This is a genomic window from Nocardia higoensis NBRC 100133, from assembly GCF_000308595.1.
Taxonomy (GTDB): Bacteria; Actinomycetota; Actinomycetes; order Mycobacteriales; family Mycobacteriaceae; genus Nocardia; species Nocardia higoensis.
This window is the reverse complement of record NZ_BAGA01000065.1, coordinates 57672-114952: the sequence shown is the minus strand read 5'-3', so window position 1 is coordinate 114952 and position 57281 is coordinate 57672. Positions and strand designations below refer to the sequence as shown.

Annotated in this window: 51 protein-coding genes, 1 tRNA gene and 2 pseudogenes (1 of these 54 only partly in view); 22 read left to right on the top strand and 32 right to left on the bottom strand. The window is 68.7% G+C overall.

Annotated features, from left to right (window positions below; translation table 11 throughout):
• Positions 1-229 precede the first annotated feature (229 nt).
• Both ON26_RS09140 and ON26_RS09135 read left to right on the top strand, forming a co-directional pair.
• Positions 230-766, top strand: a complete 537-nt coding sequence (locus ON26_RS09140; protein ID WP_040795634.1) for a DinB family protein — start codon at positions 230-232, stop codon at positions 764-766.
• Positions 763-1122, top strand: a complete 360-nt coding sequence (locus tag ON26_RS09135) for a DUF1844 domain-containing protein (RefSeq protein ID WP_040795574.1) — start codon at positions 763-765, stop codon at positions 1120-1122. The genes ON26_RS09140 and ON26_RS09135 overlap by 4 nt, the downstream gene beginning before the upstream one ends.
• A gap of 639 nt (positions 1123-1761) precedes the next feature.
• On the opposite strand, the gene uvrA is transcribed toward ON26_RS09135, so the two are convergent.
• Complete coding sequence (uvrA, locus tag ON26_RS09130; RefSeq protein WP_040795573.1) at positions 1762-4890, bottom strand: excinuclease ABC subunit UvrA; 3129 nt, start codon at positions 4888-4890, stop codon at positions 1762-1764.
• A gap of 234 nt (positions 4891-5124) precedes the next feature.
• Here uvrA and ON26_RS09125 point away from each other — a divergent pair, with 234 nt between their 5' ends.
• A complete protein-coding gene (locus ON26_RS09125) occupies positions 5125-5748 on the top strand; it encodes a response regulator transcription factor (RefSeq protein ID WP_040795572.1) in 624 nt (207 codons plus the stop codon).
• 22 nt (positions 5749-5770) lie between these two features.
• Here the strand turns inward: ON26_RS09125 and ON26_RS09120 are convergent, their stop codons facing one another.
• The gene (locus tag ON26_RS09120) at positions 5771-6499 is read right to left on the bottom strand and encodes a sigma 54 modulation/S30EA ribosomal C-terminal domain-containing protein (RefSeq protein ID WP_245545782.1); all 729 of its coding nucleotides are present in this window, start codon (positions 6497-6499) and stop codon (positions 5771-5773) included.
• Positions 6500-6701: 202 nt separating this feature from the next.
• On the opposite strand from ON26_RS09120, the gene ON26_RS09115 reads away from it, so the two are divergent.
• A complete protein-coding gene (locus ON26_RS09115) occupies positions 6702-8453 on the top strand; it encodes a sensor histidine kinase (protein WP_040795570.1) in 1752 nt (583 codons plus the stop codon).
• Between the two features lie 15 nt (positions 8454-8468).
• Here ON26_RS09115 and ON26_RS09110 read toward each other — a convergent pair whose 3' ends face one another.
• Positions 8469-9644: a beta-ketoacyl synthase N-terminal-like domain-containing protein gene (locus ON26_RS09110; protein WP_245545781.1), complete on the bottom strand. Its 1176-nt coding sequence runs from the start codon at positions 9642-9644 to the stop codon at positions 8469-8471.
• 187 nt (positions 9645-9831) lie between these two features.
• On the opposite strand from ON26_RS09110, the gene ON26_RS09105 reads away from it, so the two are divergent.
• Entirely contained in the window at positions 9832-11181 is a 1350-nt protein-coding gene (locus ON26_RS09105) for a diguanylate cyclase domain-containing protein (RefSeq protein ID WP_040795568.1), read from the top strand.
• A 181-nt stretch (positions 11182-11362) separates the two neighbouring features.
• Positions 11363-13663: a HelD family protein gene (locus ON26_RS09100; protein ID WP_083883958.1), complete on the top strand. Its 2301-nt coding sequence runs from the start codon at positions 11363-11365 to the stop codon at positions 13661-13663.
• Between the two features lie 66 nt (positions 13664-13729).
• Here ON26_RS09100 and ON26_RS09095 read toward each other — a convergent pair whose 3' ends face one another.
• Positions 13730-14182, bottom strand: coding sequence for a universal stress protein (locus ON26_RS09095; protein ID WP_040795567.1), 453 nt, complete (start codon positions 14180-14182; stop codon positions 13730-13732).
• Positions 14183-14612: 430 nt separating this feature from the next.
• Entirely contained in the window at positions 14613-15467 is an 855-nt protein-coding gene (locus ON26_RS09090; protein ID WP_051026855.1) for a helix-turn-helix domain-containing protein, read from the bottom strand.
• A 67-nt stretch (positions 15468-15534) separates the two neighbouring features.
• On the opposite strand from ON26_RS09090, the gene ON26_RS09085 reads away from it, so the two are divergent.
• Positions 15535-16005, top strand: coding sequence for a VOC family protein (locus ON26_RS09085; protein WP_040795566.1), 471 nt, complete (start codon positions 15535-15537; stop codon positions 16003-16005).
• 75 nt (positions 16006-16080) lie between these two features.
• Here the strand turns inward: ON26_RS09085 and uvrB are convergent, their stop codons facing one another.
• Positions 16081-18255, bottom strand: coding sequence for an excinuclease ABC subunit UvrB (gene uvrB / locus ON26_RS09080; protein WP_040795565.1), 2175 nt, complete (start codon positions 18253-18255; stop codon positions 16081-16083).
• 261 nt (positions 18256-18516) lie between these two features.
• Between uvrB and ON26_RS09075 the strand changes: the two genes are divergently transcribed.
• Positions 18517-19038 (top strand): ribonuclease FAU-1 family protein, encoded by a 522-nt coding sequence (locus ON26_RS09075; protein ID WP_040795564.1) that lies wholly within the window; start codon positions 18517-18519, stop codon positions 19036-19038.
• A 79-nt stretch (positions 19039-19117) separates the two neighbouring features.
• On the opposite strand, the gene ON26_RS09070 is transcribed toward ON26_RS09075, so the two are convergent.
• Both ON26_RS09070 and coaE read right to left on the bottom strand, forming a co-directional pair.
• The gene (locus ON26_RS09070; protein ID WP_040795563.1) at positions 19118-19555 is read right to left on the bottom strand and encodes a hypothetical protein; all 438 of its coding nucleotides are present in this window, start codon (positions 19553-19555) and stop codon (positions 19118-19120) included.
• Between the two features lie 126 nt (positions 19556-19681).
• A pseudogene (gene coaE, locus ON26_RS09065) lies at positions 19682-20623 on the bottom strand (dephospho-CoA kinase); the annotation flags it as partial.
• A gap of 305 nt (positions 20624-20928) precedes the next feature.
• On the opposite strand from coaE, the gene ON26_RS32195 reads away from it, so the two are divergent.
• Both ON26_RS32195 and ON26_RS09060 read left to right on the top strand, forming a co-directional pair.
• On the top strand, positions 20929-21138 hold the full coding sequence (locus ON26_RS32195) for a hypothetical protein (RefSeq protein WP_083883954.1): 210 nt from the start codon (positions 20929-20931) through the stop codon (positions 21136-21138).
• A 203-nt stretch (positions 21139-21341) separates the two neighbouring features.
• Positions 21342-23567 (top strand): MMPL family transporter, encoded by a 2226-nt coding sequence (locus tag ON26_RS09060; protein WP_040795562.1) that lies wholly within the window; start codon positions 21342-21344, stop codon positions 23565-23567.
• Here ON26_RS09060 and ON26_RS09055 read toward each other — a convergent pair.
• Both ON26_RS09055 and rpsA read right to left on the bottom strand, forming a co-directional pair.
• Complete coding sequence (locus ON26_RS09055; RefSeq protein WP_157171834.1) at positions 23536-24147, bottom strand: TetR/AcrR family transcriptional regulator; 612 nt, start codon at positions 24145-24147, stop codon at positions 23536-23538. The genes ON26_RS09060 and ON26_RS09055 overlap by 32 nt on opposite strands.
• 158 nt (positions 24148-24305) lie before the next feature.
• Positions 24306-25769 (bottom strand): 30S ribosomal protein S1, encoded by a 1464-nt coding sequence (gene rpsA, locus ON26_RS09050; RefSeq protein WP_040795561.1) that lies wholly within the window; start codon positions 25767-25769, stop codon positions 24306-24308.
• A gap of 402 nt (positions 25770-26171) precedes the next feature.
• Between rpsA and ON26_RS09045 the strand changes: the two genes are divergently transcribed.
• Positions 26172-27023 carry a class I SAM-dependent methyltransferase gene (locus ON26_RS09045; RefSeq protein ID WP_040795560.1) on the top strand — a complete coding sequence of 284 codons (852 nt, stop codon included), beginning with the start codon at positions 26172-26174 and terminating at the stop codon, positions 27021-27023.
• An 84-nt stretch (positions 27024-27107) separates the two neighbouring features.
• Here the strand turns inward: ON26_RS09045 and ON26_RS33230 are convergent, their stop codons facing one another.
• The 6 genes from ON26_RS33230 to ON26_RS33225 all read right to left on the bottom strand — a co-directional run bounded on the left by ON26_RS33230 (position 27108) and on the right by ON26_RS33225 (position 31196).
• Positions 27108-27284, bottom strand: coding sequence for a type II toxin-antitoxin system antitoxin (locus ON26_RS33230; RefSeq protein ID WP_157171833.1), 177 nt, complete (start codon positions 27282-27284; stop codon positions 27108-27110).
• Positions 27285-27292: 8 nt separating this feature from the next.
• On the bottom strand, positions 27293-28177 hold the full coding sequence (locus ON26_RS09040) for an SPFH domain-containing protein (protein WP_040795559.1): 885 nt from the start codon (positions 28175-28177) through the stop codon (positions 27293-27295).
• Positions 28178-28309: 132 nt separating this feature from the next.
• On the bottom strand, positions 28310-29062 hold the full coding sequence (locus tag ON26_RS09035) for an amino acid ABC transporter ATP-binding protein (protein ID WP_040795558.1): 753 nt from the start codon (positions 29060-29062) through the stop codon (positions 28310-28312).
• A 26-nt stretch (positions 29063-29088) separates the two neighbouring features.
• Positions 29089-30009 carry an amino acid ABC transporter permease gene (locus tag ON26_RS09030; protein ID WP_040795557.1) on the bottom strand — a complete coding sequence of 307 codons (921 nt, stop codon included), beginning with the start codon at positions 30007-30009 and terminating at the stop codon, positions 29089-29091.
• A 3-nt stretch (positions 30010-30012) separates the two neighbouring features.
• Entirely contained in the window at positions 30013-30939 is a 927-nt protein-coding gene (locus ON26_RS09025; RefSeq protein WP_051026853.1) for an ABC transporter substrate-binding protein, read from the bottom strand.
• Between the two features lie 116 nt (positions 30940-31055).
• Positions 31056-31196, bottom strand: coding sequence for a hypothetical protein (locus tag ON26_RS33225; RefSeq protein WP_157171832.1), 141 nt, complete (start codon positions 31194-31196; stop codon positions 31056-31058).
• Between the two features lie 119 nt (positions 31197-31315).
• Here ON26_RS33225 and ON26_RS34895 point away from each other — a divergent pair, with 119 nt between their 5' ends.
• The 6 genes from ON26_RS34895 to ON26_RS09000 all read left to right on the top strand — a co-directional run bounded on the left by ON26_RS34895 (position 31316) and on the right by ON26_RS09000 (position 35483).
• On the top strand, positions 31316-31438 hold the full coding sequence (locus tag ON26_RS34895) for a hypothetical protein (protein ID WP_281032379.1): 123 nt from the start codon (positions 31316-31318) through the stop codon (positions 31436-31438).
• A gap of 208 nt (positions 31439-31646) precedes the next feature.
• Positions 31647-33218 (top strand): acyl-CoA synthetase, encoded by a 1572-nt coding sequence (locus tag ON26_RS09020; RefSeq protein ID WP_245545780.1) that lies wholly within the window; start codon positions 31647-31649, stop codon positions 33216-33218.
• A 66-nt stretch (positions 33219-33284) separates the two neighbouring features.
• On the top strand, positions 33285-33611 hold the full coding sequence (locus ON26_RS09015) for a hypothetical protein (RefSeq protein ID WP_157171831.1): 327 nt from the start codon (positions 33285-33287) through the stop codon (positions 33609-33611).
• Between the two features lie 108 nt (positions 33612-33719).
• Positions 33720-34226, top strand: a complete 507-nt coding sequence (locus ON26_RS09010) for a hypothetical protein (protein WP_040795554.1) — start codon at positions 33720-33722, stop codon at positions 34224-34226.
• Positions 34227-34351: 125 nt separating this feature from the next.
• Positions 34352-34825: a PRC-barrel domain-containing protein gene (locus ON26_RS09005; RefSeq protein WP_245545779.1), complete on the top strand. Its 474-nt coding sequence runs from the start codon at positions 34352-34354 to the stop codon at positions 34823-34825.
• Between the two features lie 145 nt (positions 34826-34970).
• Positions 34971-35483: a PRC-barrel domain-containing protein gene (locus tag ON26_RS09000; protein ID WP_245545778.1), complete on the top strand. Its 513-nt coding sequence runs from the start codon at positions 34971-34973 to the stop codon at positions 35481-35483.
• 51 nt (positions 35484-35534) lie between these two features.
• Here the strand turns inward: ON26_RS09000 and ON26_RS08995 are convergent, their stop codons facing one another.
• Positions 35535-36647, bottom strand: a complete 1113-nt coding sequence (locus ON26_RS08995; RefSeq protein WP_051026850.1) for an isocitrate/isopropylmalate dehydrogenase family protein — start codon at positions 36645-36647, stop codon at positions 35535-35537.
• Positions 36648-36853: 206 nt separating this feature from the next.
• Between ON26_RS08995 and trxA the strand changes: the two genes are divergently transcribed.
• Positions 36854-37225 (top strand): thioredoxin, encoded by a 372-nt coding sequence (gene trxA / locus ON26_RS08990; RefSeq protein ID WP_040795553.1) that lies wholly within the window; start codon positions 36854-36856, stop codon positions 37223-37225.
• Positions 37226-37305: 80 nt separating this feature from the next.
• On the opposite strand, the gene ON26_RS08985 is transcribed toward trxA, so the two are convergent.
• Positions 37306-37758, bottom strand: a complete 453-nt coding sequence (locus tag ON26_RS08985; protein WP_040795552.1) for an alpha-isopropylmalate synthase regulatory domain-containing protein — start codon at positions 37756-37758, stop codon at positions 37306-37308.
• A gap of 395 nt (positions 37759-38153) precedes the next feature.
• Here ON26_RS08985 and ON26_RS08980 point away from each other — a divergent pair, with 395 nt between their 5' ends.
• Positions 38154-39644 carry an amidase gene (locus ON26_RS08980; RefSeq protein ID WP_040795551.1) on the top strand — a complete coding sequence of 497 codons (1491 nt, stop codon included), beginning with the start codon at positions 38154-38156 and terminating at the stop codon, positions 39642-39644.
• Positions 39645-39661: 17 nt separating this feature from the next.
• On the opposite strand, the gene ON26_RS08975 is transcribed toward ON26_RS08980, so the two are convergent.
• From ON26_RS08975 to ON26_RS08940, 9 genes and pseudogenes are all read right to left on the bottom strand, one after another.
• Complete coding sequence (locus ON26_RS08975; RefSeq protein WP_040795550.1) at positions 39662-40558, bottom strand: RNA polymerase sigma-70 factor; 897 nt, start codon at positions 40556-40558, stop codon at positions 39662-39664.
• Between the two features lie 32 nt (positions 40559-40590).
• Positions 40591-41778 (bottom strand): NAD(P)/FAD-dependent oxidoreductase, encoded by a 1188-nt coding sequence (locus ON26_RS08970; protein ID WP_040795549.1) that lies wholly within the window; start codon positions 41776-41778, stop codon positions 40591-40593.
• 83 nt (positions 41779-41861) lie between these two features.
• Positions 41862-44597 (bottom strand): DNA polymerase I, encoded by a 2736-nt coding sequence (polA, locus tag ON26_RS08965; protein WP_040795548.1) that lies wholly within the window; start codon positions 44595-44597, stop codon positions 41862-41864.
• 109 nt (positions 44598-44706) lie between these two features.
• Complete coding sequence (locus ON26_RS34475; protein ID WP_245545784.1) at positions 44707-45402, bottom strand: ABC transporter ATP-binding protein; 696 nt, start codon at positions 45400-45402, stop codon at positions 44707-44709.
• 222 nt (positions 45403-45624) lie between these two features.
• Positions 45625-46536 (bottom strand): annotated as a pseudogene (locus ON26_RS34470) (ABC transporter ATP-binding protein); the annotation flags it as partial.
• A 41-nt stretch (positions 46537-46577) separates the two neighbouring features.
• Positions 46578-48020: a branched-chain amino acid ABC transporter permease gene (locus ON26_RS08955; RefSeq protein WP_040795547.1), complete on the bottom strand. Its 1443-nt coding sequence runs from the start codon at positions 48018-48020 to the stop codon at positions 46578-46580.
• On the bottom strand, positions 48017-49051 hold the full coding sequence (locus tag ON26_RS08950; protein WP_040795546.1) for a branched-chain amino acid ABC transporter permease: 1035 nt from the start codon (positions 49049-49051) through the stop codon (positions 48017-48019). The genes ON26_RS08955 and ON26_RS08950 overlap by 4 nt, the downstream gene beginning before the upstream one ends.
• Before the next feature lie 90 nt (positions 49052-49141).
• Positions 49142-50341, bottom strand: coding sequence for a branched-chain amino acid ABC transporter substrate-binding protein (locus ON26_RS08945; RefSeq protein ID WP_040795545.1), 1200 nt, complete (start codon positions 50339-50341; stop codon positions 49142-49144).
• A 268-nt stretch (positions 50342-50609) separates the two neighbouring features.
• Complete coding sequence (locus tag ON26_RS08940) at positions 50610-51245, bottom strand: ANTAR domain-containing response regulator (RefSeq protein ID WP_051026849.1); 636 nt, start codon at positions 51243-51245, stop codon at positions 50610-50612.
• A 220-nt stretch (positions 51246-51465) separates the two neighbouring features.
• On the opposite strand from ON26_RS08940, the gene ON26_RS08935 reads away from it, so the two are divergent.
• Positions 51466-51552, top strand: a tRNA-Leu gene (locus tag ON26_RS08935).
• A 43-nt stretch (positions 51553-51595) separates the two neighbouring features.
• On the opposite strand, the gene ON26_RS08930 is transcribed toward ON26_RS08935, so the two are convergent.
• The 4 genes from ON26_RS08930 to ON26_RS34170 all read right to left on the bottom strand — a co-directional run bounded on the left by ON26_RS08930 (position 51596) and on the right by ON26_RS34170 (position 54847).
• A complete protein-coding gene (locus ON26_RS08930; protein ID WP_505769460.1) occupies positions 51596-52807 on the bottom strand; it encodes a tyrosine-type recombinase/integrase in 1212 nt (403 codons plus the stop codon).
• 6 nt (positions 52808-52813) lie between these two features.
• The gene (locus ON26_RS35070; RefSeq protein ID WP_083883952.1) at positions 52814-53071 is read right to left on the bottom strand and encodes a helix-turn-helix domain-containing protein; all 258 of its coding nucleotides are present in this window, start codon (positions 53069-53071) and stop codon (positions 52814-52816) included.
• Positions 53072-53944: 873 nt separating this feature from the next.
• Positions 53945-54430 carry a DUF6630 family protein gene (locus ON26_RS33220; RefSeq protein WP_157171829.1) on the bottom strand — a complete coding sequence of 162 codons (486 nt, stop codon included), beginning with the start codon at positions 54428-54430 and terminating at the stop codon, positions 53945-53947.
• A 174-nt stretch (positions 54431-54604) separates the two neighbouring features.
• The gene (locus ON26_RS34170; RefSeq protein ID WP_157171828.1) at positions 54605-54847 is read right to left on the bottom strand and encodes a hypothetical protein; all 243 of its coding nucleotides are present in this window, start codon (positions 54845-54847) and stop codon (positions 54605-54607) included.
• 699 nt (positions 54848-55546) lie between these two features.
• Here ON26_RS34170 and ON26_RS08910 point away from each other — a divergent pair.
• Positions 55547-56161, top strand: coding sequence for an arsenate reductase/protein-tyrosine-phosphatase family protein (locus ON26_RS08910; protein WP_040795539.1), 615 nt, complete (start codon positions 55547-55549; stop codon positions 56159-56161).
• A gap of 161 nt (positions 56162-56322) precedes the next feature.
• Positions 56323-56748, top strand: a complete 426-nt coding sequence (locus tag ON26_RS08905; protein WP_040795538.1) for a hypothetical protein — start codon at positions 56323-56325, stop codon at positions 56746-56748.
• A 120-nt stretch (positions 56749-56868) separates the two neighbouring features.
• On the opposite strand, the gene ON26_RS08900 is transcribed toward ON26_RS08905, so the two are convergent.
• Positions 56869-57281, bottom strand: partial view of an acyl-CoA thioesterase gene (locus ON26_RS08900; RefSeq protein ID WP_245545777.1) — the end only. 496 nt of this gene lie beyond the right edge of the window; the window shows 413 of its 909 coding nt (coding positions 497-909); the start codon falls outside the window, past its right edge; the stop codon is at positions 56869-56871.

Sequence of the window (57281 nt, the reverse complement as noted above, 5' to 3'; positions counted from 1 at the left end):
GGAAAATCCGCCCGTATCGGCGGATGACCGGACCGTTTCACCAGTGCGATCGTCCGAACGGTCGTCGCCGGCAACGGTGGGAGTCGGGCTCCACTTGTCAGCCCCAGCACAGCCGGGGCGGTCGTCGGCAGAAAGTCTAGCACTATCACGCCCGTGCTCCGAATCGCCCGGGACCGGATCGCCGGAAATCCCGTTGCGCGCGCAGGCAGCGCCCCACATGCTGTCCAGCATGCCGATACCCTCGCGCGAACTGCTGCGCTGGCAGTTCGATCTGACCTGGGCGCTGGCCGAGGTGCACGTGGACACACTCACCGAGACGGACTTCCTCTGGCAGCCCACCGAGCTGGTCTGGACGGTACACCGCGGCCGCGACGGGCGGTGGCGCCCGGACTGGGCCGACACCGAGCCCGACCCGATCCCGGCCCCCACGATCGCCTGGCTCAGCTGGCACATCGACTGGTGGTGGAGCACCGCGCTCGATCATGTCGCCGGGCGGGAGCCGACCCCGCGCGAGCAGTTCTGCTGGGCGGGCAGCGGCGCGGCCGCGCTCACGCGCTTGCGCACCTTGCGCGCCGAATGGGCGGCGGCCCTGGACTCGGTCGCCGACGCCGGATTCGAGGCGCCGTCGGCCTATCCGTGGCCCGCGGCGGCCGGCCTGACCATCGCACACCTGGCGGGGTGGGTGAACGCCGAACTGATGAAGAACATCGCCGAGATCGGCCAGCTCCGGATGCTGCGAGCGGCCTCGCTAGCCTGTCAGTCATGACTGACGAGCTCGACGACTCCCCGCGTGAACCGGGCGATGTGCGCGAACTGGCCGAGATCCCCGCTGTCGAGGTGATCAGCCGCGCGGCCGTGATGCTGATGAGTTCGGCCGCGGAGAAACTCGGACTGGCCGACGAGGACCCGGACAACAGCCCGCGTAAGGACCTGGACGAAGCACGGCGGGTGATCACGGCGCTGGCAGGGCTGGTAACCGCTTCGGTGGAGTATCTGGGGCCACACGCGGGACCGATCCGCGAAGGACTGCAGGCCTTGCAGCGCGCGTTCCGCGAGGCGTCGGCTCATCCGGACGAGCCGGGCAAGGGGCCGGGCGAGAAATACACCGGCCCCGTCTACTGAGCCCGATCGGGTGGTCCCGAAGCCGGGGAATCGTCACCGCGACGACAGAGCGCGCCGGGACGGAGCGAGGCGGCCTGGCAGCGGCCGCCCCGCCCGGAAGTCACTAGGCCGGCGGCGGGGTGACCGAGATCGAGGAGCCCGAGCTCAGCATGTTGGCCAGGGCGGTGAAAAGTGCGGTGAGACCGGAGCTTCCGGATTCCATGTGGTGTTGATTCCTTCCGTGACGGACGCGCTCAGGCAGGCGTGCCCGGGATGTAGTTGATCGACGAGCCGCTGCCCAGGAATCCGAGAACGAGCTCGAGAATTCCGGCGATGTCCACGCCTTCCATGGCTGCATTCCTTTCTTGTCCCCCGGCTTCGGCCTTTAGGGTGGAGCTCCGTCGGTGCGCCACCGCGCCTCGGCGCCGGGGATCGTGTACCGCGACTGTCCGGAACCGTTCCCGGACACGGTGACGCCGATCTTACACATCATCGTTTCACTTTCCCCGGGTTTTGACGCCCGGGTAACTTCGCCGCACCGCGACGCGCCCACCCTCCCCTGTCCGAGGCGCTGACCAGCAAACATACGACGGCCGGCACGCAGAAGCGCACCGGCCGTCGACGCGGAATCACTCGTCCCGCCTGCCCTCTCACCCACGATCAGCGCAAGGCGGCTGCCTTCCTGGCCGCACGCTTGGCGGCGGCGTTCTCGGCCGGCTTCTTCTTCGCGGCCTTCACCGGGGCCGCGGCGTTCTCGGCAGCCGCTACCTTCCCCGCGCTCGTACTCTTGCCCGAGGCCGCCCGCTTCGCCGCGGCGCCCGACTTCGACGCCCCGGCCGCCTTCGCAGCAGGGGCCTTCTTCGCCGCGGGAGCCTTCTTCGGCGCCGGTCGCGCGGCCGTCGGGCTGCCGGCCGGTCGGGCGGGGGCCGCGGCCGCCTGCTCGAGCACTTCCGCCAGGAAGCGGCCGGTGTAGCTGGCCGGAGTCGCGGCGACGTCCTCGGGCGTGCCCTCGGCGACCACCGTGCCGCCGCCGGACCCGCCCTCCGGGCCCATGTCGATCACCCAGTCGGAGGTCTTGATGACATCCAGGTTGTGCTCGATGACGATCACGGTGTTGCCCTTGTCGACCAGACCGTTGATGACCATCAGCAACTTGCGGATGTCCTCGAAGTGCAGGCCGGTGGTCGGCTCGTCGAGGATGTAGACGGTGCGCCCGGCCGAGCGCTTCTGCAGCTCGGCAGCCAGCTTGACGCGCTGGGCCTCGCCGCCGGAGAGCGTGGGTGCGGGCTGACCGAGGCGGACGTAGCCGAGGCCGACGTCGACCAGCGTCTCCAGGTAGCGATGGATCGAGGTGACCGGCTGGAAGAACTCGGCGGCCTCGTCGATGGGCATGTCCAGCACCTCGGCGATGGTCTTGCCCTTGTAGTGCACCTCGAGGGTCTCGCGGTTGTAGCGCGCGCCGTGGCAGACCTCGCACGGGACGTACACGTCCGGCAGGAAGTTCATCTCGATCTTGAGGGTGCCGTCACCCGAACACGCCTCGCAGCGGCCGCCCTTGACGTTGAAGGAGAACCGGCCGGGCTGGTAGCCGCGCACCTTGGCCTCGGTGGTGGCCGCGAACAGGGTGCGGATCTTGTCGAACACACCGGTGTAGGTGGCCGCGTTGGACCGCGGGGTGCGCCCGATCGGCGACTGATCGACCCGCACCAGCTTGTCGAGATGCTCGAGGCCGTTGACGCGGGTGTGCCTGCCGGGCACCTGGCGCGCACCGTTCAGCTTGTTCGCCAGCACGGTGGCGAGGATGTCGTTCACCAGGGTGGACTTGCCCGAACCGGATACGCCGGTCACCGAGGTGAGCACGCCGAGCGGGAAGGACACGTCGATGCCCTTCAGATTGTGCTCGGTGGCGCCGACCACGGTGAGCGTGCGCGACCTGTCGACGGGGCGACGCACCATCGGCACCTCGATGACCTGCTGACCCGACAGATAGGCGCCGGTCAGCGATTCGGTGTTGACGAGCAGTTCCTCGTAGGGACCGCTGTGCACCACGCGTCCACCGTGCTCGCCCGCCAGCGGACCGATGTCGACCACCCAGTCCGAGGCGCGGATGGTGTCCTCGTCGTGCTCGACGACGATCAGGGTGTTGCCGAGGTTCTTCAGCCGCGTCAGCGTCTCGATCAGCCGGCGATTGTCACGCTGGTGCAGGCCGATGGACGGCTCGTCGAGCACGTACAGCACGCCGACCAGGCCGGAACCGATCTGCGTCGCCAGCCGGATGCGCTGCGCCTCGCCACCCGAGAGCGTGGCGGCGGCCCGCGAGAGCGACAGGTACTCGAGGCCGACGTCGAGCAGGAAGCCCAGCCGAGCCTGCACCTCCTTGAGCACCTGACCGGCGATCGCGGTCTCGCGCTCCCCCAGCGTGAGGCCGTTGAGGAATTCCGAGCAGGCGCCGATGGACAGCTCGCTGACATCGGCGATCGACTTCTTCTCCGCGCCCGCGGCCAGGGTGACCGCGAGAATCTCCGGACGCAGCCGCGCGCCCTGACAGACCGGGCAGGGCACATCGCGCATGTACCCCTCGTAGTGTTCCTTCATCTGCTCGGACTCGGTGTTGTCCATCCGCCGGTGCAGGAAGGGCATGACGCCCTCGAAGTCGGCGTAGTAGGAGCGCTTGCGGCCGTAGCGGTTGGTGTAGGACACGTGCACCTGGTCCGAGCTGCCCTCGAGCACCGCCTTGCGCGCCTTGACCGGCAGCTGACGCCAGGGGGTGTCCATCGAGAAGCCGATCGCCTCGGCCAGGCCCGACAGCAACCGGTTGAAGTACTCGGCGGTCTGACCGCGCGACCACGGCGCGATGGCGCCCTCGGCCAGGCTCAGGTCCGGATCGGGGACCACCAGCTCGGGGTCGACCTCCTTGCGGATGCCGAGGCCGGTGCAGTCGGGGCAGGCGCCGTAGGGCGAGTTGAAGGAGAACGATCGCGGTTCGAGATCCTCGATGTCGAGCGGGTGGCCGTTCGGGCAGGCCAGCCGCTCGGAGAAGCGGCGCTCCCGATCGTGGGCGTGCTCGTCGCGGTCCACGAAATCCAGCACGACGATGCCGTCGGCCAGCCGCAACGCGGTCTCGATGGAGTCGGTGAGGCGCTGCTTGGCGCTGGTCTTGACGGTGAGCCTGTCGACCACCACCTCGACGTCGTGCTTCTCCTGCTTCTTGAGCTTGGGCGGCTCGGTGAGCGGATAGACCACCCCGTCGACCCGCACGCGCGAGTAGCCCTGGGTGTTGAGCTGGTCGAACAGGTCGACGAACTCGCCCTTGCGGGTGCGCACCACCGGCGCGAGCACCTGGAACTTGGTGCCCTCCGGCATGGCGAGCACCTGGTCGACGATCTGCTGGGGGGTCTGCTTGGCGATCAGCTCGCCGCAGACCGGGCAGTGCGGGGTGCCCGCGCGGGCGTAGAGCAGGCGCAGGTAGTCGTAGACCTCGGTGATGGTGCCGACGGTCGAGCGCGGGTTGCGGTTGGTGGACTTCTGATCGATGGACACCGCGGGCGAGAGGCCCTCGATGAAGTCGACGTCCGGCTTGTCCATCTGGCCGAGGAACTGGCGGGCGTAGGCCGACAGCGACTCCACGTAGCGGCGCTGCCCCTCGGCGAAGATGGTGTCGAAGGCCAAGCTCGACTTGCCCGAGCCGGACAGGCCGGTGAACACGATCAAACTGTCGCGGGGCAGATCGAGGTCGACCCCTTTCAGGTTGTGCTCCCGAGCTCCGCGCACAGTGAGGCGATCGGCCACCAGGTGAGTCCCTTCTCGATCGGGTACAGCGAATGAACAGACATGACCCCCGATCGCCATGCTAGGCGCGCCCACCGACAAGTTCGCCGGATCGACGGCGCACATCACAGCCGCCACCCGATCGCGCCCCAGCACGATGCGGCCGCACGGCGAGCGGGATACGGTGGCCCGGTGGGAAATTCGTTCGAGCCGGCCACCGGCCGGTCGTCGTCCGGATCATCGGCACCGGGAGGCGTGCTCGGGGTGTTCCTGGTCGACGACCACGAGATCGTCCGGCGGGGCCTGATCGACCTGCTCGACAGCGATCCCGGTCTGCGGGTGATCGGCGAGGCCGGTGACGTCGCGAGCGCACGCACCGGCATCCGCGCGGCCCGCCCGGACGTGGCGGTACTCGATGTGCGCCTGCCCGACGGCAACGGCATCGAACTGTGCCGCGAACTGCTCGCCGAGATCGACGGGCTGCGCTGCCTGATCCTGACCTCCTACACCGACGAGCACGCCATGCTCGACGCGATCATGGCGGGCGCCAGCGGCTATGTGGTCAAGAACATCAAAGGCATGGAGCTGGCGGAGGCGATCAAGGCCGTCGGCGCGGGCCGTTCACTGCTGGACAACCGGGCCGCCGAAGCGCTGAAGGCGCGTCTGCGCGCGGACACCGGGCCGCTGGCCGGGCTCACCGACCAGGAGCGCAAACTGCTCACCCTGCTCGGTGAGGGACTGACCAACCGGCAGATCGCGGCCCGCATGTTCCTCGCGGAGAAGACGGTGAAGAACTACGTCTCGCGACTACTGGCCAAGCTCGGCATGGAACGGCGCACCCAGGCGGCCGTGCTGGCCTCCAAGCTGCGCGGGCTGTGAGCCGAGGCCCCTCGGCCTCGGCTCAGGCGGGCGCCACGATGGTCAGATCGCCGTCGTAGCGGCGGTACAGCAGCCGGCCGCGGCCGGTGCGGGCGTCGGTGAAGAACAGCAGCGCCTGCCCGCGCCCGCACAGGTGCTCGACCGCCTCGGATTCGGTGAGCACCGGCGCGGGCTCGGAACGCACCCGCAGCGGCACCGAGTCGAGCAGGTCCTGATCGCGCTCCCCCACCTGAGCGATGCTGCGCTGCCGGATCAATGTCACCCCGACCGGCTGGGTCCAGCAGACGATCGCGTCCTCGCCGGTGTCGGAGTCGGTGAACAGGTGGGCGTCGTAATCCATCGCGTCCATCACCGCGGCGGCCTCGGCGGGCGTGCCGATGAGCAGGGTGCAGCGCTTGCGGCGCACGATCGGGCGGGTGGCGGTCACCTCGGCCAGCGGCGGGCGGGCGGGATCGGGCCAGTCGCGGCCGCGGCGGGCGGCCAGGCGGGTCAGCTGGCGGTCCAGGCGCTCGACGGCGAAGGTCACCGCGAACCCGCGCGGTCCGGTGACCTGCACGCGAGCCGGTGTGTGCGGCAGGCGGACATTGGCCTGGACCACGTTCGGCCGGTCCCGGTCGTCGGCGCCGAGCGGAGCGGGCGCGGTGATGCGGACACGGGCGGGAACGTCGAGATGGTGACGACGCAACACCCGGCCGATCGCGCGCACCGCGCGGGTCACGTCCGCGGGCGCGACGTCGCCACGCGTCGTCACGGCCAATTCCGGATCTGCGGCACTCGACCAATGTTCGGACAACGACAGCGCTCCGGTCGCACCCATATGACACCCCTGCTCTCTCATCCCCGGTGGATCAGTCTCGCGGCTGCGGCGGTGGGGTGGACAGGGCCGAAAGTCCCCGATCCGGGGATTAGAATCGCCGTGCGCGGCGGATGCGCGCCGAGGGGACGGGGACGGCATGATCGACAGGGGTGAGAACCGGCATCCGGTGCGCGACAGCACTTCCCGTGCTCGCCTGCGCGAACTGCTCGCCGAGGTCGAGGACCGGGTGGAGCGGATCATCGATTCCCGCGACCGCATGGACGGACTCGTGGAGGCGATGCTCACCGTCACCTCGGGGCTCGATCTGGACGAGACCCTGCGCGCCATCGTCCGCACCGCCATCAGCCTGGTCGACGCCCGCTACGGTGGTCTCGCGGTACGCGACCGCGACAAGCAGGTGACGCAGTTCATCGAGGGCGGCGTCGCCGAGGGCGTGCGGGAACGCATCGGCCGGCTGCCCGCCGGGCACGGCGTGCTCGGCGCGGTGTTCCGCCGCAAGGACCCGTTGCGCATCGACGAGCTGGCCGGGCATCCGGAATCGGTCGGCTTCCCCGACGGTCACCCACCGATGAGCTCGTTCCTCGGCGTCCCGATCCGCATCCGCGACGAGGCGTTCGGCAGTCTCTATCTCACCGACAAGGCCTGCGGCGCGGCCTTCACCGACGACGACGCGGCGCTGGTCCAGGCGCTGGCCGCCGCCGCGGGCATCGCGGTCGACAATGCCCGCCACTACGAATCGGCGCGGACCAGGCACGCCTGGATCGAGGCCACCCGCGACACCGCCACAGAATTCCTGGCGGGCACCGACGCCGACGAGGTGCTGACCCATGTCGTCGAGCACGTGCGCGCGCTGACCGGTTCGCAGCGCTGCTTCCTGGCCTGCGTGCCCGACGGCCCGATCGCGCCGGGCGAGCCCACCGATCTGCTGATCACCTGCTGGTCGGGGCCGGGCGAGGGACACGAGGGCGCCGCGATCCCGGCCGAGGGCACCGTGCTCGGCGACGCGCTCGAGCGTCACCGGCCGCTGCGGTTCGAGGAATCCGCCGGGTGCGAGTTCGGCGTGCCGCTGCCCGACGCGGGCCCGGCCCTGGTGCTGCCGCTGTGCACCCCGGACACGACGCTGGGCGTGCTCGTCGCCGTGCGGCCCGCGGACGCCCCGCGCTATCCCGACGAGCTGATCGAACTGACCGCGGCCTTCACCGACCAGGCGGCGATGGCGATGCAACTGGCCGACGCCCAACGTCGGATGCGCGAACTCGACGTCCTCGCCGATCGCGATCGCATCGCCCGCGATCTGCACGACCACGTGATCCAGCGCCTGTTCGCGATCGGGCTGACGCTGCAGGGCGCGATGCCCAAGGTGGAGGTGCCCGAGGTCCGCAGCCGGCTCTCGGCGGTGGTCAACGAACTGCAGGAGGTCGTGCAGGAGATCCGGGGCGCGGTGTTCGATCTGCACAGCGACGACGACGGCGAAGGGCTGGCGCAGCGGCTCGAGCGCGCCGTGCGTACGCAGACCGGGGAGTCGGCGTTGCGGTCGACGGTGCGGGTGAACGGCCCGCTGTCGGTGGTCGACGGCGAGCTCGCCGATCATGCCGAGGCGGTGGTGCGTGAGGCGGTCAGCAATGCCGTGCGCCACGCGGGGGCGGACACGCTCACCGTCGAGATCACCGTGGACGATGAGCTGACGATCGTGGTCGGCGACAACGGCTGGGGCGTGCCCAAGCGGGTGGCGCGCAGCGGCCTGCGCAATCTCGAGCAGCGGGCGCAGAAGGCCGGCGGACGGTTCGAGATCGGCCCGGCTCGTGAACCGGGCCGGGGCACGCTGCCCGGCACGCTGTTGCGCTGGTCGGTCCCGCTGCCGGCGCAGGAGCGCAGCCGCGGCGAATAGGGCAGGTGTGCGTGGTCAGGCGGGTCCCAGTACCAGCACGGAATTGTGGCCGCCCATACCGAGTGCGGTTTTCACCGTGATGCCGCCCTCGAACGGCTGCGTGCCGTCGAGCAATCGGGGGTGGGCGGGCGCGACGACCGGCCCCGCGGGTACCACCCCGCGCTCGTAGACCAGCGCGGCGACGGCGATCTCCACGCCGGCCGCGGCCCCTTGGCTGTGCCCGGTGAGCGGTTTGAGCGCGTGCAGCCACGGACGGTCGCCGAACACGGTGGCGCTCAGGTCCCGTTCGGCCGCGTCGCACTGCGCGGTGCCGGTGCCGTGCACGTTGAGATAGGTCACCTCGTCCGGGGTCACGCCGGCCCGCGCGAGGGCGATGCGCGCGCACTCGATGATGTGTGCGTAGGTGGGTTCGATGGACACCACGTGGTGGGCGTCGTTGGTCATGGCGCCGCCGAGCACCGCCGCGTACGGCCTGCCCGGGGTGCGGGTGACCACGAAGGCCGCCGAGGCCTCGCCGAAGACGAAACCGCGGCTGCCCTCCTGGAAGGGCCGGCAGGCGGTGAGCGGGTCGGCGTCGGTGACCGCGGCGCCGAGCCGGACGAAATGCTCGACCATGTCCGGGGTGCAGGAGATGTCGGAGGTGACCACGACGACATCGTCGGCCAGTCCGGCCTCCAGCCACAGCTGCGCGGTGATCATGGCGACGCTGCCCGAACTACAGGCCGCGGAGACGTTCATCGACGGGCCGTGGAAACCGAACTCGCGCATGACCATCGCGATCGGCGTGGAGGGCAGCAGCGTCAGGTAGCCGCGAGATCCCCGGTGGCCACCGTCCACGGTGTAGAAATCACGCCAGTTGCGGACGTCGCCGAGCACGATCGCGTGGATGACGCCCACGGTCCGGCCGGGCTCCCAGCCACGATCCACGGCGTCGGTGACGGCCTCGCGCACCGACGCACGAACCGCGCGGGCGTAGCGGTAGTCGCCGGTCTCGGGGTCGCCGCCCTCGGGAACCAGCGCGACCCAGGCTTGTTCATCGCGCTCCGGCCCGTATCCCGGATGCAACGCGGCCGCCGATTTCCCGCTCAGCAACCCTCGCCACAGCGCCTCGACACCCCACCCGTACCCGGTGACGGCCCCTACGCCGGCGATCCGCATGCGCTGCCCCGGTCTCGGCCCGACCTCCGGCATAGCCCGCTCCTCCCCGGTTCCGGACACCGCTGCGGCCCGGAACCCCACCTTCCCATGATCCGTTGCCAGATGTAATGATCAAGTTCGGGGTGAATGCGAACTTCTGGGCGACAATATGAGCTGTACGACAGTCATAGCGGTGTGATCTTTTCAACCATAGCCAGGTCTACGATCGGGGGTCGACGAGGTGGGTGAGGAGCTTACGAACGACGCGTTCGACGCCGAGCAGCTCGCCCAGCGTTATCGGGCGCTGATCGAGCACACACCGGACGGGATCTGCGTGCACGAGCACGGAATCGTCGTCTACGTCAACCACGCGGCGGTTCGTCTGCTCGGAGCCCGCGACGCCGCCGAACTCGTCGGCAGGCCGCTCACCCGATTCGTCGACCCGGCCTCGGTGCCGGGAATGTTGCATCGCATCAGCAAACTCACCACCGCGGGCGCGGCCTCGGCCCCCACCGAGATGTTGCTGCGGCGCACCGACGGCAGCACCGTTCCGGTGGAGACCGTCTCGGTGCTCACGCCCTGGCACGACCACTACGCCTATCAGGTCGTCATCCACGACCTGAGCGCGCAACGCGCCGCCGAGGACGCCCAGCGCCGCGCCGAACAGCACTTCACCGCCGTGGTCTCACAGCTGGAAGAGGGCGTGGTGGTGATCGCGCGCGGCGGGGTCATCGAATCCGCCAACCCCGCCGCCCTGCGCATCTTCGGCGCGGTCGAGCACGCCGACGAGGTGGTCGGGCACGATATCGAGGACCTGCCGCTGGTCCTGCTCGACGCCAACAGCAAACCGATGCCGGTGACCGAGCATCCGATGGCTCGCACGCTGGCCACCGGCGAGCCGTTCACCGGCTATGTCTTCGGCGTGGACCGGCGCGACGGACAACGACGCTGGCTCACCGGCAGCAGCAGGCTGCTCAATCCCGGCGACCGCTACTCCTCGGTGGTGTCGTCGTTCTCCGATATCACCGAGTTCCGCGCCAGCCGCCGCCAGCTCGAGTACCAGGCCACCCACGACTCGCTGACCGGACTGGCGAACCGCTCGCTGATCCTCTCGCAACTCGCCGGGGCGCTCGCCGCCAGCAGCGACGACCTGCCGGTGGCCACCGTGCTGTTCATCGACCTCGACGAATTCAAATCGATCAACGACTCGCTCGGCCACGCCACCGGCGACACCGTGCTGCAGATCGTCGCCCAACGGCTGCAACGCGCGCTGCGGGCGGGCGATTCGATCGGCAGGCTCGGCGGCGACGAGTTCCTGGTGCTGCTGGCCGACGGCCCGGGCCGCGTCGACCTCGACGACATCATCGCCCGGTTGCGCGCCACCATGGCCGAGCCGATCATCGCCAACGGACACCGCATCGAGGTGCGCGCGTCCATCGGCGGCACCGTGCTGAGCCCCGGCGACCCGCGGACTCCGGAAGAGGTGCTGCACGACGCCGACGTGGCCATGTACCGGGCCAAGCCGCCCGGCCACCGCGACCGCTTCGGCGCTGCCCAGCATCGCGGCATCGACTCCTCGCACGTCTGCTGAGGGCGCCGCGTCCGAGAGCACATCGGCCGAGCCCCGCCGGACCGGGGCGGCGGTGACGGCGGGAGCGGCGAACTCCCAGTAGACTCGACAGCTCTGTTTTCCGCCGTGCGCACCTGCCTCGCGCACGGCGGCCCCGTGCAGCGCTTCCGCACCGGACAGCGGCATCGAGAAGGAGTTCACAGTGCCCGACCGCCTCCCCCTGGCCGGCGACACGACCGACGCCGCTGCCGAGCGCGACCGTGAGATCGCCCGCGAACAGGACTACCTGACGCTGCTCTACGACCGGCTCGACGGGATGCGCGCCTACACCCAGAACCGGTTGCGCACCGTCCTGCTGGAGAACAGCGGCGCCCCGCAAGCCCGCAGCGAACGCGAATCGTTCACCCAGCTCTACACCGAGGAGCTGACCAAGTTCGACGCCGCCGAGCACGGGCTGTGTTTCGGCCGCATAGATCTGGCGGCCGAGGGCGAGGAACCACGATATATCGGCAGGATCGGCATCCTCGACGAACGCGACGACTACGCCACCCTGCTGCTGGACTGGCGCGCTCCGATGGCCCGCCCGTTCTACCTGGCCACCACGGCCGCGCCGGACGGGGTCACCCGGCGCAGGCACATCCGCACCCGCAACCGCTCGGTCACCGCGATCACCGACGAATACCTCGATCTCGACGCCGCCGAACGCGCGGGCATGGTCGACTCCGGTGGCGGCGTCGGCAGCGAGAGCGCGCTGCTGGCCGCCCTCAACGCCGCCCGCACCGGGCACATGACCGACATCGTCGAGACCATCCAGAGCCAGCAGGACGCGATCATCCGCTCCGAACACAAGAGTGTGCTCGTGGTCCAGGGCGGGCCGGGCACCGGCAAGACGGCGGTCGCCCTGCACCGCGCCGCGTACCTGCTCTACAACTTCCGCCAGCAGCTGGCCAAGTCCGGCGTGCTGATCGTCGGCCCGAATGCCACCTTCCTGGACTACATCGGCCAGGTGCTGCCCTCGCTCGGCGAGACCGGCGTGCTGCTGTCCACCATCGGCGACCTGTATCCGGGCGTGAAGGCGACCAGGGCGGACTCGCTGCGCGCCGGCGAGATCAAGGGTTCGCTGCGCATGCTCGAGGTGCTCAAGCAGGCCGTGCGAGAACGCCAGGAGGTGCCCGCCCAGCCGATCGCGCTGTCCTTCGACGGCTATCCGGTGACGCTGGACAAGAAGATCGCCACCAAGGCGCGCGGGCGGGCCCGCTCCTCGCGCCGCGCGCACAATCTCGCCCGGCCGATCTTCGCGAACTCCGTCATCGACGCGCTCACCGAGCAGCTGGCGCAGACCATGGGCGCGGATCTGTCCGGCGGGCCGAGCCTGCTCAGTCGCGCCGATCTGGCCGAGATCCGCGACGAGATGAAATCCGATCCCGCCGTCCAGGCCGCCATCGCCCGGCTGTGGCCGCTGCTGACTCCGCAACAGGTGCTGGCCGATCTGCTCGCCGACCCTGACCGCCTGGACAAGGCGGGCCGCTCGCTGGAGCCGGTGGAACGCGCCGAGCTGCTGCGGCCGGACACCGGTGAATTCAGCGCCGCCGACGCTCCGCTGCTCGACGAGCTGGCCGAGCTGCTCGGCGTGGACGACGCCGAAGAGCGGGAACGCGCCCGCAGGCGCTGGCGGTCCAAGATCGCCGAGGCACAGGACGCGCTCGACATCCTCACCGGCTCCGCGCCGCAGGATCTCGAGGACGATCTCGATCCGGAGATCCTGATGGCCTACGACCTGATCGACGCCGCCCAGCTGGCCGAACGCCAGGACGTGCGCGCCAAGCTCACCGCCGCCGAGCGCGCGGCCGGGGACCGCACCTGGACCTACGGGCACGTCATCGTGGACGAGGCGCAGGAACTTTCGGAGATGGCATGGCGGATGGTCATGCGGCGCATTCCGAACCGGTGGATGACGGTGGTGGGCGATGTGGCCCAGACCGGCGACCCGGCGGGCGCGTCGTCCTGGCAGGAGGTGCTGGAACCGTATGTCGCCAAGCGCTGGAAACTGACCGAGCTGACCGTCAACTACCGCACCCCGTCGGAGATCATGGCGATCGCCGCCGACGTGCTGGCCGCCATCGATCCCACGGCGAGCGCGCCGCGCTCGGTGCGCGACTCGGGGCATCCGCCGGTCGCGTACCGGGTCGGACGCGAGCAACTGGCCGCGCGGGTCGCGGAGGTGGTGGCGCAGCGGCGCGGACCCGGCACCACCGCGGTGATCGCGCCGGCCGACACGACCACCGAGCTGGCGGAACTGGACGGCGAGTCGGTGCGGGTGCTGACGGTGCAGCAGGTCAAGGGCCTGGAGTTCGACGATGTGGTGCTGGTGGAACCCGCGGGGCTGATCGCGGAATCCCCGCGCGGGCTCAACGATCTCTACGTGGCGCTGACTCGCGCCACCCAGCGGCTGATCGTCGTGCACAGCGCCGATCTGCCCGAGGTGCTCGCCGCACTGGACTGACCCCGGAAAAAGGCGAGCTCCGCATCCCGGACGCCAGGATGCGGAGCTCGCCCGAGCGGAGGCGGGTCAGCGCACGGTGTGCACGATCAGCACATCCGAGCGCGACTTGCGCGCGACATCGGAGGGCACCGAGCCGAGCAGGCGGCCCGCCAGCGTGTTCAGACCCCGGTTGCCGACGACGAGCAGATCCGCGTCGGTCTCCTTGATCAGGCTCAGCAGCGACTCGACGGGTTCACCGACGATCGGGCGCTCGACGATGTCCTTCGCGCCCGCCGCCGCGGCCTTGTCGCGGGCGATGCGCAGGATCTCGGTGGTCGGAGCCGACCCGCGGACCTGGTAGGCCTCGTCCTTGAGCACATCGGCGGCGGCGGCGATCTCCCGGTCGTCGGTCGGGTAGTAGGCGCAGGCCACGACGAGGGTGGCTCCGGCGTCGGCCGCCAGCGCGGCGGCCTTCTCGACTGCTACATACGACGAGTCCGAGCCATCGGTACCGACGACAATGGTCCGGTAGGCGGTCATTTCTCCTCCAACTATGCGGGTCGGGTACCTGCGCTCAGCACTCCCGGCATGTCGGGCACCGGCGCGGCGACTGAACCGACGATAGCCCCTCCGGGTGCGAAAACTGCATAATTCGCAACACATCACAGTCCGTCATGTCGCGGTGGCACCGATTCCGGACCGGCCGTGTTTGTGCCGGGCACCGACTCACCAGGGCGAATCGGAATTGTCCTGGGCGCATGCTGTGAACAGTCACAACGAATCCGAAGTGGCTTGGCACGCTGGGACATTCATCACAGGAGCCGAAATCGCGGCGCACGTCGCACGCGACCGGGCGCCGCGACGCCGAGCCCCTTGACCAGTCCTGTTACCGCGACCACAGACCCTCGCGGGCCATTGTGAACCCCGCCACGGTCAACTCTCGCGACCTCCCGAAAATCGCCCGCTCGAATTACCCGCCGGTGCGCTGAACCGTATCGGGCGCAAATCCTCCGACAGCGACCGAGGAATGCCGCGCATACTCCGAGGGCGACATTCCGATCTCTGCGCCGAACTCACGAGAGAAATGCGCTTGATCGAAATAGCCGAGTTCCACCGCCAGCCCGGCCAAATCCGTGACATCGCCGCGGGCGAGCAGATCCGCTCCGTCCTGCAGGCGATAGCGGCGCAGCACCCACTTCGGGCTCGCCCCCACATACCGGGCGAACATGCGTTGCAGCGTGCGGACCGACACTCCGAATCGTTCGGTCACCTGGTCCACCCGGGTCAGTTCGCGATCGTGTTCCATTGCCGCCACGATGCGCAGCACCAGGCGATACGTTTCGTCCGGCTCGACCGCCTCGGCCGCGAGCCACTGCTCCACCAGCGCGCGGCGCACCTCGTCGTCGTCCTCGGCCAGCACCCGCTCGCCGAGATCCCCCACGTCCGGAAACACCTCGCGCAGTTCGACACTGCGGTCGCGCAGCGCACCGACATCGGATCCGGTGTAGGCGCCGAACCCACCGGCGCGGAACCGCACCCCGAAAACGCGGCCCGCGCCGGTCAATTCGCGAATGTAGCGGGTGGTGGTCACGCCGGTGACGAAGGCGCCGGTGCGGGTCGCGCTGCGTTCGAAGGTCAGGTTCACGCAGGGGAACGAGAGCACCTCGGCGCGATAGGCGGGCCGGTCGCGCAGATCCCAGTCGACCAGCCAGTACCACTGCACGAACCGGCCCGCCGACGGGCCGGGCGACAGCCTGCGCAGCCGGCGATGCCGGGACTGCTCACGCGGATGCAGGATGCCCTTCTCCCCCGGATCAGTCTCCACGGCGCGCTCCCGCGGATTGTCGCCTTCTTACAAGCCCGCCGCGGCCCGGCCCAGCAGACTCGAAGCCATGACAGCGAAGGTTGATCCGATTCCCGAGGGATACCACTCCATCACCTGTTTCCTGGCGGTCGCCGATGGCAATGCCGCGATCGACTTCTACACCGAGGTGTTCGGGGCCGAAGTCTTCAGCCGCAACGACCTTCCGGACGGCAATCCCGCACACGCCGAACTGCGCATCGGCGATTCCACCGTTCAGGTGGGCATGCCGGTGCCCGAGCACGGCGTGCTCGCACCCAACGGCGAGTGGGTGCACACCTCGATCGTGCACTACTGCCCCGATGTCGATGCGGTGATCCGGCGCGCGTCCGAGCGCGGCGCCCGAGGCGTGGAACAGCCGCAAACCTTCGTCACCGGCGACCGCTACGGCTTGGTCCTCGACCCGTTCGGGCACCGCTGGGTGGTGATGACCCGCGTCGAGGACGTCTCCCGCGAGGAGGGCGAGCGGCGCGTGAACGAGTGGCTGGCCACCCAGGTCTGATCGAGCGGGAAGTGCCGCGCCGCACCGGCTTCCACGATCGGAGACCGGTGCGGCGCATCCGCCGGCGGGCACGGCTCAGCCCAGTCCGGCGGCGTCCATACCGCGCAATTCCTTCTTGAGGTCGGCGATCTCGTCGCGCAACCGGCCTGCCAGCTCGAACTGCAGTTCGCGGGCGGCGTTCATCATCTGATCGGTGAGCTGACCGACCAGATCGGCCAGTTCGGCGCGCGGCATGGACTTCACGTCGCGACCCTCGAACACGCCCGCGCTCATCGCGCGCCCCGGCTCGCCCTGGGCGCGGCGACCGCGGCTGGCATTGCGCCCCGACCCGCCGATCTCCACCTCGGTCTCCTCGGCCTCCCGATAGACCTGATCGAGGATGTCGGCGATCTTCTTGCGCAGCGGCTGCGGGTCGATCCCCATCTCCTCGTTGTAGGCGATCTGCTTGGCGCGGCGCCGCTCGGTCTCCTCGATGGCGTGCTGCATGGAGTCGGTGATCTTGTCGGCGTACATGTGCACTTCGCCGGAGACGTTGCGGGCCGCGCGGCCGATGGTCTGGATGAGGCTGGTGCTGCTGCGCAGGAAGCCCTCCTTGTCCGCGTCCAGGATCGCCACCAGCGAGACCTCGGGCAGGTCGAGGCCCTCGCGCAGCAGGTTGATGCCGACGAGCACGTCGTACTCGCCCAACCGCAGCTGTCGCAGCAGTTCCACCCGGCGCAGGGTGTCGATCTCGGAGTGCAGGTAGCGCACCCGCACGCCGAGGCCGAGCAGGTAGTCGGTGAGATCCTCGGCCATCTTCTTGGTCAGCGTGGTGACCAGCACCCGCTCGTCGCGCTCGGTGCGCAGCCGGATCTCGTGCAGCAGATCGTCGATCTGTCCCTGGGTCGGCTTCACCACCACCAGCGGATCGACCAGGCCGGTCGGGCGGATGACCTGCTCGACCACCTCACCGCCGGTCTGCCCCAGCTCGTAGGGCCCCGGGGTGGCCGACAGATAGACCACCTGGCCGATGCGCTCGGCGAACTCCTCCCAGGTCAGCGGCCGGTTGTCCACGGCCGACGGCAACCGGAAGCCGTACTCGACGAGATTGCGCTTGCGCGACATGTCGCCTTCGTACATGCCGCCGATCTGCGGCACGGTCACGTGCGATTCGTCGATGACGAGCAGGAAATCCTCGGGGAAGTAGTCCAGCAGCGTCGCGGGCGCCGATCCGGCCGGGCGGCCGTCGATGTGGCGCGAATAGTTCTCGATGCCGGAGCAGAAGCCGACCTGGCGGATCATCTCCAGGTCGTACTGGGTGCGCATGCGCAGCCGCTGCGCCTCGAGCAACTTGCCCTGCCGTTCCAGTTCGGCCAGCCGCTGTTCGAGTTCGGCCTCGATATCGGCCACCGCGCGCTCCATCCGGTCCGGCCCCGCCACGTAGTGGGTGGCCGGGAAGATGCGCACGGTGTCCACCTGACGCACCACGTCACCGGTGAGCGGGTGCAGGTAGTACAGCGCCTCGATCTCGTCGCCGAAGAACTCGATGCGGACCGCGAGTTCCTCGTAGGACGGGATGATCTCGACGGTGTCGCCGCGCACCCGGAACGAGCCGCGGGTGAACGACAGGTCGTTGCGGGTGTACTGCACGTCGACCAGCAGCCGCAGCAGTGCGTCGCGATCGACCTCGGTGCCGACCTCGAGCGCCACCGACCGGTCCAGATACGACTGCGGCGTGCCCAGGCCGTAGATGCACGACACCGAGGCGACCACCACCACATCGCGGCGGGACAGCAGACTCGAGGTGGCGGCGTGGCGCAACCGCTCCACGTCGTCGTTGATCGAGCTGTCCTTCTCGATGTAGGTGTCGGTCTGGGCGATGTAGGCCTCGGGTTGGTAGTAGTCGTAGTAGGAGACGAAGTATTCGACCGCGTTGTGCGGCAACATCTCCCGCAGTTCGTTGGCCAGCTGGGCGGCCAGCGTCTTGTTCGGCGCCATCACCAGGGTCGGCCGTTGCACGCGCTCGATGAGCCAGGCGGTGGTCGCGGACTTGCCGGTGCCGGTGGCGCCGAGCAGTACCACGTCCTTCTCCCCGGAGCGGATGCGCCGCTCCAGTTCGGCGATGGCGGCGGGCTGGTCACCGGCCGGCTTGTGTTCGCTGACCACCTCGAAGCGGCCCTCGACACGCTCGATGGAGCCGACCGGGCGGAACTCCGAGTGCGCGAGAGGCGTGCTCTCGTCCTCGGCGGGGATCTCGGTAGCGAAAGCCATGGAACCAGCGTAATTGCGAGGACCGACAGGAATCGCCCGAGCGGGCCGGACTCCCCTCCAGCCCGGCCCGACTCACGCCCCCGGCTGATGGCGGGGAACCGGATCGGAACGCTCGAGCCTCGGGCCGAGCCAGAATATCCACGCCAGCTATCGTCTAGCAACAAGTTCAACTCTCAACGATCCGAACCGGTCGGTTCGGCAACGCTCGCCCTACCGGTCGGCTGAACACCTCACCCCGGCGACACCGGTAGATTTCGGTCCATGACGCAGGCACCCGTGCATGTGCACCGGCCCAAGGTCGAGCACTTCGATGTGGCGAACAAGACCAACACCGACCCGAAGGGCTTCGTCCGCGCGGTCGAGCGCTACCGGGTGGAACCGTGGGGCCTGTACATGGCGCGGCATTCCGACCACCCGGAATTCCACTACCTGCAATCCTGGCTGCTGCCCGAGCTCTCGCTGCGCGTCACCGTCTTCGACTTCACCCCCGAGTGTCCCCGCGACCAGGACTTCTACCTCGATCTCGGAGTGTTCGCCCAGGTCGAGCCGCAGCTGTGGCGCTCGGTGGACCACTACCTCGACATCGTCGTGCGCACCGGCCGCGACACCGAACTGCTCGACGTGGACGAACTGCTCGCCGCACACGCCTCGGGATTGCTGACCGCCGCCGAGGCGCAGGCCGCCGTGGAGAACGCCACCCGCGCCATCGACGGGATCGCCGCGCACGGCTACTCGCTGGAACGCTGGCTCGACTCGCTGGGCATCACGCTCACCTGGCGCTGAGAACACCTCGAACGAACACCGGAAACGACATTCGGCCCGGCGGATATCCGCCGGGCCGATTCCGGGTGCCGTCCGCGGATCAGCCCGCCGACAGGCTCGGGAGCAAGCCGCCGAGCCCGCCACCGCAGGAGGCGCTGCCGGTGAATCCGCCGGAGCTCGCGGCCACCTGCACGGTCAGCGAGTCGCTGATCAGCAGCTGCCTGGCCTCCAGCCGGTGCGAACCGGCGGTGGTCGGCTTCCACTTGATGGTGACCTTGTCGCTGAGGAGCGAGGGCTTCACCGGGCTGCCCGGGATCGCCACGCCGTTGTCGGTGAACTTCACCTCGGTCAGCCGGTCGAGGTCGACCCGGGCGGTCAGGGTGTAGGAGCAGTCGACGGTGTGATTCTCGCCGGACACGGAGAGATCGCCGACCCAGGCGGCGGCGTGCGGGGCGGTGAGCACCGCGGTGGCGACCATGGCGCCGAATGCCGACGCGCCGAAACCGGCGCGCCGCAGGTGACGGTGTGATGCTGTCATGGGCGTTGCAACTTCCTGTCTTCCCTACCCACTCGTGTGGGTAGGCGTCACGCTACACAGACAAAGGCAAGCCCACGGTTATTTCTGAAATAAAAGCTTTTAACTACTTTCGCCCCGCTCCCCAGCCTGGATCCGCACGAGCGCGGGCCTGCCGGGGTCGGCATTGCCGTGCCACCGCTCGCCCGCCTCCGCATCGTTCCCGCCATCGCCGAGCGCGGGGAATCCCGAGGTCGTGAGCGTATCCCGCAGACCCTCCGCGGTGGCCACATCGGCGACGGTCACCCGGATATCGAGGAGATCCCGCGCGGGCAGTTCCGGCACCGCCGTCGGACCGACGTGCTCGATGCCCGACACCGCGGCGCCGCACGCCACCCGCAGCCGGGCGATCAGCCGCTGCGCCTGGGCCGCCCAGCCGGGATCGGCGGTCAGGAGGTCGGGGCTCGCCTCCGCCGCGACGCCGGTGCGCAGGTTGCGCTCGAAGGGGACCAGTCGCCGGTCCCACAGTTCGTGCACGACCGGCGCGATCGCCCCCTCCGGGCCACTGTTGTCCAACAGCACGTCGGCGACCGCGCGCCGCTGCTCGTCGGTGGCCTGCGCCGCGATCCGGGCGCGCGCGTCGTGCTCGGGCACGCCCCGGAATTCCACCAACCTGCGAATTCGGGTCTCGGCGGGTACGTCCACGATCAGCACCAGATTCATGAACGGCGCGAGACCGTTTTCCACCAGCAACGGAATATCCTGCACCACGATCGCGTCGGCAGGTGCGGCCGCGATCAATTCCGCGGTGCGCTTGCCGACGAGCGGGTGGGTGATGGCATTGAGTTTCGTCCTGGATTCGTCGTCGGCGAATGCCCTGGCCGCCAGGGCGGGCCGATCCAAGCTGCCGTCCGCAGCCAGGATGTCCGCGCCGAACGCCTCGGCCAGCGCGGCCAGCCCCTCGGTCCCGGGCGCCACCACTTCCCGCGCGATGACGTCGGAGTCCACGATCACCGCCCCGCGCTCGGCGAGAATCCGCGCCACCGTCGACTTGCCCGCTCCCATGCCTCCGGTGAGGCCGATCCGCAACATGCGCCCAGTCTCGCATCCCGGCACGACGGCTCATCCGTGGGCGTAGGCCGCATTCGGGCAGAATCTTTCGTCGCCGCCGGAGAATTCGTTACCGGCCGCCCTTCTTTTTGCCCGGACCGTGATATCGCCGAGACGATATCGCAACATTTTCATCGGTTTACCGCCGACGGCGACAAAGTTACGACACGCTCCCCCGCTCGGGCCCGCAAAATACGCCGAATGCGCGTGTCGCTCGACTAATCTTCGCCCTGGCGAATCAGACCGAATCCCCCAGTCCGACACCGAGCGAAGGAAATCCATTGCGCATGAGAATCCGCCGAGCGGGTCGCCACCGCCTCGGTATGGCAGGCGGGGTGCACTGCCTCGCGATCCCCGCTGTCGCGGCCGCCCACGCCGAGCATCGCCGGCCGTGGCTGTCGGCGCTGCTGCAGCCTGCCCGGCACAGTCTCGCCGCTCGCCGCCGGAGCACTCCGGCGCCCGCGACCACGCGCTGGGTACCCGCCACCGCGAACTGATCCGATCCGCTTCCGTTCCACCCGCTCCGAAGGCCCGGCCACCCGGCCGGGCCTTTCTCGTACCCGCGGCCCGGCCCGGTATCGACCGGCCGGCTTCCGGTGGGCGATGGCTGATAGCGACAGCGGTTGCAGAGTTCGCGACGGCGGCCCTACGCTTGACGCACTACCTGACAGTCACTATCAGGTAGCCGAAGGAGGGGCTCATGTCGTCACCCGCGCTCGTGGATTCACCGCCGGGTTCCGCCCCGCACCCCGCATCCGGGCTGCTCGGCCGATGGGGCGCCGCCATGGCCCGCCACCGCCGCCCGGTGCTCCTGCTCTGGTTGCTGCTGGTGATCGCGGGCGGCGCGGCGTTTCCCGCACTGGAAGGGCGGCTCGGCGCCCCTGACTTCACGGTGCCGGGTTCCTCCTCGGCCGAGGCCGATCGCCTTGTCGCCGAGCACTTCACCGCCTTCGGCGTGGAACAGGATCTGCTCGTCATCCACTCGCCACGCCACACCGCCGATGCCCCGGAATTCCGGGACGCCGTCGCGCGGGCCATGGCCGCCGCGCGCGCCACTCCCGGGGTGACCGGCGGCATCGGGCCCTACGACGGCGACCCGGAAGCACAGCTCTCCGCCGACCGGCATACCGCGCTCGGCATCGTCGGCATCGGCGGCGGGATCTCCGAACGGGTCGAGACCGCGACCCGGCTCCAAGCCGCGGTCACGGCGACCGCATCACCCGACTTCGAGGTCGCGGTCACCGGATACGGCCCGATGCAGGCGGATCTGATGGCGGTCGAGACCGCGGACATGCAGCGCGCCGAGACCATCGGGTTACCGATCGCGGCCGCTGTCCTTGTCCTCGCGCTCGGCGCGCTGGCCGCCGCCCTGCTGCCGATCGCCGTGACCGCGGCGGGAATCGCGGTCGCGGTGGGCGTCCTGTTCGGGCTCACCACCTGGCTGACCTTCGATTCGCTGGTGCTCTCGGTCGCGACGATGATCGCCACCGGCACCGCCATCGACTACGCGATGTTCCTCGTCAGCCGCTTCCAGGAGGAATCGCAGGCCCGCGGGATCACCAGCCGCACGCAGCGCGCGGAGATCGAGCAGGCCGTCGGCGCGACACTCGACACCACGGGGCGCACCGTCCTGGCCTCCGGCGTCATCGTGATGATCTCGCTGTGCTCGCTGGTCGTGGTCGGGTTGCGGATGCTCGACGGCATCGCGATCGGCGTGATCGCCGCGGTGTCGGCGACGCTGTGCGCGGCGATCACGCTGCTGCCCGCGCTGCTGGCGACCCTGGGCCCGGCCGTCGAGCGCGGCGCCCTGCCCGCCCGGCTGCGTCCCGCCCGAGCCGGCGACGATCCGGGCGCGAGCGCGTGGGACCGCTGGGCGCGCACCGTCATGGGCAGGCCGGTGGTCTTCGGCGTTCTCGGCGTCGCCGTGCTGGCGGCGTGCGCGTTTCCACTGACGACGATCTCGCACGGCATCGACATGGGCATGAACTCTCTGGACGGACAGCCGAGTGGGCGCGCGACCGTGCTGGTCCACAACGAATTCGGTCCCGGGCTGCTCGCCCCGTTGACGGTGATCGCGACCGGTCAACAGGATGCGCCGCTCCCCGCCGCCGCTCAGTCGGCGGTACTCGCCTTCGGCGCCGAACTCGGCCGCGACGAGCGGGTGGCGGCAGTCCTGCCCCAGCAGTCGGGAGGGCGCATCCTGCTCACGGTCGTCCCGCGTGATTCCTTCGATTCGGCCGCCGTCGCCGAGCTGACCCGGGAGCTCGCCGAGCGCGCCGAGGAGGTGCCGGGCGCCCGGATCGGGATCGGCGGCACTCCGGCCGTCTTCGCCGACGTCTCGGACCGGATCGCCGCCCGTTTCCCCTGGGTGATCGGTCTGGTCCTGACCGTCTCGCTGCTGTTCCTCGTCGTCGCGTTCCGCAGCGTGGTGCTCGCGGTGAAGGCGATCGTGCTGAATCTGCTGGCGACCGGCGCGGCGCTGGGTGTCACCGTGGCGGTCTTCCAGTACGGCCTCGGCGAGCGGGTACTGGGCTTCACCAGCACGGGTTTCGTGCAGGTCTATCTGCCGATGCTGGTGTTCGCGGTGCTGTTCGGACTGTCGATGGACTACGAGGTGTTCCTCATCCGCCGAATTCGCGAGGCGTGGGATCGCGAAGGCGACAACGAGATCGCGGTCGCCGAAGGCCTGCGGCACACCGCCCGCCCGATCACCGCGGCGGCCGCCATCATGGTCGCGGTCTTCGCCGGATTCGTCACCGCCGACGTGCTGGAGCTGAAGCAGATCGGCTTCGCGCTGGCCTTCGCCATCGCGATCGACGCGGTGATCGTGCGACTGGTGCTGGTTCCGGCGTTCATGCGACTGTTCGGGCGCTGGAACTGGTGGCTGCCCGGGCTCAGCCGACGATCCGCTCGATCGCCCCGATGACCGAATCGACCGCCTCGGCATAGACCTCGCGGAGTCCGCGCGCGAAATCGGCGTCCGCCCAATGATCCAGCGCCGCCACCGCACCCCAGATCGCGGTGGCGGCCGCCATCCGCACCCTCAGTTCGTCGGGGTCGCGTCCGCAGCGCGCGGCGAACACCGTGCGGAACCGGCCCTCGAGTTCACGCATCTGCCGGGTCTGGCCATCCCGTACTTCGGGGACGGTATGCACGAAGCGCAGGCGACGCGCGATCCGCTGTTCGGCCTCCTCGGTCAGCAGCGCGTCGATGGCGTCCGGCACGAGTGTGCGGGCCAGGGCGAGTAGTTCGCCCGGCGCCATGATCGCACCTTCCCCCGCCGTGCTGAGCAGGTCGAGGACTTGCTGATCGGCCTCGTCGTAGAGGACCAGCATCTCCTTGGTCCCGAAATAGCGATAGATCGAACTCGGTGACACATCGGCGGCGGCGGCCACCCGTTCGACGGTGACATCGCGGTAGCCGTACTCGTCGAACAGATCGAAGGCGACGCGCTGGATGCGGTCCATCGCCTCGCGCTTGCGGCGCTCCCACGCAGTCGAAGTCACTGCCGCTGCCGAATCCCCTGCCGTCACCGGCGCGCCCCGGCGGACGCGCCCCGCACCATCTCGACCACGGGCTCAGACTCTACCCCTGGCCCAGACACCCCAGGACGGCCGAAGACCCCCGGCCCACAGGGGACCGGGGGTCTTCGGAACTACTGCTGTCAGGCGTTGCCGGAGAGCTTCTCCCGCAGCGCGGCGAGCTGGGCATCGCTGGCCAGCGAACCACCGGCCGGCTCGGCCTGGCTCGAGGCCGACGGCGCGCCGCTCTCGGAGGAGTAGTTGCCGCTGCCGCCGTTGGCCGCCTCGGCCTCGGCGTCGGCCGCCATCTTCTCCATCTGAGCGGTGTGCATCTTGTGGCGACGCTCGGCCTCGGCGTAGCGCGACTCCCACTCGTCCCGCTGCTTCTCGTAACCCTCGAGCCACTCGTTGGTGTCGGGGTCGAAGCCTTCGGGGAAGATGTAGTTGCCCTGCTCGTCGTAGCTGTCGGCCATGCCGTACTTCGACGGGTCGAACTCGGCGCTGTAGTCCTCGTTGGCCTGCTTGAGGCTCAGCGAGATCCGGCGACGCTCCAGGTCGATGTCGATGACCTTGACCATCGCGTCGTCGCCGACGGCCACGACCTGGTCCGGCACCTCGACGTGGCGCTCGGCCAGCTCGGAGATGTGCACCAGGCCCTCGATGCCCTCTTCGACACGGACGAAGGCGCCGAACGGAACGAGCTTGGTGACCTTGCCCGGCACGATCTGGCCGATGGCGTGGGTGCGGGCGAACTGACGCCACGGGTCTTCCTGGGTCGCCTTGAGCGACAGGGAGACGCGCTCGCGGTCCAGGTCGACGTCGAGAACCTCGACGGTGACCTCGTTGCCCACCTCGACGACCTCGGACGGGTGGTCGATGTGCTTCCAGGACAGCTCGGAGACGTGCACCAGGCCGTCCACGCCGCCCAGATCGACGAAGGCGCCGAAGTTGACGATCGAGGAGACCACACCCTTGCGGACCTGGCCCTTCTGCAGCTGGTGCAGGAACTCGCTGCGGACCTCGGACTGGGTCTGCTCGAGCCAGGCGCGACGCGACAGGACCACGTTGTTGCGGTTCTTGTCGAGCTCGATGATCTTGGCCTCGATCTCCTTGCCGACGTACGGCTGGAGATCGCGGACGCGACGCATCTCGACCAGCGAGGCGGGCAGGAAGCCGCGCAGACCGATGTCGAGGATCAGGCCGCCCTTGACGACCTCGATGACGGTGCCCTTGACGGCCTCGTCCTTCTCCTTGAGCTCCTCGATGGTGCCCCACGCACGCTCGTACTGCGCCCGCTTCTTCGACAGGATCAGGCGGCCTTCCTTGTCCTCCTTGGTGAGAACAAGAGCCTCGACCTCATCGCCCACGGAAACGACCTCGTTGGGGTCGACATCGTGCTTGATGGAGAGTTCACGAGAGGGGATGACGCCTTCGGTCTTGTAACCGATGTCGAGCAGGACCTCGTCGCGGTCGACCTTGACGATGGTTCCTTCGACGATGTCGCCGTCGTTGAAGTACTTGATCGTGGCGTCGATGGCGGCGAGGAAATCCTCGGCGGAGCCGATGTCGTTGACGGCTACCTGCGGCGAGGTGACGGTGGTGGGCATATGTCGGTTTGCTCCGGACGGATTGTGGTCGGTTGCGGACATTGGAACTTTCGGTACGCTGCGTGATCACCGCGGCGTTGCGATGACGGGTACGTGAACCGTACCGCACCGCTGATGCGTGAAACCCAGCACGGGGTGCCTTGATTCCCAGTACGCTCGAGCTTTCCGATACCGCGATCCGATACCCGAAACCCCCAGCACACAAGGACCCACTGCACACTCGCGCGTTCAGCGTACGCGACCTTGGTAGACCGGGGCAAACCGGTCCGGACGCCACTCCGGCGACACGACGGAAACGGACATAAACCCCACGCGCAAGCCCCCGAAGCCGGTGCGCGCGGCGGCGACCCCACGAGGGACGCGGCGGCCGATCGAGCGCGCGGGCACCGATACAGTGCACCCGTGTCGGATGATCGCCATGCGCAGGCCAATGCCACTCTGGGCACCACGGGTACCACCAGGACGCGGCTGGGTTCGGCCGACAGCCAGCGCGCCAGCCGCCGCTGGTGGGACGCCGACGCCGAGGACTACCACCGCACGCACGCGGAGTTCCTCGGCGTGGACTCCCCCGGCGGCGAGTTCGTCTGGTGCCCGGAGGGCTTGCACGAGGGCGATGTGCACCTGCTCGGCGACGACCTGGCCGGCAAGCGGATCCTGGAGATCGGCTGCGGGTCCGCACCGTGCGCGCGCTGGTTGACCGGCCAGGGCGCCTACGCCGTCGGGCTCGATCTGTCGATGGGGATGCTGCGGCGCGGTATGGCGGCGATGGCCGCGGGCGGGCCGCGGGCGCCGCTGGTACAGGCGGGCGCCGAGTCGCTGCCGTTCGCCGACGAATCCTTCGACGCGGCCTGCTCGGCCTTCGGCGCGGTGCCCTTCGTGGCCGATTCCGCCGCGGTGATGCGCGAGGTCGCGCGGGTGTTGCGCCCGGGCGGTCGCTGGGTGTTCTCGGTGAACCACCCGATGCGCTGGATCTTCCCCGACGATCCCGGTCCCGCCGGGCTGCGCGCGACCATCCCCTATTTCGACCGCACCCCCTATGTAGAGGTGGACGGCGACGGCGAGCCGACCTACGTGGAGCACCACCGCACCATCGGCGACCGGGTGCGCGAGATCGTCGCCGCCGGATTGCTCCTCGGCGATGTGGTCGAACCGGACTGGCCGGAGTGGCTGGACCGGGAGTGGGGACAGTGGAGCCCGCTGCGCGGCGAGATCTTTCCCGGCACGGCCATCTTCGTCACGCACAAACCCGGCTGATCACCCAGCCGGGTTCGTCACGGAAATCCCCGCCGCGCCGCGCGCTCCCCCGTTCGCGCGCCCCGGCCGACTCGAACGAAAGCCTCAGTCGGAATCGGGGACAGCACCGGGCTTGGGCTTGCGCCCGGCCTGCTCCAGCGCCAGCCGCAGCGCGTACTCGATCTGCGCGTTGATGCTGCGCAGGTCGTCGGCCGCCCACCGGGCGATCGCCTCGTGGACGGCCGGGTCGAGCCGCAACAGCAGCTTCTTCCGTTCGGGCACGGCCGGGCTCAGTTGTAGAGCGTTCCGGCGTTGACCACCGGCTGGGTGGCGCGATCGCCGCAGAGCACCACCAGCAGGTTCGACACCATCGCCGCGCGCCGCTCCTCGTCGAGTTCGACCACGCCCTGCGCGGTGAGCCGATCCAGCGCCATACCGACCATCCCGACGGCTCCTTCCACGATGTGCGCCCGTGCGGCGACCACCTGAGCCGCCTGCTGACGTACCAGCATGGCCTGGGCGATCTCCGGCGCGTACGCCAGGTGGGTGATGCGCGCTTCGATCACCTCGATACCCGCCATCGCGGTGCGCTCACGCAGCTCGACGGTGAGTTCCTCGGCGATCTCGGTGCCGTCGCGCAGGCTGGTGCGGCCGGCGTCGTGCGCGTCGTAGGGGTGGGTGGTGGCCAGATGCCGGACCGCGGCCTCCGACTGGGTCTCCACGTACTCCTCGTAGTCGTCGACCGAGAAAGCCGCCTTGAAGCTGTCGACCACCTTGTAGACGACCACCGCGCCGATCTCGACCGGATTGCCGTCTGCGTCGTTGACCTTGAGCTTCTGGGTCTCGAAGTTGCGTACCCGCAGCGAGATGGATTTGCGGTCGGTCAGCGGGATCACCGAGTAGAAGCCGGGCTCGCTCACCGAGCCGATGTAGCGCCCGAAGAACTGCACCACCTTGGCCTCGTTCGGGTTGACGACGGTCAGGCCGGTCAGCAGGAGGAGCAGGACGGCCACGCCGACGGAGGCGGCGATGGCGGCGATCAGCGCGGGCACATTGTCACCGCCGGCCGCGGCGACGAAGCCGAGCGCGGCCGCGCCACCGAAGACGAGCAGCAGCACCAGCAGCGCCAGCAGTACGAGGAACCCGTTGACGCGCGATGCGGACCGGAACTCCATGACAACCTCCCGGAATATCGAAGTGATATCACGAAGATAGCACTGCGCGTGCCCGAGCTCACACGGTTCCCCACAATGCACACGAGCCCCGGAGGTTTCCGGGGCTCGTGCCGAGGGTGCGTCGAATACGACTCAGAGCAGGCGGGAGAGGAAGGCCTTCGTGCGCTCGTGCTTCGGCTCGGCGAGCATCTCGCGCGGCGGACCGGATTCGACGACCACGCCGCCGTCCATGAAGACCAGCTGATCGGCGACCTCCCTGGCGAAACCCATCTCGTGGGTGACCACCACCATCGTCATGCCGCTGTCGGCGAGCTCGCGCATGACCGTGAGCACCTCGCCGACCAGTTCCGGATCCAGCGCCGAAGTCGGCTCGTCGAAGAGCATCAGCTTGGGGTCCATCGCCAGCGCGCGGGCGATGGCGAGGCGCTGCTGCTGACCGCCCGACAACTGCGCCGGATAGGCATCGGCCTTGTCGGTCATGCCGACCCGCGCCAGCAGCTCGCGCCCGCGCTCGAGCGCCTTGGCCTTGGGCACCTTCTTGACCTGGGTCGGCGCCTCGATGATGTTCTCCAGCGCGGTGCGGTGCGGAAAGAGATTGAAGTGCTGGAACACCATGCCGATGTCCCTGCGCTGCCTGGCCGCCTCGCGCGGATGCAACTGGTAGAGCTTGCCGCCCTTCTGCCGGTAGCCCACCAGCTCGCCGTCGACGTAGAGCCGGCCCGCGTTGACCTGCTCGAGGTGGTTGATGCAGCGCAGGAAGGTCGACTTTCCCGAGCCGGACGGGCCGATCAGGCACATCACCTCGCCGCGCGCGACCTCGAGTGAGACGCCCTTGAGCACCTGCAGCGCGCCGAAGCTCTTGCACACCCGCTCGGCGCGGATCATCGGGACCGGCCCGTCGGCCGTTGCTGTCATTTCGCGATATCCGGTTTCTGTGCGTCGGCCAGTGCCCGCAGTTGCTTGGCGGTCAGCTGTCGCGACACGCCCCGCGAGTAGTGCCGTTCCAGGTAGTACTGCCCGACCATGAGCACGCTGGTGATGGCCAGATACCAGGTGGCGGTGACCAGCAGCAGCGGAATGGGCTGGAAGTTGACGCCGTAGATGTCACGGGCGCGGCCGTACAGGTCGGTGCTGAGCGGGATGGCGGTGACCAGTGAGGTGGTCTTGAGCATACCGATCAGCTCGTTGCCCGTCGGCGGGATGATGACGCGCATCGCTTGCGGCAGCACGGTGCGGCGCATGGTCTGTGACCAGGACATGCCCAGGGCCACCGAGGCTTCCCGCTGACCCTCTTCCACCGAGTTGATGCCCGCGCGCACGATCTCGGCCATGTAGGCCGCCTCGTTGAGCCCGAGGCCGATCACCGCGAAGGTGAACGCGGCCTGCAGACTCTGGATGTCGAACTCGACGAAGCTGGGCCCGAACGGCACCCCGAGCACGATCTGCTTGTACAGCGAGGGGAACAGACCCCAGAACACCAACTGCACGAACACCGGGGTGCCGCGGAAGATCCAGAGGTAGACCCATGCCGTCGCGCGCAGCACCGGGTTGGGCGACAACCGCATCACGGCCAGCACCGTGCCGAGCACGATGGCGATCAGCATGGCCAGCACGGTGAGTTCCAGGGTGACCACCGCGCCGGCGAGGATGCGGGTGTCGAACAGGTACTTCGCGTAGGTATCCCACTTGTAGGCCTCGTTGGTGGCCGCGCCGTAGATGAACAGCCCCAGCAGCGCCAGGATGATCGTCGCCGCGATCCAGCGCCCCGGCCTGCGCAGCGGGACCGCTTTGATCGGCTCCGGTGCCGGCGTCGCGTCGTCGGTTGCCGCCATCGATCAGCTCACGGCCCCGTTGATCACCGACTCGGTGATGGCGCCTTCCTGCACACCCCAGTTCTCGGTGATCTGCTTGTACTGGCCGTTCTCGATCAGGTGGTTGACCGCGGCCTGCAGGGCAACTGCCAGCGACGAGCCCTTCTCCACGGCGTAGCCGTACGGGGCGGAGTCGAAGACCGGTCCGGCGAGCTCGATCTTGCCGCCGCTCTGCTTCACCGCGTAGGCGGTCACCGGCGAATCCGCGGACATGGCGTCGACCTGCCCTTGGACCAGCGCGTTGGTGGCCGCGCTCTGCTCGTCGAAGGCCTTGATGGTTATGGGCGCCTTGCCCTCGGACACGCACTTGTCGCTCTTGGCAGGCACCTCGTCGGTGTGCTCGACCGTGGTGGCCTGCACCGCGACCCGCAGGCCGCAGGCATTGTCCGGGTCGATCGACTTACCGGTCTGCTGGGCCCACTGGATGCCCGCGCTGAAGTAGGTGGTGAAGTCGACCTGCTTCTCGCGCTCCTGGGAATCGGTGATCGAGGACATGCCCACGTCGTAGGTGCCCGCCTGGATCGCCGGGATGATCTTCTCGAAGGCGGACTCGACGTACTCGGCGTCGATGCCAAGCACCGCGGTGACGGCGTTCATCAGATCCACGTCGAAGCCGACGATCTTGCCGGAGGCGTCCTTGTACTCGTTGGGCTGATACGGGATGTTGACGCCGACCACGAGTTTGCCCGCCTGCTTGATGTCGTCCGGCAATTTCGCGGCGATCTCGGCGACCTCGGATACCTCGACCTTCGCGACCTCGTCGCCGGAGCCTTCGGTGTTGGTCGTGCATCCGGCCAGAACCAGCGCACCGCCGAACGCCGCGCACATCGCCTTCACACCGGACCTGCCCAGTACAGAACGAACAGACACAGCACCCTCCACAGTCTCCATGGGTGAAACGTGCGTTCACCACACGGTCGCAATGTAAGCGACACTCGGCGTTCGCGCTGGACAGTAATGCAAGCGAAACAGAACGACCGGAACCGCGATGCGGTGGCGTGCGCCGCTCAGGGCCGCAGGCCGCGGCGATAGACCTCCGCGATCCATTCCTCGTGGTCGTCCAGCTCGGGGATCCCCGCACCGGGCAACGGCCTGGTGATCGTCGCCAGACCGAGCAGGAACCGGACTGCCGAGAGGTCCGGCCGCACCGGCCCGGCTGCCGCAGCCCTGGAGCGAGGTCGGTCAGCTGCTGCCCATCGGCGCCGCGGGCACCGTCATCCGCTCCGCCGCCTTCTTCGACTGCGCCGGGTCCGGGCAGGCCACGCTCGTGCTCTTCGGATGGATCGTTCTCGGCCTCGCTCTGGTCGCCCTCTCGGCTCGTCACGCCACCTCGGCGACCACGGCCGACCCCGCCGACGAGCCGGCCGAGCGCGCGCCCCAGCCCGCGTGACGGCGTAACCAGCCGATTCCCAGGCGATCTCGCCAATAAGTGAATGGGGATTCTCATGCTGGGCTACGCTCGGCTCAACGGTTCGGGGGGCTGGGAACCGCGGTCGAGTGAAGTGGAGAATGTAGTGGGCAAAAGGGTGTCACCACGGGAAATAGCGCGGACGGCGACCGATGCGGTATCCGCGCTCGCGGTCCTCAGCAAGCGCGGGATGATCAACCCGCTGCAGCCCGCCGAAACCCTGCGTACCATCCGCGATTCGGAGATCTACGGCCCGTTCACCACCGTCATGCGCCACGGCGTGCGCGCCCACGGCGACTCGCCCGCGGTGGTCGACGAACGTGGCACGCTGACCTTCCACGAACTCGACCGGCAGTCCGACGCCCTGGCGCGCGGCCTGGCCGCCGCCGGGCTCGGCTCCGACACCGTGCTCGCCTCATTGTGCCGCGACCATCGCGGCATGATCCTGACCATGCTGGCGGCGGGCAAGCTCGGCGCGCGGCTGGTGCTGATGAACACCGGATTCGCCAAGCCGCAGCTGGCCGATGTCTCGGTGCGCGAGCAGGTGCAGGCGATCCTGTACGACGACGAGTTCACCGCGGTGGTCGAAGCGGTGCCCGAGACCACCAAGAGGTTCCGCACATGGGTCGACGACCCGGCCGGCGAGGACACCACGCCGACGATCGATGCGCTGATCGCGGCGCACGCCGACGGCCCGCCCCCGGCGCCACCCGCCGAGCCCGGCGGCGTCGTGATCCTCACCAGTGGCACCACCGGGACGCCGAAGGGCGCACCGCGCGACAAGGTCTCGCCGCTGACCTCGGCGCAGTTCCTCGACCGTATTCCGCTGCCGAGGAACAACACCATGGTCATGGCCGCGCCGGTCTTCCACGGCACCGGCCTGTCCCAGCTCGCACTGGGCTGGAGCCTGGGCAACAAGGTGGTGCTGCGCCAGCGCAAGTTCGATCCCGAGGCCACCGTGGCGGCGGTCGCCGAGCATCGCGCCGCGACCCTGGTGCTGGTACCGACCATGCTGCAGCGCATCATCGATCTCGGCCCGGAGGTGCTCTCCCGGTACGACACCTCCTCGTTGCGGGTCATCTTCGCGGCAGGCTCCTCGCTGTCGCCGGATCTGAGCGCGCGCACCGAGGCGGCCTTCGGTGAAGTCCTCTACAACCTGTACGCCTCCACCGAGGTGGCCGTCGCCGCCGTGGCCACCCCGCGCGACATGCGCGAGGCGCCGGGCACGGTGGGCCGCCCGCCGGTCGGCTGCCGGGTGGCGATCTACGACGAGCAGCGCAAGAAGGTCACCACGCCCGGCGTGGTCGGCACGATCTTCGTCTCCAGCGGCCTGAGCTTCAGCGGCTACACCGACGGCCGCACCAAGGAGACCGTCGACGGCCTGCTCTCCAGCGGTGACGTCGGGCATTTCGACGCCGAGGGCAGGCTGTTCATCGACGGACGTGACGACGACATGATCGTCTCCGGCGGCGAGAACGTCTTCCCGCTGGAGGTGGAGAACCTGCTCGTCGAGCGGCCCGACGTGCTCGAGGCCGCGGTGGTCGGGGTGCCCGACCGCGATTTCGGCAAGCGCCTGCGTGCCTTCGTCGTCACGACCGAGGACGCCGCCCGCGATCCGCAGGAGATCAAGGACTACGTCAAGGCCAATCTGGCTCGACACAAGGTCCCCCGCGACGTCGTCTTCCTCGACGAGTTGCCCCGCAACGCCACCGGCAAGCTGGTGCGCCGCACGCTCGAGGAGTACGAGGCAGCCACCGGATAGGCGCGACACGCCGAATCACGGCTGCGAATGCCCGGCGTGTCCATTGCCGGGGGAACAATGGCGCGCGTGCCCGGTGTACCGGAGATCGGCGAGCTGGACTGCCTGGTGGAGATCACCTGGCCCGCCGGTTCGCGGCCGTGGTGGGCGGCCCGGCACACCGGCACCGGCGCCCAGGTGGCAGCCGCGCTGGACGAACTGGCGGTGCGGGTGCGCATCGACCACTGGGCGCGCGCACTGTCGGTGCTCGACGAGCCGCTGGTCGGCTACAGCCTCACCGTCTGTGATCCCGAGGGCGATTTCCTCATCGACTACGCGGCGGCGGTCGCCCTGCACTCGGTGCCGGCCGTGATCCGGGCCCATGCGAGCCGGATCAGGGAACACGCCCGCCGTTAGCCCGATTCCGCACCCGCAGCACAGGATTCGCGACGCGCGAACCTTGTAGGGTGGCCATCGGGGAATCCCGGAGCACGTGCCGGGTTCGCGGAGAAGGGAATACAGGCCATGCCGGATGCCTCGACCGAGGTACTCCTCGACGATTTCGAGAACAGGGACGACTGGGAGATCCGTGGCCCGGGCGCGGAGCAGACCCATCTGACCACCTTCGTCGAGGGCGCGCCGGCCAAGCGCCCCGGCATCTACGCCGACGGCGAGCGCGGTGCCGACCACCGCGCCGTCGTGCTGCTGATCCGTTCGGCCGCAGCCGGTTTCGAGGTCGAGCTCGCGCCGCGGGCCGGGCGATCGCGGGCCCTGCCCGACGGGACGAGCGAGCTGCGGCTGTGGATCCGTTCGCCGCACGCCGATCTACGGGTGTGGGCGGTCCTGGCGGACGGCGAGGTGCCGCTCGGATCGACCCCGGCCACCGGGGAATGGATCCGGCTGCACCACGACTTCGACGGACCGATCGCCGCCACCGCACTGCGCGCCCTGCGGGTCCGGCTCGACGCGGTCACCAAGCAGGCGGGTGAGGTCATGATCCTGCTGGACGACCTCACCGTGGTCACCGCCTGAGAACGGGTCCGCAGGGCTCGCGACGTACCCCCCGTACGCAGGCGCATGTTTGCCGTGCGCCCGGCACGGGTAGGTGCGGGTACACCCCGCACAGCCGAGCTCCATCCGACAACCGAGGAGTGATCATGGCTCAGTCATTGCTCGACTCCGTGATCGGCAGCACGGTTTTCGACGCCAACGGCGAAACGGTCGGTGCCGTCGAAGAGATCTACATCGACACCGACAGCGGTTCGCCGACCTGGGTAGCGGTCGCCACCGACATGGCCGAGGGGAACGCGCTGGTCCCGTTGTCCGGCGCCCAGCATCGGTTCGACCGCGAGTCCCTGCGAGTGCAGGTGAGCAAGGAACGGGTGCGCACGGCCCCGCATCGGGACCACGACGGCGGTGTGAGCCGCACGGCCGAGGCCGAACTGTTCGCGCACTACGACATCGACCCGCGCCGCGGCGGCTGGGACACCTACGGCCGCCATCGAATTCACCCCGGCGCCGACGAGCCGCTCACCTACGGGCCCGACAACCCGGTGCGCGGCCACGACTCCGTCTGCTCGGAGCCGGGCGCCTCGGTCCGATTGCGCAGGTACGTCGCCGCGGAGTCCTGACCGCTCACTCCCGGCCGCAGGACGTGACCGGTGGTGTTTGCCCGCGGATCGCCGGGGTAGTTGCGTGGAGATAGCTGATCTGCCAGCCGCGCCCCGGCGCCTCCCGCAGGGGCCTCGGAAACCCACGAACTCCCGAGGAGCGCACGTGACTCAGTCAACGCTCGATTCCCTGCTGGACAGCATGATCATCGACGCGGACGGCGCCAGAATCGGCAAAGTCAAGCAGATCTATGTCGACAACGACAGTGGCTCTCCGACCTGGGTCGCGGTCTCCACCGGATGGTTCTCCGGAGATTCGCTGGTCCCGCTGGCCGGTGCCAGGCCACAGGGCGAGAAGGGAGATCTGCGGGTCCGGGTGCGCAAGGCCCAGGTCAAGTCGGCGCCGCGCCTGGACTCCGACGGCCGCCTCAGCCGTGATGCCGAGACCGAACTGTTCTCGCACTACGGCTTGGCTCCGCGCTCGGCGAGCCGGGATGCCGGGGAAGGCCGTCATATCCGTCCGGACGCCGACACTCCGATGACCAGCGGCCGCGCCGACGTCGCGCCGCACGGAAGGCGCACGGCCCGCTCCGAGGAACAGCTCGTGGTCGGCGCCGACAGCGAACGCCCGGTGGGCAAGCATCGACGGCGCACCGAGGACCCGCGCGACCGCTGGTGACCGGCACACGCGGCGTCTCGGCGATGCCCGGCCCCGCCGGGCGTCGCGTCGTCAGCGGCGGTGCACCCGCGCGCAGACCTGCTCGGTGAATTCCCCGGTGGACGCCGTGCCGCCGAGATCGGCGGTGGCGATGCCTGCCGCGAAGGTGGCCGCCACCGCGCGCTCGATGCGCTCGGCGGCATGGGTCAGCACCACGCTGTCGTCGCTAATTCCCAACCAGCGCAACAACATCGCCGCCGACATCTGCATCGCCACCGGATTCGCCCTGTTGTGCCCGGCGATATCCGGCGCCGCGCCGTGCACCGCCTGGGCCATCGCGCGGGTCGCCGAGGAGTTCAGCGACGGTGCGGTGCCGAGCGATCCGCTCAACTGCCCGGCCAGGTCGGAGAGGATGTCGCCGAAGAGATTCTCGGTGACCACCACGTCGTAGTCCTCGGGCGCCCGCACGAGATGGGCGGCGGCCGCGTCGACGTGTTCGTCGTCCACGCGGATACCGGGATAGGACTGCGCGATCTCATAGCAGACCTCGCGGAACAGCCCCATGGTGCGCGGCAGGACGTTCGCCTTGTGCACGATGGTCACCTTCCCGCGCCGGCTCGCCGCCAGCCGCATCGCCTCGTGCGCGATGCGCTCGGTGGCCCCTCGGGTGATCACCGCGACCGACATCGCCATGTCGGCGCTGGGCTGGAACTCCCCCGATCCGGCGAACATGTTCCGGTCGGCGTAGAAACCCTCGCTGTTCTCCCGCACGACCACCAGGTCGATTCCGGGAGCCGCGGCCCGCACGCCGGGGAAGGCGCGGGCCGGGCGGATATTGGCGTAGAGGTCGAAGTGCTTGCGGATCGCGCCACCCGGCGGCGTGGCCTTCCGGAACTCGCCGGGATAGGAGACATTGTCGTGGGGACCGAGCAGCCAGGCGTCCAGGCCCTCGAGCACCTCGATCGTCCGCCGCGGTAGCGGCTCGCCGAACTCCTCGATGGCCCGGTGGCCGATCGCGGCGGGCACCCATTCGATCGGTGCGCCGCCGACCGCCGCCATCGCCTCGTCGACCACCCTCCGGGCCGATCGGACGACCTCCGGTCCGATCCCGTCGCCCTCGATCGAGCCCAGCCGCAGCGGACTGTTCGCCGTCCCGGACCGTTGGAGGTTCTTCGCTTCGCTCACCGGCCCATCTTCGCGCCGGCTGACCCGCACCCGACGGCCGACCCGCCCGACGAGCTGTCTACGTCCCGACGAGGTGTTTCCACACCCCAGCCCGGGTACTCGGGACGGAACGGCGAACGACGCCGCGCCCGGCCGGCATGCCCACGGGGGAAGATCGACGGCGTGCCCGGCGTTACACCAGGCGACACACGACACGAGAGGACGTCATGGCGACCCAGACGCTCACCCAGCAGAACTTCGACGAGGTAGTCACCGGCAACGACGTGGTGCTGGTCGATTTCTGGGCCGAATGGTGCGGACCGTGCCGCAACTTCGCGCCCACCTACGAGGCCTCCTCGGACAAGCACCCCGACGTCGTGCACGGCAAGGTGGACACCGAGGCCGAGCAGGGCCTTGCCGCCGCCGCCAACATCCGGTCGATCCCGACCATCATGGCCTTCCGCGAGGGCGTGCTGGTGTTCGCCCAGCCCGGCGCGCTGCCGCCGGCCGCGCTGGAGGATCTGGTTTCCCAGGTGAAGGCGCTCGACATGGACGAGGTGCGCAAGCAGCTCGCCGAGCAACAGTCCGCGGCGGAGTAATCACCCGCCTACGACGAACGGCTCGTCCCCCGTTCGGTGGACGAGCCGTTTCGTCATGCGGCGGCGCTGACGCGCAGAGATCAGGAACCGAGCCGGTTGACACCGGAAAGGATTGCGCGGACCGAGGATTCGGCGCTGTCACCGGCCATGGCGGCGCCCCAGCCGCGCTTGCCGTTGAACTCGCAGCGGACGAAGGTCGCGGTGCCCTCGCCGGTGCGACGCTGATGGAACTGCAGGATCTCGACCGGGAAACCCTCGTCGTAGAGGGCCGAGGTGAGTGCGGCGACCGGGCTGCCGGTGGTTGCGACGGTGCGCAGCCGGTCGTCGAACTCGAGCGTCGCGGTGTATGCCGCGGCGCGGTCGCCGAACGCGGCCCAGTCACTGAGCCGGATCGGGCCGGTCTCGCGGCAGTAACGGTCGTGGAATTCGGCCGGAGTCATTCCGGCGCTCTCGGCACGCAGGCCGCGCGGGGCGGCGGAGGCCAGCGCCTGGGGGTCGATGGTGGTGGGCATGGTGGCGAAAGACATGGTCATTGAAGGAGGTCTTCCCGAAGAAGTCGGTGGAGGGGACCAGCATCAACAGAGGTAACAGCCCGCAGCGAGGGGGCCGGTCCGAAATCAGACCCCGCTACGGCGGGTTACTACGACGGGTAGCGCGTACGCCGGGGTAATGGCGTTCTGCGCCTGCATGGTGAGCCCGGCAAGAGCCATCGACGACGCTGCGTCGCGGTCGGCGACACCTAGCGTTGCGTTGAGGCGATGAGCGGGATTCGGCACGGTCTCGACAATAGGCACCCGAGGGCCGGACCGCAACCTTATCGCGCTCTCGGTGTCGCTACCCGTGAGTATCATCACCGCAGCTCACAGCTGCACCGACAGACTCGGCGTGGCGCAGGCACGCCGGGCCGACGGGTATGAGGGAATGGCCTATGCGATTCGACGAGTACCGCATGCACGACGCGATCGGTCTGGCCGAACTCGTCGCCGCCGGCGAGGTGCGCCCGATCGAGCTGCTCGAGCTCGCCCTCGCCCGCTGCGCCGAGGTCGACCCCGATCTGGGCGTTCTCACCGCGCTGCTGGACCGCCCCGCCCGCGAACGCGCCACCGGTTCCCTCGACGGTCCGTTCGCCGGCGTGCCGTTCCTCATCAAGGACCTGATGCAGGACTACGCGGGTCACCCCACCTCGGCGGGCACCGGCCCGCTGCGCGCACTGCCCGCCGCCGAGCACAGCATCGTCGTCCGGCGCTGGCTGGACGCCGGTCTGGTGATCTTCGGCAAGACCGCCACCCCGGAGTTCGGCTGCAAGGCGGTCACCGTCTCGCGCACCTTCGGAATCACCCGCAACCCTTGGGATCTCACGCGCACGCCGGGCGGATCATCGGGCGGTTCGGCGGCCGCCGTGGCCGCCGGAGTCGTGCCGGTCGCAGGCGCCAACGACGGCGGCGGCTCCATCCGCATCCCCGCCGCCTGCACCGGCCTGTTCGGCTTGAAGCCCGGACGCGGCCTGGTGCCCAACGGCCCGCTGGCCGGTGACTCCATCCTCGGGGCGGGCGTCCAGGGCGTCGTGTCCCGCAGTGTCCGCGACACCGCCGCCATGCTCGACGTCCTGTCCCCGCCCGATCCCGGCGCGCCGTATACGGTGGCCCGCCCGCTGCAGTCCTACCGCGAGGCCATCGCCCTGCCGCCCGGACCGCTGCGCATCGGCTTCACCGACCGCTCACCCCTCGGCACTCCCGTGCACGAGCACGCCACCGCCGTCGTCACCCGCACCGCCCACCTGCTGGAATCCCTGGGCCACGCGGTCGAGCCCGCCGAACCGGAGATCGACGGCCCGCGGCTGGCGCAGGACTTCATGACCGTCTGGACCGCGCACCTCGCCACCTCCGTCGCCCAGACCTGCGCCAGGACCGGTGCCTCACCCACCGATTTCGACATCGACACCCAGGCCATGGCCGCCGTCGGCCGCGCGGTCTCCGGACCCGGACTGGTCGCCGCCGGTGACCGCTGGAACGAGTACACCCGCGCCTTGGCCGCATTCCACTCCCGCTACGACTTGCTGCTCAGTCCCACCCTGGCCGAACCGCCGCTGCCCATCGGCCGCGACGATGTCCCCCGCGCGGTCGGCCTGATCCTGCCCTATCTGTTGCGGGCGGGCGTGGGCCACATCGTGGCGCGCACCGGCCTGTACCGCAACACCGTCATCGCCAATCTCTCCGCGGCGCCGTTCACCCAGCTCGCCAATGTCACCGGCAGACCCGCCATGAGTGTTCCGCTCTCGATCACCCAGGAAGGCCTGCCGATGGGCGCGCATTTCACCGGCCCGACCGGGAGTGAGGCACTGCTGCTGCGCCTGGCCGCCCAGCTGGAGGCCGCTGCGCCGTGGTTCGACCGGCATCCACCGGAGATCGCCCGGCGGTGAACTGCGCGCCGGTCCGGTCAGCGCAGCGACGGGGTGGTCTCCGCGCCCATGTGGGTCAGCTTCTCCGGGTTGCGGACGTAGTACAGGCCCGCGACCCGGCCGTCCTCGACGTGCACCGCCAGCACGCCGTCGAACACGCCGTCGGCGGTGACCATGAAGGCCGGACCACCGTTGACCACGACGCGCTCGAACGACAGCGTCGCGCCGGTCCTGCCGACGGCCCCGGACACGAAACGGATCACCTTCTCCGCGCCGACGACGGGCCGCAGCGCGGTCCGCACCAATCCGCCGCCGTCGCCGACGATGACCGCATCGGGGGCGAGCACGTCGAGCAGGCCCTGCAGATCCCAGGTTTCCAGCGCCCGCTGGAACGCGGCGAGTACCTCCTCGGTCGCATGCGCAGGCACCGAAGCCCGCGGGCGTCGGGCCGCCACGTGCGCGCGGGCGCGATGTGCGATCTGACGCACCGCCGCGGGGGTCTTGCCGACGGCCTCGGCGATCTCGTCGTAGCCGACCTCGAACACCTCGCGCAGCACGAACACCACCCGTTCGGTCGGTGCGAGTGTTTCGAGAACGAGCAGCAACGCCATCGACATGCTCTCCGCGAGCTCGACGTTCTCGGCCACATCCGGTGTGGTGAGCACCGGCTCGGGTAACCACGGCCCGATGTAGGACTCCCGGCGCCGCCGCACCGTCCGCAATCGGTTGAGTGCCTGGCGAGTGGTCATCCTGACCAGGTACGCGCGCGGGTCCCGCACCGGTTCCGGATCGACCTCCACCCAGCGCAGCCATGTCTCCTGCAGTACGTCCTCGGCGTCGGCGGCCGAGCCGAGCATCTCGTAGGCGACGGTGAACAGCAGATTCCGGTGCGCGAGGAAGACCTCGGTCGCCGGGTCGGCGGCGTGATCGCTCATCCGCGGAAGTCCTTTCCTCCCGGCACCCGTGGTCAACGCCCCACCGGCACGATATCGTCGGCCGCCCGCACGGTCCGGCCGCGCTTGCTGTCCCGGAAGATCCAGGAGAAGGCGCCCGGCTCGCGGGCCTCGGCCGCCAATTCCTCGATCACGCCGCGGCAGGCATTCTCCTTGATCATCGCGGCCACCCGGCCGCCGAGCCCGAACCGGGTGACGGTGTCGTCCTTCGTGGCGAGCTGAACCATGGCGGCCCGGCGGCCCAGGCCGATGCACTGGCCGAAGAAACCGACGTTGATGTCGCGGGGCCGTTCGCCGGCGATCCTGGCCAGCACCGTGTCGGCGGCGTGCGCGCCCAGCGGCCGCGCGCTCTGGCAGCTCATCCGCAGCGGCGCCCCCGACGGCGAAGCGCAGTCTCCAGCCGCGACGATCCGGTCGTCATCGATACTGGTCAACGTCTCGTCGGTGAGCAGACGGCTCAGCGCGTCGGTGCTCAGACCGCTGCGCGCGGCGAGATCGGGGGTGGCGAAGCCCGCTGTCCAGATGGTCACCGCGCTGCGCAGGGTGTGCCCGCCGCTCAGCCGCACCCCGCCTCGGGTCACCTCGACGGCGGTCGCGTCCGGCCCGTCGAGCAGGGTGACCCCGAGCCGGGTCAACCGCCGGGCGATCGAACGCCGCACCCGCGGATGCAGGTAGCCGTGGAGCACGTCACCGCAGACCAGCGTGACGGCGCGCCCCTGTTCGGCCAGTTCGGCGGCGACCTCGATGCCGGTGGAGCCACCACCGACGACGGTCACCGGTGCGGACGGCGGCGCGCCGTCGAGGACCGGGCGCAACCGCCGAGCCTCTTCCAGCGTGCCCACCTGATAGGCGAATCGGGCCGCGCCGGGGACCGCGGGCGCGGCACCGCCGCTACCCACGGCATAGATCAGGTAGTCGTACCCGAGGTCAGGCCCCTGCGCCGTGGCCACCGTGCGCCCGGCGACGTCGATCCGGTCGACCGTGTCCACCAACAGCCGGACCCGCTCGGACAGCACGTCCCGATAGTCCACCACGGCCTCGTCCGAACCGGCGATCAGCTGGTGCAGCCGGATACGGTTCACGAACACCGGGCGCGGATTGACCAGGGTGACCCGCACATCCGCGCGCCGGGTCAGCCGGTTCGCGGCCATCACTCCGGCATAGCCGCCGCCGATCACGACGACGTCGATGTACTCGCTCATGTGTCCTCCTCCATCGTGGGGTTCGGACACAGGACACCGGCGGCCCCGGAATCGTGACAGCCGGTGACCCGGATCACCGCCGATCAGTGCGCGGCGGAGTCCCAGCTGCGGCCGGTGCCGACCGAGACGTCCAGCGGCACCGACAGCGAGATGGCCGAGGACATCCGATCACGGGCCAGCTGCTCGAGCGCCTCCCGCTCCCCCTCGGCGACCTCGAAGACGAGTTCGTCGTGGATCTGCAGCAGCATCCGCGAGCGCAGCCCCGCCGCCGGAATCGCCTGGTGCACATCGATCATCGCGACCTTGATGATGTCGGCGGCGGTGCCCTGGATCGGCGCGTTGAGCGCCATCCGCTCGGCCGACTCGCGGCGCTGGCGGTTGCTGGAATCCAGATCGGGCAGGTAGCGGCGGCGACCGAACAGCGTCTCGGTGTAACCGACCTTGCGAGCTTGCTCGACCACCTCGTGCAGATAGTCGCGGATGCGCCCGAAGCGGGAGAAGTAGATGTCCATCTGCTCCTTGGCCTCGGCGGTGCTGATCTTCAGCTGCGCCGACAGGCCGTAGGAACTCAGCCCGTAGGCCAGGCCGTAGGACATCGCCTTGATGCGCCTGCGCACCTCCGGGGTGACTTCCGAGATCGGGATGTCGAACGCCTTCGAGGCCACGAACGAGTGCAGGTCCTCCCCGGAGTTGAACGCCTCGATCAGGCCCTCGTCGCCGGACAGATGCGCCATGATGCGCATCTCGATCTGGCTGTAGTCGGCGGTCATCAGCTCGGCGTAGCCGGACCCGACCACGAAGGTGTCGCGGATCATCCGGCCGGTGTCGGTGCGGATCGGGATGTTCTGCAGGTTCGGCTCGGTGGAGGACAGCCGGCCGGTGGCCGCGATGGTCTGGTTGAAGGTGGTGTGGATGCGGCCGTCGTCGGCGACCGACTTCAGCAGGCCGTCGACGGTCACCTTCAGACGGGTGGCGTCGCGGTGCTCGAGCAGGTGCGCGAGGAAGGGGTGCTCGGTCTTCTCGAACAGCGATTCCAGCGCGTCGGCGTCGGTGGTGTAGCCGGTCTTGGTGCGCTTGGTCTTGGGCATGTCCAGCTCGTCGAAGAGCACGACCTGCAACTGCTTGGGCGAGCCGAGGTTGATCTGCTTGCCGATCACCCCGTAGGCGGCGTCCGCGGCCTGGGCAACCTTGTCGGCGAACTGCCGCTGCAACGCCTCGAGCTGATCGCAGTCCACCGCGATGCCCGCGTCCTCCAGTTCGGCCAGCACCGAGAGCAGCGGCAGCTCCATATCGGTGAGCAGCGCGGTGGACTCGATCTTCTCCAGCTCGGCGTCCAGCGCCTCGGCCAGATCGAGCACCGCGCGGGCGCGCAACATCTCCGCGCGCGCGGTTTCGGCGTCGAGGGTCTCCTCGTCGTCGAGCAGCGAGAGCTGGGGGCTGTCGTCGGTCTCGGCACGCAGCTCGCGGTGCAGGTAGCGCAGCGAGAGATCGTCGAGGTTGAAGCTGCGCTGCCCCGGCCGCACCAGGTAGGCGGCCAGCGCGGTGTCGCTGGTCAGGCCGCCGAGGGTCCAGCCGCGACCACGCAGCGCGTGCATCGCCGATTTGGCCTCGTGCAGGGCCTTGGGCACGTTCGGATCGGCCAGCCAGGCGCCCAGCGCGGCCTCGTCCTCCGGCGTCAGGATCGCGACATCGATGTAGCCGCTCTCGCCGTCACCGCCCGCGATGGCCAGTGCCGTCACGTCACCGTGCGCGGGCGCACCCTTGCCCACCACCGAGACACCATGGCGCACACCTGTTTTCGCGTGCTCCGCCAGCCAGTCCGCGACCGCGCCGACGGCGAGCGCGCCACCGCTGATCTCGAAGCCTGCCTCGGCTTCGGGCTGCGGCGGCGCCAGCGTCTCGAACAGCCGGTCACGCAGCACGCGGAACTCGAGGTCGTCGAACAGCCGGTGGATCTTCTCCCGATCCCACGGCCCCTGCGCCAGCTGGTCGGGCGTGTACGGCAGCGACACGTCCTTGATCATCTCGGTCAGCTGGCGGTTGAGCACCACACTGCTCAGATTCGCCCGCAGCGCGTCGCCGACCTTGCCCTTCACCGTGTCGACCTTCTCCACCAGCGTGGCCAGATCGCCGTACTCACGGATCCACTTCGCCGCCGTCTTCTCCCCCACACCGGGGATGCCGGGCAGGTTGTCGCTCGGGTCGCCGCGCAGCGCCGCGTAGTCCGGATACTGGGCGGGCGTCAGGCCGTACTTGGCCATCACCTCCTCCGGGGTGAACCGGGTCAGATCCGAGACGCCCTTGCGCGGATAGAGCACCGTCACATCGTCGTCCACCAACTGCAGCGAGTCCCGGTCGCCGGTGACGATGAGGATGCGGAAGCCCTGCGCCCGCGCCTGCGTGGTGATCGTCGCGATCAGATCGTCGGCCTCGTACCCGTCGATCGCCATCACCGGGATCCCCAGCGCGGCCAGCACATCCTTGGTCAGCTCCACCTGCCCGCGGAACTCGTCGGGCGTCTGACTCCGGTTGGCCTTGTACTCCGGATAGGCCTCGGTGCGGAAAGTCTTGCGCGACACGTCGAATGCCGCCGCGATGTGCGTGGGCTTCTCGTCGCGCAGCAGGTTGATCAGCATGGCGGTGAACCCGTACACCGCGTTCGTCGTCTGGCCCGTCACCGTCTTGAAGTTCTCCGCCGGTAGCGCGAAGAACGCCCGATAGGCGATGGAATGGCCGTCCAGCAACATCAGGGTCGGCCGGTCACCCCCGGCGGGGGCAGCGGTGGAACCCGGACGCGGAGTGGTGGTCGCTGGAGTCACCCGTCAGAGTGTATTGAGCCGCACCGACAGCTGCCGCACAGGGCGCGAGGCAGGCCCGCGCGAACGGGCGGCGCCGCCTCCCCGTCGTGCCGGAGAGGCGGCGCCGTGCTCACCCGACGCCGAGATAGGCGGACTTGACCGCCGAGTCGGTCAGCAGTTCCGCGCCGCTGCCGGACTTGGTCACCGCGCCGGTCTCCAGGATGTAGGCCCGGTCGCTGCGGGCCAGGGCCTGCTGGGCGTTCTGCTCGACCAGCAGCACCGTGGTGCCCTGCTCGTTGATCTGGCTGATGATGCGGAAGATCTGCTGGATCACCATCGGCGCCAGCCCCATCGAGGGTTCGTCGAGCAGGAGCAGACGGGGGCGGGCCATCAGCGCCCGGCCGATGGCGACCATCTGCTGCTCGCCGCCGGAGAGGGTGCCGCCGACCTGTTTACGGCGTTCCAGCAGCCGGGGGAAGAGCTCGAAGACCCACTCCAGGGTCCGGTCGTACTCGGACTTCTGCTTGAAAGTCCTTCCGTAGCAACCCATGTCGAGATTCTCCTGGACCGTCATGCCGGGGAACACGCCCCGGCCCTCCGGCGCCTGGATGAGGCCGCCGACGACGCGGTCGTGGGCCTTCGTGGTGGTGATGTCGCGGCCTTCGAAGGTGATGCGGCCGCGGGTCAGCGGCAGCAGGCCGGACAGGGCGCGCATCGTGGTGGTCTTGCCCGCGCCGTTGGCGCCGAGCAACGTCACCAGCTCACCCTCGGCCACGCTCAGCGAGACGCCGTGCAGGGCCTGGATGCGGCCGTAGTTCACCACCATGTCCTCGACCTCGAGCAGCGGGGCGCCGCCCGAAGGCCTGGTCGCCGCCGCGACCGGCGTGGGTTCGGCCGTGCGCTGGGGCCGGGGAGCGGGTTGGGAAACCCGGGCCACCGGGCCGCCGCCGGGCTTGGTGACCGGCAGCTTCTGGGTCGGGTAGTCGGCGGGCGAGGGCGCGCTCGACGGCTGCGTGGGCGCGGCCGGTGGCGCCGCCGGGGTCCTGCCCGACACCTCCTCGTCGGGCACACCCAGATACGCCGCGATCACCGCCGGATCGTCACGGATCTCCGAAGGCAGCCCGTCGGCGATCTTGCGGCCGAACTCGAGCACCACGATCCGGTCGGTCACGCCCATGACCAGCCGCATGTCGTGCTCGATGAGCAGCACGGTGAAGCCGTCGTCGCGGATCTTGCGGATCAGATCCATCAGCGCCGACTTCTCGCTCGGGTTGAACCCCGCCGCCGGCTCGTCCAGGCACAGCAGTTTCGGCTCGGTGGCCAGCGCGCGGGCGATCTCCAGGCGGCGCTGATCGCCGTAGGAGAGATTGCGGGCCTTCTCCACCGCGCGCGGGGCGATGCCGACGAACTCGAGCAGCGCCATGCCGCGTTCGATGGCGTCGCGCTCCTCCCGGCGATGCCGCGGCGTGCGGAAGATCGCGCCCGGCACCGAGGTCTTGTGCCTGGCGTCGGTGCCGACCACCACGTTCTCCAGCGCGGTCATCTCCCCGAACAGCCGCACATTCTGGAAGGTCCGGGCGATGCCGAGGCGGGTGATGGCGTTGCGCTTGGTCTTCTTCAGCGGCTGACCGTCGAAGAAGACCTGCCCCGCCGAAGGCGCGTAGACGCCGGTGATGGCGTTGAAGCAGGTGGTCTTGCCCGCACCGTTCGGGCCGATCAGGCCGAGGATCTCGCCACGTCGGATCTCGAAACTCACCTCGTCGAGCGCGGTCAGGCCGCCGAAGCGGACGGTGAGCCCGTCGGTGCGCAGCAGCGGCTCGCCGACCGCGGTCTCGAACTCCCGGTGCGGTGCGACGACCTCGGCCACGACGTCGTCGTCGGCCAGCACCGGCAGCACCGCGGTCACATCGACCTCGCCGACGCTCCTGGCTTCCGGCGCCGCGGCGTATCCGGCCGCCATGTCCTCGTTGTCGAACAGCGCGTCACCCGCGCCCGGCCCGGTCACTTGCCCGCTCCGATCGGCTCGCCGACCGTCGGTCTGCGCACGGCCTGATACACCTGCCTGCCGTAGGTGAGCAGTTTCTGCCGCACCGGGAACAGGCCCTGCGGCCGCAGAATCATCATCACCACCAACGTGATACCGAAGTACAGATACTTGAGGTCACCGAGCGATTGCGCGCCGCCCTGCCGGAACAGCAGCACGCTGCCCAGCAGCAGCGCGCTCATCACGCCGGTGAAAACCATGGCCGTGTTCGTCAGGGTGCGCAGCCAGCCCAGCAACTCCTTGCCCCGGAACTTCCAGAACACCAGCAGACCGACGAAGACCAGCACGGTCACGATCAGCCACAGGTAACCGGTGGACTCGCTGTCGACCAGATTGACCGAGGTCAGCCGCTTGGGCAGGTAGGCGATGATGAACGCGCCGAAGATCACGCCGAGCTTGTTGCCCTGGCCGCCGATCACCACCGCGCACAGGAACAGCATCGAGTTGATGATGTTGAAGCCGGTGGGGTTGATGAACTGCACCTGACCGGCGTAGATCGCCCCGGACAGACCGCCGATGGCGGCGCCGATGGTGAACGCCCACAGCTTGAACTTGAAGGTGGGCACACCCATGACCTCGGCGGCGTCCTCGTCCTCGCGGATGGCCACCCAGGCGCGCCCGACCCGGCTGCGCTCCAGGTTGCCGACGATCAGCAGCACGATGATCACCATCACCAGGCCGAACCAGAACCAGTAGGTGCCGTAGCCCGCGCGATCGAGCAGATTCGCGCTGTCGGGATCACCGGTGTTGCCCGCGGAGAACACGCCGTTGGGCTTCTCCTCGGATTCACCGATGTGCGGGTAGGCGACGCCGGACAGGCCGAGGCTGCCGTTGGTCAGCTCCTGCAGATTGTCGGCGAGCAGCCGGACGATCTCGCCGAACCCGAGGGTGACGATCGCCAGGTAGTCGCCGCGCAGGCGCAGGGTCGGCGAACCCAGGATCAGACCCGACACCGCCGTCACCAGCACCGCCAGCGGCAGGCAGGCCAGCCACGCCCAGCTCGGATCGAGCCAGCCGCCGTCGGTCTGGTTCCACGGGCTGTTGGGACTGGTCAACAGGCCGACGGTGTAGGCGCCGACGGCGTAGAAGCCGACATAGCCGAGGTCGAGCAGGCCGGCTTGGCCGACAACGACATTCAGGCCGATGGCTATGAGCGCGAACATCGCGAACTCGGCCATGACCAGGCCGAAGTTGTAGGACGGGGTGTCCAGGAACGAGGGCGGGAACAACGGCAGCAGCGCGAGCAGAATGATCGCGGGCACGCCGACGCCCCATTGCGCGGGGCGCGACAGGCCTTCCCACCAGGTGCGGATCGCGTCGCCGAGGCCCGCGCGCGGTGGGGCCGATTCGGTCGAGGCGGGCGGAGTCGATGCGGGCGGAGTGGCGATCGAGGTGCTCATACCCTGGCCTTCCCGAGACTTTCACCGAGGATGCCGGTGGGACGAATCATCAACACCGCGACCAGCACCACGAAGGCAACCACATCGCGCCATTCGTCGCCGAAGAGCATCTGGCCGTACTGCTCGGTCACGCCCAGCAGCAGGCCGCCGAGCAGCGCGCCGCGCAGATTGCCGATGCCGCCGAGCACCGCGGCGGCGAATGCCTTGATACCGAGGATGAATCCACCGGAATAGATGATGCCGAGCGGGATCTTCACCGCGTAGAGCATCGCGGCCGCACCGGCGAGCACACCGCCGATGAGGAAGGTCAGCATGATCACCCGCTCCCGGGAGACGCCCATCAGCGTCGCGGTGTCCGGATCCTGGGCGACCGCGCGGATACCGCGGCCGAATTTGGTTCGGTTGATGAGGATTTCGGTGGTCAGCGCGAGCACGACAGCGGAGGTGACGATCAGGATCACCACATTGGTGACATCGGCGCCGAAGAAGCTGAACTGCGTCGTGGGCGTCACCAGCCGGATCGGCTGCTGGGCATTGGTGCCACCGAGATCGGGATCGATCTTGGGCAGCAGGAAGTGCACGAACTCCTGGAGCACGAAGGACATGCCGATCGCGGTGATCAGGAACGCCAGCGGTTTGGCGCCGCGCCTGCGCAGCGGCCGGTAGGCGATACGTTCCAGGCCGACGGCGGCGCCGCCGGAAACCACCATGCCGACGACCATCGCCAGCCCGAGGTAGATCACCGTCAGCACGACGCCCTGGCTATAGGCCTCCGGACCCGCGGTGAACCCGAAGATCATGAAACCGATCAATTGGCCGAACATGCCGAGCATGAAGATTTCGGAATGGGCGAAATTGATCAGCCGGAGCACACCGTAGACGAGCGTGTAGCCCACCGCGACCAGCGCGTAGATGGAGCCGTGAGTGATTCCGTCGACGGTCAGCCGCCAGAATTGATCGATCAACGCCTGGTAGTTGAAATCTATCGATCCGGCAGTGAGTAACACTCCCGCCGATGCTGTTGTTGTCATGCCCGATTCGCCCTCATCTTCTGCCCTCATGAAACAGCACGCACGACGGGGCGTCGGTATCCCTGTCGTGCGTGCTGTGTCGTTACCGGCCTACTTGACCTCGTAGATCCAGATCTGCGCGTTGGCCAGTTCGCCGTCCGGGCTCCACTTGTACTGGCGGGCCAGACCCGGCGCGTCGTAGGTGCGCACGAATTCGAGCAGGTCGGGACGGGTCACCTTGCCGCCGTCGATGCCCTTGGCCAGGATGGTGGCCAGGTCGTAGGCCTCGACCGAGTACACGCCCGGCGCCTGGCCGGCGAGCTGCTGGTAGTCCTTCGAGAACTGCTCCGGGGCCGGGCCACAGGGGCAGGTCAGCACGGCGCCCTTGGCGGCGTTACCGGTCTGCGAGATGAACTGCGGGTCGTTGACGCCGTCCGGGCCGACGAACACCGCGTCCACGCCGCCGGACTTCAGCTGCTGGGCCAGCGGAGCACCCTCGGCGTAGTAGCCGGCGAAGAACACCGCGTCGGGCTCGGCCGCCGCGATCTTGGTGACGGTGGCCGAGAAGTCCTTGTCACCCTTCTTGACGCTGGCCGCGCAGGCCGGATCGGCCGCCGCGCCCAGCGACTCGGTGACCTTGGTGCCCAGGCCGACACCGTAATCGGTGTTGTCCTGCACCACACAGACCTTGCCGTAGCCCGCGGTGTTCACCAGGTACTTGGCAACCGAGGGGCCCTGGACGTCGTCGTTGGCCAGGCCGCGGAAGAAGCTGGTCCAGCCGTTCTTGGTGAGGGTGGCGTTGGTGGCCGAGGAGGTCAGCGTGGGCAGGCCCGCGTCGCTGAGGATCTGGCCGGTGGCCTTGGTCTCGCCGGAGAAGGCCGGGCCGACCAGGCCGACGATCGAGCGATCGTTGATGACCTGCGGGATGACCTGGGTGGCTTTCTGCGGATCGCCCTCGGTGTCGAACTGCTTGAGCTCGATCCGGCAGCCCGGGTTGGCCTCGTTGTGCTTGGTGATCGCGAGCTTCGCGCCGTTGAGGATGTTGATGCCCAGGGCCGCGTCGGGGCCGGTGAGCGCACCCGCCATGGCGATCGACGTGCCGGGAGCGCAGGTCGCCGAGCCGTCGCCGGCGGGGTCGGCGGCCGAGGCCGGGTCGGTCGCGGGCACTTTCTTGCCCTCGAGATCCACCTGCGTCACGGGCTGGATGGACAGGCCCGCGGTGCCGGTGCCAGTCGTTTCGGAACCGCTGTCGGTCGATTTGTCGCTACATCCGGTCAGCGCGAGGGCCGCAGCGGCGCCGATGGCCACCATGCCTCGCGTCGTACGACCGCGCCGAGTCGAACCGAACCAAGTCGAACTGCGCACGTCTCACCTCTACGTCCTGAGCTCCCCGGCGGGCCGGGAGGCCGACCAATGTCGGCCCGGACAGAAACATAGCGTCGGTTCGGACGATCCGCATGGCAATGGGCACATGCAGGCGGCGATGTGTCGAATTCTTTCCGGCAATTATGTTTCCGGTGCGTAAATTCTTCCCGGGTTCACCGCGCGCACGGCAAAGCGCCGGCTCCTCGGCCCCGGCTCACTTGGGCGCGAGGTTCTCCAGCACGACTTCGGCCACCGCCTTCATCGTGGTCCGCCGGTCCATCGCGGTGCGCTGAATCCACTTGAACGCCTGCGGTTCCGACAGCCCCTGGGTCTGCATCAGCACACCCTTGGCACGCTCGACCAGCTTGCGCGTCTCCAGCCGGTCGGACAGATTCGCGACCTCGCTCTCCAGCGCGGTGATCTCGTGGAACCGGCTCGCCGCCAACTCGATCGCGGGCACCAGATCCGACTTGGTGAACGGCTTGACCAGATACGCCATCGCCCCCGCGTCACGGGCCCGTTCGACCAGGTCGCGCTGACTGAACGCGGTCAGGATCACCACCGGCGCAACACGTTTCGACGCGATTTCGGCAGCGGCATCGATCCCGTCGCGGCGCGGCATCTTCACGTCCATGATCACCAGGTCCGGCCGGTGCTCCACCGCGAGGTCCACCGCCTGCTGCCCGTCGCCCGCCTCGCCGACGACCTCGTAGCCCTCTTCGGTCAGCATCTCGACCAGGTCCATCCGGATGAGCGCCTCGTCCTCGGCGACGACGACCCGCTTCGCACCGGCGGACTTCTTCACTCCGGCGGCGTCCTGCGCGCCGGCATCCCCAGCTGTAGTGCTCATACCTCGACCCCTCTGGTGTCCCGATGCCTGTCCCGACCACCACGCGGCACGGCGACACCGGCATTCGGCGTCTTCCGCCCGACAGGTGTCGAGTGCTGTAAAGACTACCGTTGCGGAGCCCTCATAACGCATATACCCTGCGCAAAGTCCGCATCCACCGACTCCTCCCGCCCCGTTTTCGGAGATCCGCCCCGCACCCGCTATAGTTCACTTTCGGTGCGCCGGGTTGGCGGAACTGGCAGACGCGACGGTCTCAAAAACCGTTGTCCGAAAGGACGTGTGGGTTCGAGTCCCACACTCGGCACCAAGGTCATTGGACGTTTTCTTCGTCGTGGCCATCTTCTCCCCCTTCACGCAGTCCGCAGCTGGTCCGCAGCAGTCCGGGCGCCCTCATCCATTCCCCTCGCCACGGCGTCGAGATCATCGGGGAAAAGATGCCCGTAGAGATCCAGGGTCAGCATCGCCGTCTTGTGCCCGAGCATCCGCTGAACGACCTTGATGTTCGCCCCCGCGCTGATGGCCAGCGACGCAGCCGTGTGCCTCAGACTGTGCGGCACGACCCCCGTCAATCCAACGGCCTTCACCGCCGGATCGGACACCCAGCGGAACTCGGTCGACTCCAGATGCCCGCCCTTGTGACTGGGGAAGACCAGCGCCTCCGGCCGGCGGCCCTTCATGATCACCTCGAACTCACCGGCCAGAGCCTCCGGCACAGGCACTGACCGAGTCGTGTGGTTCTTGGTATCGGTCACCACTGTGCCCCGACCGCGCACGAAGGTCGCCGAACGCGAGACCTCGATACGCCGCCGAACCAGGTCCACATCCATCACCCGCAGTGCCGTCGCCTCGCCGAACCGAATCCCGGTGTAGGCCAACGTGAACACCAGCGGCCGGAATCGGCCGGCGGCCATGGCCAGCTGCATCACCTGCAGATGTGTCAGATACCGCCGCTCCCCCGCCATCATCGACGGCAGTTCGACCTCATCTGCCGGATTGGTCGCCAGCCGCTTCGACTTGACCGCGAACCGCAGCACCTGACTCAGCACCTGATAGGACTGGATAACCCGAGACGCCGACAACCCACGCCCCTCGAACCGAGTACTTCCCGCCTCGGAAAGCTTCACCACCCACTCTTGAATGTCCTCGAATTCGATTTCCCGCAAAGGAACCGACTCCCACCGCGGCAAAACGATCGTGTCCAGCAGCGAGCGGTACCCCGCCACCGTCTTCGGTTTGCGGAACTTCTTCGTAGCGAACCATTTCTCCGCCACCACACCGAAGACCACCCCGCTCCGGTCAGGATCGACCCACGTCCCCGTGGTGACCTTCGTCGTTACCTCCCGATCGAGGTAGCGCTGCGCCTCCACCTTCGTGCCGAACGACCGGGACCGCTCCACACCGCTCGGATCGACGTACCGAGCCCGCCAGCGCTTCCCCCTGCCGAACCGCTCCTCCGATTTGACCTTCTTCTTGGTCTTCTTGCCCGTGTCGGGATCGACCTCGACCACCGTCGTGTACCAGCGGTCCTCCACACCCGACCGCGGATTCCGATTCACCATCAGGCGACCTCACGTCTGCCGAACCAGCCGCCACTGCGTGACCTCTTCGTCTCGTTCCGCTTGCGCCACGTCAGCCGGACTCATCAACCCGAACGTCTCGGGCGGCAGATCCATTGCCTCCGCGAAGAGTCGAAGCTGATCGACATCCCGGCACGATCGAGTTCCGTTGAGGTACTTCGAGACCAGCGTTCGATCCACCCCTAGCACACGGGCCATCTCCTCATGCTTCGACAACCCCGTGCGCTTGCATGTAGGCCCGCAGCACATCGGCCAAACGGGACTCGCGCTTGGTTTGCGACATCAGAGCGCCCCGATCTCCTAGAAGGTGGATATCCACCTAAACCGTAGCAACATGATCGTTCGCTGACAGCGACAATGTGTCACGCCCGACCGCCGGACCAGACTGACGGCCGTCGGTTTCAGCATCAAGTGAAGCCAGCACGTAAAGCATCAGTCGAACCACGACAAGCGCTCACGACAGTTGTTGCCGAATTCCGCCATACAGGATCAAGGGGCGGCGCTGGCGCGCCGCCCAGCGGTGCCGCCGCGCGGCACCGCTTTGGCGACGGGGTAGAACGCCGACTGGTTCCTATCTGGCCGCCTTCTTCATCAACCGAGCAGGGCGGGGCACGACGCCAGCCCTACCGAACTTGCCTCCCGCAGCCGAGCACATTCCGCTGGCACTCTGCCCGGTCGACTGGCTGTCGTCGCCGCACCTGCTCAGCCAGGGACGGACTACTCGTCAGTACCGATCGGCCGCGCACTGCCAATCCGTATGAGACATTCTCCACATTCATTGCGCGACCTTCGGCCGCGTGGCCCTGCTGTGTGGTGGCCTGCATTGTGTTCCCGCGCCCCTCCAGCCTCAAGAGCGCCGATGGCGTCCCTACGGGATGGGCTTCGCCCACTCTTGACCCTGGAGCCTCTACGCGAGAAGGGCAGGCCCATGAGGGGCAGGCGCAGCCAGCCCGCCGTCAGGCGCAACCCACCACCCAGCAGGGCCAAACGGTGGTCCCGTAGTCCGGAACAAGTCCGCAGCAGCCGTACGCACGACAAATCTCGCCAACAGTGTCTGCCGGGGTTTTCGCAGGTCACGACGATCTGTCAACCATCACCAACGATGCCGTGACCTGCAACTATTCAGCTAGTCGACCTCGCATGATGGACCACTATTTTCGCCCCAGCCTTCGCGGCCAGGCTGAGCAGTTGATCGACCCTATCCGCCTCGATGAAACCCAGGGTGAATCCATCCCCCTCCACGTCGACACCCACGACCGCGGTATCCAGCGCGAGGCATTCCTCAGCCAGTGGGCCAACGAATTCCTGGATGTCGTCGTAGTCCCATGCGTCATCGTTGGTCCATGTGAACCAGTCCCAGGTCAACGCAGGTGGCGTCGCGGGAAGGCCCTCGAGGTACATGCGGATTTGTGGCGGCGTTATTCGACATTCGCAGTAGATAAGTCCATCTTCACGAAGTGCATCGACGAGCGCGCTGTCCGGGCAAAACCCTCGCGGGTCGGGATGCTCGAGTGAGTAGGTCATGCTCTCATGTGACCTATCGCGGTACACGGCCCACAGATCGATGATGGCAAACAGCGCCGCCCGTTGTTCGTCCCCGACAGACATGGCAGGGAATGTATCGCACCCCACTGACGTCCCAATGACACAACAGCGACACAACTACCCCGAACACCGCCGGACGGCCGAATACCGAATCGCCAAATGACGCGACGGCCCCGTCCAGTCGGATACCTGGAAAATCGGTCCGAGTCTGCCTCCGGAGCAGAAGCGAACTCCTCCTCAATCAGCGTTGCGATTCAGATCGCCCTGTCGCCGACGTTCCATGATCGTGGCGTACGTCGGTTCTTTGGAGTTCGCCGGCAGCGGAGTCGCGTATGGGTCGCCGTACTTGTCCAGACGATCAGCGTGCTTCTTGCACAACTTGCCCCAGCGGCCTCGCTCGGCCCGGGCCACATACTGACAGGTTCCGTCGGGCAACGGACCGTCCAATGGACACTTATCCAGGACATCCATCTCAGGCATGCAGGCAACGATAGCGGCAGCGCATGTTCCAGGCAGGACGGCCGCGCATCTGGGTGATGAGTGCCCGGCCGTTGGCCCGCGCACTGGTTCCCCTTTCTCCACGAAGCCGCAGAGTAGGAAATCTGGCTCGGCCGCCGACCTTATGGCAAGTTGGGCGCGCCGTACATGACCGCAAGCACTTTAGGGATCTAGACGTGCATCAAAGCGCGGCCGGTCCGCAGACTGTCCGCAGCAACGCCCCGCGGAGCCGATTCTTACCAACGATCCCGCACCCCAGATCACCAGGTCATCGCCCGGTCCCCTCTCCCACAAATAACGGCCAACCACACCAAACGCCTGGAGCGACAACCTCAAAAACCGTTGTCCGAAAGGACGTGTGGGTTCGAGTCCCACACTCGGCACCAAGGTGGTGCGGCATTATCGCCGCGGTTCACGGTTGCCCGGATTCCGGGCATGTTCGGCGGTCGTCTCTCGACGACATCGGCGCCGGTTTCGATCCGAGACCTCGTGCACGTCATCGGTTTCCATCCGGTCGTGGCGCTCCCCCGCCGGGTTCGGTGACATCCGCGGGGTGTCCGACTGAATGACCGGATCCGTTCGGTATACGGCACGCAACGCCGGGATGAATATGTCCGCACCTACCCGCGATATGCGTTTTCGCAGCTTCTGCGGCTGCGCGGACCGCTTTACCGTAGGCCCATGCACGTCCTGTTCGTCTGCAACGGCAATGTCTGCCGGTCGGCCATCGCCGAGCGGCTCACGCAGGCCATCGCCATCGAGTACCGGCTGCCGGGGCTGACCGCCGAGAGTGCGGGGACCCGCGCGCTGGTCGGATTTCCCATCGAGCCGCTCGCCGCGCAGACGCTGCGGGGGCTGGGCGGGGATCCGGAGGGGTTCCGGGCGCGCAGGCTCGCCGCCACCCACGTGGACCGGGCGGATCTCGTGCTGGCGATGACCGAGCAGATCCGTGATCAGGTCGCCCTGGACTACGGTGCGGGGGCCCGGACGTTCACGTTGCCGCAGGCGCACCGGATCGCCAAGCTGACCGGGGCGCACACCATCGCCGAACTGCATGCGGCGCGTCATGATCTGTCGCTGGTGGGGCGGGAGAACATCGCCGACCCGGTCGGGTTGTCGGAGGCCGCCTTCTGCGAGGTGGGCGATCGCATCGCCGAACTGCTCGTGCCGCTGCTCCGGGCGCTGGCACCGCACGAACAGCCGGTGGAACGGGCACATCGGCCCCGGCTGGTGGTCGGGCCGAGCGCGCATGCCCGGCCGCTGCCGAGGTTCATGGCCGCTCAGCGCGTCGGCTGAGCCGGCTGGGCGGTCCCGGGTTCGTCGCGGCGGGCACCGGGAAATATCGCTCCCGGGCAAATTTCCCTCCACCGGCTGTGTCGCCGGTGCGCATCGAGGGATTACACTGCCCGCGAACACCTTCCGCCGTTGACGTCTTCGACACGGGACAGGAATCGGACATGCCGAAGCGCATATCGGATCTTTCGCTCCATGTGTATGCCATGCCGGAAACTCTCGACCGGGTCGTCGACACCGTCCGGACGGTGGTGGACGATCACCTCCAGGACCGCGACGTCTTCGCCTGGCGGTTCACCCTGCCCGCGGGCGAGGAGGATCCCGCGCACATCCTGCTGGCCGCCCAGTGGCTGCTGGAGCATCCCGGCGAGCAGCCGGGGCCCAGGAGTACCTACGAGATCGCGCTGAGCCTGGTCGGCGCGCCAGAGGCCCTCACCGAACCGGATCTGGATGCGCTGCGGCAGCGATTGCTCGGCGAGACCGCGGGGCTCGAATCCTCCGGTGCCGACATGGCTTCGGGCCTGCCGCGCACCATCACCGTGCGCAGGCGCGACAGCTTCGACTACGAATTCGAGCGCGAAATCCTCTGAAACGGCGATCGGTGCCCGAGAACCATCTCGGGCACCGATATCACGTCAGTCGTACCGGCGCAGGCATTCGGCGTGATGCGGCGATCGGCCTCGAGCACCGGCCCGGCGCCGGCGGACGAGTCAGCGCCGCGCCGGGAAGTGCCGGATCATGCCTTCCTGCACCGTGGTGGCCAGCAAGTCGCCACCACGCGAGTAGAATCGGCCGGTCGCCAAGCCGCGCGAGCCCGCCGCCACCGGCGATTCGGTGGCGTAGAGCGCCCAGTCGTCGAATCGGAAGGGCCGGTGGAACCAGATCGAATGGTTCACCGTGGCCGCCACGATGCGATCCAGACCCCACGACAGGCCGTGGGTGGTGAGGATCGAGTCGAGCACGGTGGTGTCCGACGAATAGCCCAGCGCCGCCACGTGGATCAGCGGATCGTCGGGCAGCGCGCCGTCGGTGCGCATCCACACGCGGTTGTGGTTCAGGCGCTCGCCGGTGCCCTTGAGGATCCAGGCCGGGTCGTTGGTGTAGCGCATGTCGATCGGGCGCG

Bases quoted from the DNA above. Each gene is read 5' to 3' on its own strand.
- rpsA (WP_040795561.1), bottom strand. From the start codon at position 25,769: ATGCCCACCACCGTCACCTCGCCGCAGGTAGCCGTCAACGACATCGGC.
- ON26_RS09070 (WP_040795563.1), bottom strand. From the start codon at position 19,555: ATGACAGCATCACACCGTCACCTGCGGCGCGCCGGTTTCGGCGCGTCG.
- ON26_RS09035 (WP_040795558.1), bottom strand. From the start codon at position 29,062: ATGATCCGCGCCGAGCGGGTGTGCAAGAGCTTCGGCGCGCTGCAGGTG.
- ON26_RS08985 (WP_040795552.1), bottom strand. From the start codon at position 37,758: ATGACCATGTCTTTCGCCACCATGCCCACCACCATCGACCCCCAGGCG.
- uvrB (WP_040795565.1), bottom strand. From the start codon at position 18,255: ATGGCTTTCGCTACCGAGATCCCCGCCGAGGACGAGAGCACGCCTCTC.
- ON26_RS09020 (WP_245545780.1), top strand. From the start codon at position 31,647: ATGATCAACCCGCTGCAGCCCGCCGAAACCCTGCGTACCATCCGCGAT.
- ON26_RS09005 (WP_245545779.1), top strand. From the start codon at position 34,352: ATGGCTCAGTCATTGCTCGACTCCGTGATCGGCAGCACGGTTTTCGAC.
- ON26_RS08955 (WP_040795547.1), bottom strand. From the start codon at position 48,020: ATGAGCACCTCGATCGCCACTCCGCCCGCATCGACTCCGCCCGCCTCG.
- ON26_RS35070 (WP_083883952.1), bottom strand. From the start codon at position 53,071: ATGTGCTGCGGGCCTACATGCAAGCGCACGGGGTTGTCGAAGCATGAG.
- ON26_RS09095 (WP_040795567.1), bottom strand. From the start codon at position 14,182: ATGACCGCCTACCGGACCATTGTCGTCGGTACCGATGGCTCGGACTCG.
- ON26_RS08910 (WP_040795539.1), top strand. From the start codon at position 55,547: ATGCACGTCCTGTTCGTCTGCAACGGCAATGTCTGCCGGTCGGCCATC.
- trxA (WP_040795553.1), top strand. From the start codon at position 36,854: ATGGCGACCCAGACGCTCACCCAGCAGAACTTCGACGAGGTAGTCACC.
- ON26_RS08905 (WP_040795538.1), top strand. From the start codon at position 56,323: ATGCCGAAGCGCATATCGGATCTTTCGCTCCATGTGTATGCCATGCCG.
- ON26_RS09135 (WP_040795574.1), top strand. From the start codon at position 763: ATGACTGACGAGCTCGACGACTCCCCGCGTGAACCGGGCGATGTGCGC.
- ON26_RS34475 (WP_245545784.1), bottom strand. From the start codon at position 45,402: ATGGTGGTGAACTACGGCCGCATCCAGGCCCTGCACGGCGTCTCGCTG.
- ON26_RS09025 (WP_051026853.1), bottom strand. From the start codon at position 30,939: ATGGAGACTGTGGAGGGTGCTGTGTCTGTTCGTTCTGTACTGGGCAGG.
- ON26_RS09115 (WP_040795570.1), top strand. From the start codon at position 6,702: ATGATCGACAGGGGTGAGAACCGGCATCCGGTGCGCGACAGCACTTCC.
- ON26_RS08970 (WP_040795549.1), bottom strand. From the start codon at position 41,778: ATGAGCGAGTACATCGACGTCGTCGTGATCGGCGGCGGCTATGCCGGA.
- ON26_RS09140 (WP_040795634.1), top strand. From the start codon at position 230: ATGCCGATACCCTCGCGCGAACTGCTGCGCTGGCAGTTCGATCTGACC.
- ON26_RS09110 (WP_245545781.1), bottom strand. From the start codon at position 9,644: ATGCCGGAGGTCGGGCCGAGACCGGGGCAGCGCATGCGGATCGCCGGC.
- ON26_RS09030 (WP_040795557.1), bottom strand. From the start codon at position 30,009: ATGGCGGCAACCGACGACGCGACGCCGGCACCGGAGCCGATCAAAGCG.
- ON26_RS09060 (WP_040795562.1), top strand. From the start codon at position 21,342: ATGTCGTCACCCGCGCTCGTGGATTCACCGCCGGGTTCCGCCCCGCAC.
- ON26_RS32195 (WP_083883954.1), top strand. From the start codon at position 20,929: ATGAGAATCCGCCGAGCGGGTCGCCACCGCCTCGGTATGGCAGGCGGG.
- ON26_RS08975 (WP_040795550.1), bottom strand. From the start codon at position 40,558: ATGAGCGATCACGCCGCCGACCCGGCGACCGAGGTCTTCCTCGCGCAC.
- ON26_RS08940 (WP_051026849.1), bottom strand. From the start codon at position 51,245: ATGAGCACTACAGCTGGGGATGCCGGCGCGCAGGACGCCGCCGGAGTG.
- ON26_RS09010 (WP_040795554.1), top strand. From the start codon at position 33,720: ATGCCGGATGCCTCGACCGAGGTACTCCTCGACGATTTCGAGAACAGG.
- ON26_RS09040 (WP_040795559.1), bottom strand. From the start codon at position 28,177: ATGGAGTTCCGGTCCGCATCGCGCGTCAACGGGTTCCTCGTACTGCTG.
- ON26_RS08950 (WP_040795546.1), bottom strand. From the start codon at position 49,051: ATGACAACAACAGCATCGGCGGGAGTGTTACTCACTGCCGGATCGATA.
- ON26_RS34170 (WP_157171828.1), bottom strand. From the start codon at position 54,847: ATGCCTGAGATGGATGTCCTGGATAAGTGTCCATTGGACGGTCCGTTG.
- ON26_RS08945 (WP_040795545.1), bottom strand. From the start codon at position 50,341: ATGGTGGCCATCGGCGCCGCTGCGGCCCTCGCGCTGACCGGATGTAGC.
- ON26_RS33220 (WP_157171829.1), bottom strand. From the start codon at position 54,430: ATGTCTGTCGGGGACGAACAACGGGCGGCGCTGTTTGCCATCATCGAT.
- ON26_RS09075 (WP_040795564.1), top strand. From the start codon at position 18,517: ATGACGCAGGCACCCGTGCATGTGCACCGGCCCAAGGTCGAGCACTTC.
- ON26_RS09085 (WP_040795566.1), top strand. From the start codon at position 15,535: ATGACAGCGAAGGTTGATCCGATTCCCGAGGGATACCACTCCATCACC.
- ON26_RS08980 (WP_040795551.1), top strand. From the start codon at position 38,154: ATGCGATTCGACGAGTACCGCATGCACGACGCGATCGGTCTGGCCGAA.